Origin of the sequence: Micromonospora sp. PLK6-60 (genome assembly GCF_019890675.1) — a bacterium.
In the GTDB taxonomy this organism is placed as follows: Bacteria; Actinomycetota; Actinomycetes; order Mycobacteriales; family Micromonosporaceae; genus Micromonospora.
This window is the reverse complement of the sequence record NZ_JAIOAA010000002.1, coordinates 629,497-687,167: the sequence shown is the minus strand read 5'-3', so window position 1 is coordinate 687,167 and position 57,671 is coordinate 629,497. Positions and strand designations below refer to the sequence as shown.

45 protein-coding genes and 1 pseudogene (1 of these 46 running past the window's edge) are annotated in these 57,671 nt (G+C 72.7%); 15 read left to right on the top strand and 31 right to left on the bottom strand.

All coding sequences use genetic code 11. From position 1 onward, the window contains the following. Positions 1-198: 198 nt before the first annotated feature. The 3 genes from K7640_RS06115 to K7640_RS06110 form a co-directional block, all read right to left on the bottom strand. Positions 199-1,371, bottom strand: coding sequence for a helix-turn-helix domain-containing protein (locus tag K7640_RS06115; RefSeq protein ID WP_308042468.1), 1,173 nt, complete (start codon positions 1,369-1,371; stop codon positions 199-201). Beyond that, positions 1,361-1,519 (bottom strand): hypothetical protein, encoded by a 159-nt coding sequence (locus K7640_RS29975; RefSeq protein WP_255608097.1) that lies wholly within the window; start codon positions 1,517-1,519, stop codon positions 1,361-1,363. Before K7640_RS29975 ends, K7640_RS06115 begins: the two co-directional genes overlap by 11 nt. Before the next feature lie 146 nt (positions 1,520-1,665). Next, positions 1,666-2,814 carry a helix-turn-helix transcriptional regulator gene (locus K7640_RS06110; RefSeq protein WP_308042474.1) on the bottom strand — a complete coding sequence of 383 codons (1,149 nt, stop codon included), beginning with the start codon at positions 2,812-2,814 and terminating at the stop codon, positions 1,666-1,668. A gap of 248 nt (positions 2,815-3,062) precedes the next feature. Between K7640_RS06110 and K7640_RS06105 the strand changes: the two genes are divergently transcribed. Together K7640_RS06105 and K7640_RS29970 are read left to right on the top strand one after the other, a co-directional pair. Continuing rightward, positions 3,063-3,497 (top strand): hypothetical protein, encoded by a 435-nt coding sequence (locus tag K7640_RS06105; protein ID WP_222953679.1) that lies wholly within the window; start codon positions 3,063-3,065, stop codon positions 3,495-3,497. A 29-nt stretch (positions 3,498-3,526) separates the two neighbouring features. Continuing rightward, a pseudogene (locus K7640_RS29970) lies at positions 3,527-4,024 on the top strand (hypothetical protein). 103 nt (positions 4,025-4,127) lie between these two features. Here the strand turns inward: K7640_RS29970 and K7640_RS06100 are convergent. From K7640_RS06100 to K7640_RS06070, 7 genes are all read right to left on the bottom strand, one after another. Continuing rightward, the gene (locus tag K7640_RS06100; RefSeq protein WP_222953678.1) at positions 4,128-8,135 is read right to left on the bottom strand and encodes a discoidin domain-containing protein; all 4,008 of its coding nucleotides are present in this window, start codon (positions 8,133-8,135) and stop codon (positions 4,128-4,130) included. A gap of 92 nt (positions 8,136-8,227) precedes the next feature. Next, the gene (locus K7640_RS30535; RefSeq protein WP_222953677.1) at positions 8,228-11,089 is read right to left on the bottom strand and encodes a discoidin domain-containing protein; all 2,862 of its coding nucleotides are present in this window, start codon (positions 11,087-11,089) and stop codon (positions 8,228-8,230) included. 181 nt (positions 11,090-11,270) lie between these two features. After that, positions 11,271-12,896: a glycoside hydrolase family 13 protein gene (locus K7640_RS06090; RefSeq protein ID WP_222953752.1), complete on the bottom strand. Its 1,626-nt coding sequence runs from the start codon at positions 12,894-12,896 to the stop codon at positions 11,271-11,273. 65 nt (positions 12,897-12,961) lie between these two features. Beyond that, positions 12,962-13,849, bottom strand: coding sequence for a carbohydrate ABC transporter permease (locus tag K7640_RS06085; protein ID WP_222953676.1), 888 nt, complete (start codon positions 13,847-13,849; stop codon positions 12,962-12,964). Between the two features lie 12 nt (positions 13,850-13,861). Beyond that, complete coding sequence (locus K7640_RS06080; protein ID WP_222953675.1) at positions 13,862-14,818, bottom strand: carbohydrate ABC transporter permease; 957 nt, start codon at positions 14,816-14,818, stop codon at positions 13,862-13,864. A gap of 80 nt (positions 14,819-14,898) precedes the next feature. Next, positions 14,899-16,278, bottom strand: coding sequence for an ABC transporter substrate-binding protein (locus K7640_RS06075; protein WP_222953674.1), 1,380 nt, complete (start codon positions 16,276-16,278; stop codon positions 14,899-14,901). A 744-nt stretch (positions 16,279-17,022) separates the two neighbouring features. Continuing rightward, a complete protein-coding gene (locus K7640_RS06070) occupies positions 17,023-18,024 on the bottom strand; it encodes a LacI family DNA-binding transcriptional regulator (protein WP_222953673.1) in 1,002 nt (333 codons plus the stop codon). 239 nt (positions 18,025-18,263) lie between these two features. Here K7640_RS06070 and K7640_RS06065 point away from each other — a divergent pair, with 239 nt between their 5' ends. Together K7640_RS06065 and K7640_RS06060 are read left to right on the top strand one after the other, a co-directional pair. Further along, complete coding sequence (locus tag K7640_RS06065; protein WP_222953672.1) at positions 18,264-20,303, top strand: glycosyl hydrolase family 28-related protein; 2,040 nt, start codon at positions 18,264-18,266, stop codon at positions 20,301-20,303. A 177-nt stretch (positions 20,304-20,480) separates the two neighbouring features. Beyond that, positions 20,481-21,854, top strand: a complete 1,374-nt coding sequence (locus tag K7640_RS06060) for a glycosyl hydrolase family 18 protein (protein ID WP_222953671.1) — start codon at positions 20,481-20,483, stop codon at positions 21,852-21,854. Positions 21,855-22,127: 273 nt separating this feature from the next. Here the strand turns inward: K7640_RS06060 and K7640_RS06055 are convergent, their stop codons facing one another. The 3 genes from K7640_RS06055 to K7640_RS06045 form a co-directional block, all read right to left on the bottom strand. Further along, complete coding sequence (locus tag K7640_RS06055; protein ID WP_222953670.1) at positions 22,128-23,060, bottom strand: MerR family transcriptional regulator; 933 nt, start codon at positions 23,058-23,060, stop codon at positions 22,128-22,130. 84 nt (positions 23,061-23,144) lie between these two features. Further along, a complete protein-coding gene (locus tag K7640_RS06050; protein WP_308042467.1) occupies positions 23,145-23,900 on the bottom strand; it encodes a peptidylprolyl isomerase in 756 nt (251 codons plus the stop codon). A 108-nt stretch (positions 23,901-24,008) separates the two neighbouring features. Further along, entirely contained in the window at positions 24,009-24,437 is a 429-nt protein-coding gene (locus K7640_RS06045) for a VOC family protein (protein WP_222953669.1), read from the bottom strand. Positions 24,438-24,614: 177 nt separating this feature from the next. On the opposite strand from K7640_RS06045, the gene K7640_RS06040 reads away from it, so the two are divergent. Beyond that, complete coding sequence (locus tag K7640_RS06040; RefSeq protein WP_222953668.1) at positions 24,615-25,553, top strand: superoxide dismutase; 939 nt, start codon at positions 24,615-24,617, stop codon at positions 25,551-25,553. Between the two features lie 61 nt (positions 25,554-25,614). Here the strand turns inward: K7640_RS06040 and K7640_RS06035 are convergent, their stop codons facing one another. Both K7640_RS06035 and K7640_RS06030 read right to left on the bottom strand, forming a co-directional pair. Further along, a complete protein-coding gene (locus K7640_RS06035) occupies positions 25,615-26,265 on the bottom strand; it encodes a response regulator transcription factor (RefSeq protein ID WP_222953667.1) in 651 nt (216 codons plus the stop codon). Positions 26,266-26,267: 2 nt separating this feature from the next. After that, positions 26,268-27,224 (bottom strand): HAMP domain-containing sensor histidine kinase, encoded by a 957-nt coding sequence (locus K7640_RS06030; protein ID WP_222953666.1) that lies wholly within the window; start codon positions 27,222-27,224, stop codon positions 26,268-26,270. 290 nt (positions 27,225-27,514) lie between these two features. On the opposite strand from K7640_RS06030, the gene K7640_RS06025 reads away from it, so the two are divergent. Both K7640_RS06025 and K7640_RS06020 read left to right on the top strand, forming a co-directional pair. Beyond that, positions 27,515-28,012, top strand: coding sequence for a cation:proton antiporter regulatory subunit (locus K7640_RS06025; protein WP_222953665.1), 498 nt, complete (start codon positions 27,515-27,517; stop codon positions 28,010-28,012). Between the two features lie 102 nt (positions 28,013-28,114). Continuing rightward, on the top strand, positions 28,115-29,449 hold the full coding sequence (locus K7640_RS06020; RefSeq protein ID WP_222953664.1) for a phytase: 1,335 nt from the start codon (positions 28,115-28,117) through the stop codon (positions 29,447-29,449). Positions 29,450-29,589: 140 nt separating this feature from the next. Here K7640_RS06020 and K7640_RS06015 read toward each other — a convergent pair whose 3' ends face one another. Next, positions 29,590-32,841 carry a S8 family serine peptidase gene (locus tag K7640_RS06015; RefSeq protein WP_222953663.1) on the bottom strand — a complete coding sequence of 1,084 codons (3,252 nt, stop codon included), beginning with the start codon at positions 32,839-32,841 and terminating at the stop codon, positions 29,590-29,592. A gap of 120 nt (positions 32,842-32,961) precedes the next feature. Here K7640_RS06015 and K7640_RS06010 point away from each other — a divergent pair, with 120 nt between their 5' ends. Together K7640_RS06010 and K7640_RS06005 are read left to right on the top strand one after the other, a co-directional pair. After that, the gene (locus K7640_RS06010) at positions 32,962-34,125 is read left to right on the top strand and encodes a sensor histidine kinase (protein WP_222953662.1); all 1,164 of its coding nucleotides are present in this window, start codon (positions 32,962-32,964) and stop codon (positions 34,123-34,125) included. Next, the gene (locus tag K7640_RS06005) at positions 34,122-34,784 is read left to right on the top strand and encodes a response regulator transcription factor (protein ID WP_222953661.1); all 663 of its coding nucleotides are present in this window, start codon (positions 34,122-34,124) and stop codon (positions 34,782-34,784) included. Before K7640_RS06010 ends, K7640_RS06005 begins: the two co-directional genes overlap by 4 nt. Before the next feature lie 43 nt (positions 34,785-34,827). On the opposite strand, the gene K7640_RS06000 is transcribed toward K7640_RS06005, so the two are convergent. Together K7640_RS06000 and K7640_RS05995 are read right to left on the bottom strand one after the other, a co-directional pair. Beyond that, positions 34,828-35,184: a DUF6223 family protein gene (locus K7640_RS06000; RefSeq protein WP_222953660.1), complete on the bottom strand. Its 357-nt coding sequence runs from the start codon at positions 35,182-35,184 to the stop codon at positions 34,828-34,830. A 223-nt stretch (positions 35,185-35,407) separates the two neighbouring features. Beyond that, positions 35,408-36,589 carry an ROK family transcriptional regulator gene (locus K7640_RS05995; protein ID WP_222953659.1) on the bottom strand — a complete coding sequence of 394 codons (1,182 nt, stop codon included), beginning with the start codon at positions 36,587-36,589 and terminating at the stop codon, positions 35,408-35,410. A 235-nt stretch (positions 36,590-36,824) separates the two neighbouring features. Here K7640_RS05995 and K7640_RS05990 point away from each other — a divergent pair, with 235 nt between their 5' ends. Then, positions 36,825-38,126 carry a hypothetical protein gene (locus tag K7640_RS05990; protein ID WP_222953658.1) on the top strand — a complete coding sequence of 434 codons (1,302 nt, stop codon included), beginning with the start codon at positions 36,825-36,827 and terminating at the stop codon, positions 38,124-38,126. 313 nt (positions 38,127-38,439) lie between these two features. Here the strand turns inward: K7640_RS05990 and K7640_RS05985 are convergent, their stop codons facing one another. The 4 genes from K7640_RS05985 to K7640_RS05970 all read right to left on the bottom strand — a co-directional run bounded on the left by K7640_RS05985 (position 38,440) and on the right by K7640_RS05970 (position 44,196). Then, positions 38,440-39,864, bottom strand: coding sequence for an endo-1,4-beta-xylanase (locus K7640_RS05985; RefSeq protein WP_222953750.1), 1,425 nt, complete (start codon positions 39,862-39,864; stop codon positions 38,440-38,442). Positions 39,865-40,118: 254 nt separating this feature from the next. Then, positions 40,119-41,312, bottom strand: coding sequence for an endo-1,4-beta-xylanase (locus tag K7640_RS05980; RefSeq protein ID WP_222953657.1), 1,194 nt, complete (start codon positions 41,310-41,312; stop codon positions 40,119-40,121). Between the two features lie 111 nt (positions 41,313-41,423). After that, on the bottom strand, positions 41,424-43,049 hold the full coding sequence (locus tag K7640_RS05975) for a glycoside hydrolase family 43 protein (protein WP_222953656.1): 1,626 nt from the start codon (positions 43,047-43,049) through the stop codon (positions 41,424-41,426). A gap of 154 nt (positions 43,050-43,203) precedes the next feature. Then, positions 43,204-44,196: a LacI family DNA-binding transcriptional regulator gene (locus tag K7640_RS05970; protein ID WP_255608315.1), complete on the bottom strand. Its 993-nt coding sequence runs from the start codon at positions 44,194-44,196 to the stop codon at positions 43,204-43,206. A 205-nt stretch (positions 44,197-44,401) separates the two neighbouring features. Between K7640_RS05970 and K7640_RS05965 the strand changes: the two genes are divergently transcribed. The 4 genes from K7640_RS05965 to K7640_RS05950 are packed head-to-tail and all read left to right on the top strand — an operon-like array spanning position 44,402 to position 49,874. After that, positions 44,402-45,667, top strand: a complete 1,266-nt coding sequence (locus tag K7640_RS05965; RefSeq protein WP_255608091.1) for an ABC transporter substrate-binding protein — start codon at positions 44,402-44,404, stop codon at positions 45,665-45,667. Beyond that, entirely contained in the window at positions 45,664-46,659 is a 996-nt protein-coding gene (locus tag K7640_RS05960; protein WP_222953653.1) for a carbohydrate ABC transporter permease, read from the top strand. Before K7640_RS05965 ends, K7640_RS05960 begins: the two co-directional genes overlap by 4 nt. Beyond that, positions 46,656-47,519, top strand: coding sequence for a carbohydrate ABC transporter permease (locus K7640_RS05955; protein WP_222953652.1), 864 nt, complete (start codon positions 46,656-46,658; stop codon positions 47,517-47,519). Before K7640_RS05960 ends, K7640_RS05955 begins: the two co-directional genes overlap by 4 nt. A gap of 39 nt (positions 47,520-47,558) precedes the next feature. After that, positions 47,559-49,874 carry a beta-glucosidase gene (locus tag K7640_RS05950; protein WP_222953651.1) on the top strand — a complete coding sequence of 772 codons (2,316 nt, stop codon included), beginning with the start codon at positions 47,559-47,561 and terminating at the stop codon, positions 49,872-49,874. Between the two features lie 14 nt (positions 49,875-49,888). Here K7640_RS05950 and K7640_RS05945 read toward each other — a convergent pair whose 3' ends face one another. The 9 genes from K7640_RS05945 to K7640_RS05905 form a co-directional block, all read right to left on the bottom strand. Next, on the bottom strand, positions 49,889-50,170 hold the full coding sequence (locus K7640_RS05945) for a hypothetical protein (RefSeq protein WP_222953650.1): 282 nt from the start codon (positions 50,168-50,170) through the stop codon (positions 49,889-49,891). A 337-nt stretch (positions 50,171-50,507) separates the two neighbouring features. Beyond that, on the bottom strand, positions 50,508-51,293 hold the full coding sequence (locus tag K7640_RS05940) for an IclR family transcriptional regulator (RefSeq protein WP_222953649.1): 786 nt from the start codon (positions 51,291-51,293) through the stop codon (positions 50,508-50,510). Continuing rightward, positions 51,290-51,667 (bottom strand): 4-carboxymuconolactone decarboxylase, encoded by a 378-nt coding sequence (gene pcaC / locus K7640_RS05935; RefSeq protein WP_222953648.1) that lies wholly within the window; start codon positions 51,665-51,667, stop codon positions 51,290-51,292. The genes K7640_RS05940 and pcaC overlap by 4 nt, the downstream gene beginning before the upstream one ends. Beyond that, a complete protein-coding gene (gene pcaD, locus K7640_RS05930) occupies positions 51,664-52,443 on the bottom strand; it encodes a 3-oxoadipate enol-lactonase (RefSeq protein WP_308042466.1) in 780 nt (259 codons plus the stop codon). Before pcaD ends, pcaC begins: the two co-directional genes overlap by 4 nt. Further along, positions 52,440-53,780 carry a 3-carboxy-cis,cis-muconate cycloisomerase gene (pcaB, locus tag K7640_RS05925; RefSeq protein WP_222953647.1) on the bottom strand — a complete coding sequence of 447 codons (1,341 nt, stop codon included), beginning with the start codon at positions 53,778-53,780 and terminating at the stop codon, positions 52,440-52,442. Before pcaB ends, pcaD begins: the two co-directional genes overlap by 4 nt. Continuing rightward, the gene (pcaG, locus tag K7640_RS05920) at positions 53,755-54,327 is read right to left on the bottom strand and encodes a protocatechuate 3,4-dioxygenase subunit alpha (protein ID WP_222953646.1); all 573 of its coding nucleotides are present in this window, start codon (positions 54,325-54,327) and stop codon (positions 53,755-53,757) included. Before pcaG ends, pcaB begins: the two co-directional genes overlap by 26 nt. Continuing rightward, positions 54,320-55,072 carry a protocatechuate 3,4-dioxygenase subunit beta gene (gene pcaH, locus K7640_RS05915; RefSeq protein WP_374198062.1) on the bottom strand — a complete coding sequence of 251 codons (753 nt, stop codon included), beginning with the start codon at positions 55,070-55,072 and terminating at the stop codon, positions 54,320-54,322. The genes pcaG and pcaH overlap by 8 nt, the downstream gene beginning before the upstream one ends. A gap of 14 nt (positions 55,073-55,086) precedes the next feature. Further along, entirely contained in the window at positions 55,087-55,830 is a 744-nt protein-coding gene (locus K7640_RS05910; RefSeq protein ID WP_374198061.1) for a CoA-transferase subunit beta, read from the bottom strand. Positions 55,831-55,989: 159 nt separating this feature from the next. Then, positions 55,990-56,808 carry a CoA transferase subunit A gene (locus K7640_RS05905; RefSeq protein ID WP_222953645.1) on the bottom strand — a complete coding sequence of 273 codons (819 nt, stop codon included), beginning with the start codon at positions 56,806-56,808 and terminating at the stop codon, positions 55,990-55,992. A 168-nt stretch (positions 56,809-56,976) separates the two neighbouring features. Between K7640_RS05905 and K7640_RS05900 the strand changes: the two genes are divergently transcribed. Further along, on the top strand, positions 56,977-57,671 hold the 5' portion of the coding sequence (locus K7640_RS05900) for a benzaldehyde dehydrogenase (protein WP_222953644.1). The gene runs 766 nt beyond the window's last position; 695 of the gene's 1,461 nt are visible here — the first part of the coding sequence; it begins with the start codon at positions 56,977-56,979; its stop codon lies off the right edge, out of view.

The following is a 57,671-nucleotide window of genomic DNA, read 5'->3' as shown; positions in this document are numbered from 1 at the left end:
CCCAGTGCGACAAGTCACGACGAACCAGTGAGTTTCACACCCGAAAGTCGTGACAACAGCGGAGTTTGAACTCGCGAATGCCGATTGACCAGTCCCAGCACGGCCCCGCTTCCGTCGATCATGGACTTGTGGCGCCAGGGTTTGCGGCTTGCGCGCCTTATGCGAGGGGCCACAACTCCATGATCGACGCACCCTCGCTCAGTCGATCCCGAGAGCACGCGCCAGGGGCGCGATCAGCGCGGCGGCGTCCGCGTGGCGGGCGACTTGGGCGACCAGGTTGCCCGCCGCCGGCCGGTGCCGGATCTCGGCCGGCGCGAGGCGGTCTGCCCGGACCAGCACCTTCGCCGCGCTCTCGGCGTCACCCACCATGAGGTACGCCCGCGCGGCGTCCACCAGATGCGCCGCGCGGTGTTCGAGCGGCAGCCACCGCCACCCCTCCCCCTGGATCGCCTTCTCGTGCCCGGTGACCGCCGCCGCACCGTCGCCCAGATCCACGGCGGCGACGACCCGCGCCACATTTACGGCCGCCGGCCCGAACGCGGTCCGGTGGTGGTCGTGCCCGTCGCCCACCCGGGCGGCCATCTCCCCCGCCTCGTACAGCAACTCGCCGGCCGCACGCGCGTTGCCCGCCCGGGCCGCGGTCAGCGCGGCCTGCGCCAGCAACGTGCCGCACAGCGACAGCTCCCCCGGCGTACCCGAATCGGGGTCGCGCGGACCGATCCGGTACGCGGCGGCCAGCAACACCGACCGCGCCCGCGCCGACGCCCGCAACACCGGGCCGAGTTGCACCGCCGCGCAGGCCAGCAGCGTCCGGTCCCCGGTCGCTGCGGTCATCGCCCGGTCGGCGGCCAACCACGCGAGACTCGCCTCGTCCAGCTTGGTCAGCAGCGCCGCCGTCACCCGGTACGCGTCCACCACCGCCGCGCGGTCGAGGGTGCGATCCCGCGTCTGGGTGTGTTGGACGTCGGTCAGCAACGCCGGGAGTTGCTCGACCAACTGCGGATAGCGGGCGTACCGGTAGGTGCTCCAGGCGTGCCCCACGGCCTGACCCAACCGATCGGGCGGGAGATCGCGGCCGGGCGTCAACCCGTACGTGGACAGCGCCGCCCGGATGCGCGCGACGCCCTCGGTGCGCTCGGCTGCCCCGGCCGGCCGGGCGTCGGGGCCGAGCAGGGTGGCCGCGTCGACCCGCAGCACCGCCGCGACCTCGCGGATCGTCGACACCCGCTCCAGGGGCCGCACGCCCCGCTCGACCTTGTCCACCCAGCTCTTCGACTTGCCGAGGCGGTCGGCGCACGACTGCTGCGACAGCTTGCGGCGCACGCGCAGGTAGGCGACGCGCCGGCCGATCGGGACTCCTTCACCGGTCACGACGCCACCGCCGATCCGGCACCGCCCGGGTGGTGTCCTCGACCGGTGTTCGCTCCGCCTCGGCCTGCGCGATGATCCGTTGCCGGGCAGCTTCCTGCTCTGCCCGCTCCGCCTGCTCGCCTCGACTCTCGCCCTGACCACGGCCCATCGGTGATCCCTCTCGATGCAGGACACGGCGAAGAGCCCCGCCTCCGTCGCGCCGGATTGGAGGCGCGGGTCCGGCGAGAATGCCGCCGCGCCTGTGATCGGGACGCTACGGAAAGTGCACAGATCGCCTGGAACGCTTACGCACCACTACTGCGTCGTGAGGCTCATTCGTTCGCACAGCCCTCGCAGCTCGGCCGAAGTCGCTCCCCGGCGCAGCAACGCACGGGCCGTCTCCCGAGCCGAGACGGACGACCGGGCGTGCTGCGGGCCGACCCGCTCCGCGGCGAGCAGCATCCGCACCGCCTCCCGATCCCGCCCGACCGCCTCGGCGGCGCGTCCCAAGTCGAGCCAGAAATACACCTGTCGCACCGCCGGCAAACCGGCCAGGTCCACACCCGCAGCCACCGCCATGGCATCCTCGGGCAGGCCCGTGTCGAGCAGGAATGCCATCCGCCACATCGCCACGTTCCGTGGTCCCCAGGCGAGATCCCAACTGTCCGTCTCCCCGGTGTGCGCGGCGATCCGCGCCGCCTCGGCGAGATGGCCCTCGGCGGCGGCACGGTCACGCAGGCCGGCGAGGTGATGCGCCCGGGCGAGGTGCAGGAATCCCAGCACGTCCAACGCGCCACCCGCCGGGCTGGCCGCGAGGTCGGCCGCCGCCGCGTCACACCACGCACGCGCCGGCCGGTACGCCCCCGAAAAGGCGGACACCCGCGCCCGATTGGCCGTCGCGACGCCGACCGCGACCGGATCGTCGAACAGGCCGGCCGCCTCGACACAACGCTCCGCTGCCAGCCAGGCGTGAGCCGGATAGCTGACGCTCAGCAGGGAGCCCATCGCCACGCCGTACACCGGCACCATTTCCGCCAACGCCGCACGCCGGTCGGTCAACCCATGCATCGCGGGGACCAGGTCGACGAGCCGCCGCAGCGCGCCCGCGTAGTCACACCGTCCGTAGAGGCCACGCACGAGCGTCGCCTCGCGACGCACCTGCTCGACCATAGCCGGCGCGGCGGAACGCCCGCTCATCGGCGTGTCCATCATGGTGCGCCACAACCGCTCCGCGTCGACGCGGGCGGCATCGAGCTGTCGATCGGCCGGCGTGTACGCCTGCCCGGTCAGATCCACCACCGAGCATTCGAGTGCGGCGGCCAGGTCCACGACCATGTACCGGTCGGTGCGCTGCTGGCCACGTTCGATGCGCGACCAGGACGTGTGGGAGATGCCGGCACGGCTGGCGGCGTAGCGGACGCTCCATCCGCGCAGCTCTCGGCGGGCACGGATGCGGTCACCGATCGACGGATCGTCGGGGATCGGGCGGCGAGGCATCAGCAGCTCCCAGACGACGCGACAACCCTGCCAATCACATTCCGACAGGATGGCACAACGGACGGTACACCGGCGACAGGCGCGGCGGCACATGAAGTATCGGTGGAGCCGCGAGCGTCGACCGGCCTGTGGGCCGGCCACCCGCGGCAGATAATCGCCTTGTGACAGAGGTTGACGGCCGGGCGGTCCCCGTAGCAGCGGTCTCGTGGCGGAGTGTGTGGGCCGAGCTGTACCCGGAGGACGGCGCAGACGCGCATGACGACCACGCAGCCGAGATGCATCGGCTGCGCGGATTGATCGTGGCGCAGGCAGCCGAGACGGAGACCGTGCTCGGGCGGATCCTCGCTCGCCTCGACCCGGGGCAGAACGTCGCCCGTCCGGCCGGGCAGCTCCTCCTGTCCGTACGACAGCGACTCGATGAACGGCGGCATTCCCAGTGGTCCACCGGCCTGGACCTGATCTACCACGCGATCAGGCGCCGGAACGAGGCCGTGCACCGCCCCGTCGACGTCGGGTACGCAGCGCATGACGGCGATGACACGCTGGTCTGCGACGAGGAGTTCGACAAGCAGCTTCTACGCCGGGCTCTTGCCACACAGCAACGCTCGACGTACGAGGCGGTGCGGCTGCTGCGGTCTCTCGACCGGTGATGCTTTCAGGACCTTTCACAGGGGCTCGGATGGATGACCTCGGTGCACAACTGAGGCAGGCTCGGATTGCGGCAGGGGTGCCCCTCGCCTCCATAGCGACCCGGACCTGTTACTCGGCCTCGCACCTCAGCAACGGCTTCACCGACGCGCTCGCCGGCCACCGCGACCACCTACGGCAAGACGACGAAGGATCCCACCGACGCGGTCGGCTGGTACGACACGGGCCGCGTCGCCGCCGACCGCTCCGACGACCTCGCCGTCCGGGTCTGGGTACGCCCGGCTCGGCCTCGTGCGCCCCCGGTGAGCAGGCCCAGACCGACGCGGACCGGCTCCGGCCGGCCTCGCTGACGCGCTTCGCCACCCACATCGAGCTGCACCGCGCCCTGATGATGGCCAAGTCAGGCGACCAGACCGGCGGGCTCGCCTACGCCCGGCGCGCGTGGGCAGCGCTACCGGCAGACCGCCGCTCACAGACCCTCGGCCTGGTTCTCCGTGAAGTCGAGAAGGCTGCTCGACGCCACCACTGAACCCGGGTCTCGATGGTTGCCCCTGACCGGCGACGGACCGCAGGCAGGTGTGAGAAGGGGCCCCTTCTATACCGGAGGCGTTAAGAAGGGGCCCCTCCTTTCATCAGTTGCGGGTGATGGTGAAGGTGGTTGTCGTGTTCTTGATGTCCTGGTAGTTGTCGGTCAGCCGCAGGTTGGTGAAGGTGGCCGAGCCGACCGCCGGCCCCTGCCCCGCCTCGGGCATCTCGTTGACCCAGATGCCGAAGCCGGACTTGGCGTCGAACGCGTCACCGCTGCGCCGCGCCCCGGAGATCGACACGTTGGTGAGCACCGTGTCGGTGATCGGGTTCTCCGGCTGGCCGCCGGTGTACTTGGTCTGGAACATGACCCCCGAGTACGTCGGGTCGACGATGTCCACGTCGCTGACCCGGATGCCGCGGAACTCCTTGGACGCGGAGAACAACCAGATCGCGGGGAAGGTCTGCGCGCCCCAGAAGTGCCCGCCCGAGCGGATCAGCGAGATGTTCTCGAAGCGGGTGGGCGGGCTGGCGCCGAACCCGACGAACGGGTAGCCGAAGTCCAGCGAGCTGATGGTGATGCCCGAGTAGGTCAGCTGGTCGGCGATGTAGAGGTTGCGGAAGATGTTGTCGTAGCCGCCGTACACGGCGATGCCGGCCGCCCGCCAGGTAAGCGTGGCGGTCAGGTTCTCGAAGACGTTCCCGTGGTTGCCGCCCGCGCCACCGGAGTCAGTGGCGGAGAAGAGCGCGAACGCGTCGTCGCCGTTGGAGCGGCCCTCCGAGTTGGTGACCAGGCTGTTGGTGCTGCCGTTTGTCATGTTCACCGCGTCGGCGAAGGTGTTGCGGAACCGGCTGTCCCGGATGGTCAGCCGGTCGACGCTCACCCCCCAGTACGCGCAGACGGTGTGCTCGACCCAGACGCTGTCCAGGGTCAGGTTGTCGACGTCCTTCAGCTCACCCCAGACCTTGCCCGGCCCGTCGATCCGGTTGGTGTAGTTGCCGAAGAAAGCCAGGTGCGCGAAGGTCGAGCCGCTGGCCGAGGACTCCACCCGGAACCCGGCGTCGGTGTTCTGCTGGTTGGCCGGCGTCTGGAAGCGGGTGTACCACATGCCGGCGCCGACCACCCGTACCGCCTTGCCGTACACCTGGAACTTCTGCGCGGTCTGGTACGTGCCGGCGGGCAGGTAGACGCCGATCAGGGTGCCGGTGGTATCCATCCGGACCGCGTCCAGCGCGTTCTGCACGTCCTGGTGGCTGAACCCGGCCGGCACCTGGTAGCGGGCCGGGTCCGGGTTGGCCCGCGCCGACACCAGCTCGGTGTTGACGAAGTCGATCGCGTACGTGGTGGTGTTCGCCGGGTCCTTCTGGAGCCGGATCCGGCTGCCCGCCGGGACGGTGGAGTTGAGCAGGACGTTCGCCTCGTCGTAGAGGTGCCGGGGCGGGCCGGCGCCGGGCGAGTCGCTCGGGGCGGCCTCGGCGCCGTAGAGCCAGCTGTGCTTCGAGGTGAGGCTGATCGGCTTGTGCAGCACCCCGTTGACATAGATGTTGAGCGTCGAGTCGATCCCGCCGCCGCCGGCCGAGTCCGGGATGGAGAAGCGGGTGACCAGGGCGTTCGCCGCCGACTTGGTGGTCCACTCGACGTACGCGCCGGTGGTGTTCAGGGTGACCGCGCGGCGGCCGGACGCTTCCCCGGCGAGGTCGCCGATGGTGCGGTTGGGCCCGATCACCTGCGCGCCGCCGCCGACCGCGCCGTCCTCGGCCTCGTACATGTCGTAGCCCAGGTTGGCCCCGCGGCCGACGAACAGCGCCCGCTCGCTTGTGTTGTTCTGCCGCTTCACCGGCAGCTCGTTGGCGTCGTCGGCGAGCACCACCCGCACCGTGTACCGGCCGTTGGCGGCGGTCCAGGTGCCGAGCGCGACCGGGCCGGCGGTCGCCCCGGCGGCGATCGCGCCGCTGTACGAGCCGGTGAGGGTGCGGACCACCGCGCCGGAGTCGTTGAGCACGGTGAGCGTGATGCCGTGCGCGCCGCTCGCCGAGGCGATCGTGCCCTGGTTGCGCAGGGTCACCGCGAAGCTGACCGTGGCGCCGGCGGTCGGCGTCGCCGGCGACCAGGTCACCGCCGAGGCCACCAGGTCGGCGCTGGCCACCGGGCTGACCGTCAGCGCGGTCGGGCTGGTGTAGGAGTTGTTCGCCTCGTTCTGTTCGAGCACCGCGTTCGACTCGTCGACCTTGGCGGTGAGCTGGTAGCTGCCGGCGTCGCGCGCACCGATGTTCGCCGATACGGTGCTCGACGCGCCGGCCGCGAGCGCGCCGACGGCGGCGGTGCCCACCTTCGTCGTACCCAGGTAGAAGGTGACGTCGGTGGCGGCGGACCCGGCGGTGCCGGCGTTGCGCACGGTGGACGACAGGGTGACCGCGTCGGTCTCCACCGGCGCGGCGGGCGCGGCGGTGAGGCCGGTGACGGTGAGGTCCGGGTTGGGGGCCGGCACGCCGATCACCTGGAACTCGGCGACCTGGCCGTTGGACGAGCCGGAGTTCGCGGTGAACTGCAACCGGACGTCCGCGGCGGTTGCCGTGACCGGGATGGTCACCGTGTTGCTGCTGGTCGGGTTGAACGAGTACGTCGCCGAGCCGACCAGGCTGGTGAACCCGGACGCGGACTGCTCCCGGCCGAGCACCTGGAAGGTCTGGGTACGCGCACCCCAGGCCGGGTCCGGGTTGAGCTTCACCACGACGGCGCTGATGCTGGCGTTGGCGCCAAGCGCGACGGTCAGCGTGCTCGGGTACGCCCCGGGCGCGCCCTCCCAGTAGGTGGTGACGTCGTTGTCGACCGCGTTGGCCGCGGTGAACACGTGCACCACGGACGAGGCGGTGGCCGGCTTGCCGACCGCCAGGTTGGTGCCGCCGGTCGGGCTGCCGGCGCGGGTGACCGTGTTGCTGTTCGCCGACACGTTCCCGGCGGCGTCCCGGGCCCGCACGTAGTAGGCGACGGTGGTCCCGGCCGGCTGGGTGTCGGTGTACGTCAGCGTGCTGCCGCCGACGCTGGTGCGCAGCACGCCGTTGGCGTAGACGTCGTAGCCGGTCACGCCCACGTTGTCGGTGGACGCGGTCCAGGTCAGCCGGATCTGCCCGCTGGCCGGCTCGGTGAAGGCGAGGTTGCCCGGGGCGCTGGGGGCCTGGGTGTCGCCGCTCGCCGGGCCGTAGATCTCCAGCTCGGCGAGCTGCCCGGCGGGCCAGGCGCTGTTTCCGGTGAAGAGCAGCCGCAGGTAGCGGGTCGAGGCGGTGGGCACGGTGACGGTCACCGTGTTGCCGCCGGCCGGGTCGAAGGCGTACGACGCCGACCCGACGAGCGTGCTGAACGTCGAGCCGGTGGTGCTGCCCTGCACGGTCAGCGTCTGGGTCCGCGCGCCCCAGCCGGTGGGCAGCCGGAGCACCAGCCGGTTGACGCTGGTGGCGGCGCCCAGGTCGGCCTGGATCCACTGCGGGAACGCGTTGTTGGGGCTCTCCCAGTAGCTGGCCGCGTTGCCGTCGTTGGCGTTGCCGGCCCCGTACACGTCGGCGTGGCCGCTCTCGGTCATCGTCTTGCCGGTTGCCAGGTTGGTCGACGAGCTGGCCGTGCCGTAGACCTCCAGTTCGGCGAGTTGGGCGGCGGCCCAGCCGGTGTTCGCGGTGACGACGACCCGCAGGTAGCGGGCGTCGGCGGCGGTGAAGCCGAGCGTCACGGTGTTGCCGGCGGCCGGGCTGAAGGACCGGGCGGCGGAGCCGACGATCGTGGTGAAGCCGCTGCCGTCGGCGCTGGCCTGCACGGACAGCGTCTGGCTGCGCGCCTCCCAGCCGGCCGGGAGCTTGAGCACCACCTGGTCGACGGAGCGGCTGGTGCCGAGGTCGACCTGGGCCCACTGGGGCAGCGCGCCGCTGCTCTCCCAGTAGCTGCCCTGGTTGCCGTCGGTCAGGTTGGCGGTGCCGAACGGGCCGTTGACGCTGCTGGCGGTGGCGGGCCGGCCGGCGGCGAGGTTCGGGCCGCCGGCGGCGAGGGCCGGTGGGGCCGGCGCCGCGGTGACGGCCAGGCCGATCGCGGCGAGCACCGCGACGATTCCGGTACGGAGTCTGGACATGGTGGACGGACACCTTCTTCCCGGGACGTGGAGAGGCGTGGCGGGGTGGGGTGTGGTGCGGCGGGGGCCCGGGTGGACCCCCGCCGCGCCGGTCAGGAGGCGTAGACCTCGAACTCGGAGAGCTGGCCGGCCGGCCAGCCGGTGTTGCCGGTGAAGGTCAGCCGCACGAAGCGGCGGTCACCGGCGGGCAGCGCGATCGACACGCTGTTGCCGCCCGCCGGGTCGAAGGTGTAGCCGGCCGCCGCCCTGAGCGTGGCGTACGACGAGCCGTCGGTGGAGCCGAGCACGGCCAGGGTCTGGGTCCGGGTCTGCCAGGCCGCCGAGGGTGGCAGTTTGAGCACCAGCCGGGCGACCGGCCGGGCGCTGCCCAGGTCGACGGTCACCGACTGGGGGAAGGCGTTGTTGGCGCTCTCCCAGTAGGTGTTCGGGTTGCCGTCGACGGTGTTGCCGGCGCCGTACACGTCGGCGTGGCTGGTCTCCGCCACCGGCCGGCCCGCCGCCAGGTTGCCCGTCGGCGGGGGCGGGGTGGTGGTGGGCGGTGGCGTGGTGGTGGGCGGTGGGGTGGTCGTGCCGCCGCCGTACACCTCCAGCTCGGAGAGCTGCGCCGCCGGCCAGCCGGTGTTGGCGGTGACGGTGACCCGGACGAACCGCCGATCGCCGGACGGGAGCGCGATCGACACGGTGTTGCCGGCGGTCGGGTCGAACACCCGGCCCGCCGACGCGGCGAGCGTCGAGAACGACGAGCCGTCGGTGGAGCCGAGCACGGACAGCGTCTGGGTGCGGCGTTCCCAGCCGGCCGGGAGCTTGAGCACCACCCGGTCGACGGCACGTACCGCACCCAGGTCGACGGTGAGCGACTGCGGGAAGGCGTTGTTGGCGCTCTCCCAGTAGCTGGCGGCGTTGCCGTCGACCGCGTTGCCGGCCGCGTACGTCTGGTTGACGCTGGTGGCGGTGGCCGGCCGGCCCAGGGCCAGGTTGCCGCCGCCCGGCGGCGGCGTGGTCGGCGGTGGCGTGGTGGGCGGGGTGGTGGTCGGCGGCGGGCTGGTGGGCGGCGGCGGGCTGGACGGGCCGTTGCCCCACTGCGGCTGCGGCCATGGCCCGCAGTACGGGGTGGCCGTGTACCAGCCGGAGTTGCCGGCGCCCTGGGTGATCTGGAAGCCGCTGCCGACGCAGTTGTGGATCGGGTTGGCCTGGGCGATGTTCGTGGCCCGCACGTTGGTGAAGCTGACCTGGCTGGGCGCCTGCACCTGGAGCGCGTACGTGCCCGCGCCGTCGATCCGGACGTTGCTGAACGAGATGCCGCTGGTCTGCCCCTCGATCCAGTGCAGCGCCGCGTACGAGCTGTCCAGGATGTCGGTGTCGGTGACGTTGATGCTCGCGCCCTGGATCGGCTCGTTGAGCGCGGAGAACCAGATCGCGCCCACCCCGAACTGCCAGTTGTAGTCGGAGTTGCCGTTGCGGATCAGCGTGTTGCGGGCGACCGTGATGGTGCCGGCGACCGCGGTCGACCCGTTGACGCCGGGATAGCGGTTCGCCACGTGGATGCCGCCGCCGTTGGTCACCGAGTCGGCGGTCACGTTGTCGGCGATGGTGATGTCGCGCCCGCCGTAGGTGACCAGGTGGTTCGCCAGGATCGTCACGCCGATGGTGTTGTGGGTGAAGGAGTTGCCGACGTTCGGCACGTTCTGCGCCCACATGGCCAGCGCGTCGTCGCCGGTGTTGCGGACGAACGTGTTGGTCACCGTGGAGTTGGTGACTCCCCAGTGGAAGTTCACCCCGTCGGCGGTCTGGTCGAGGATGCGGCTGTTGCGGATGGTGAAGTTGTCCATCGGGCCGTCCATCCACGCCCCGACCTTGGTGTGCTGGAGCCACAGGTTGTCGACCACCGAGTTCGACATCGCGCCGCCGAGGGCGTTGACCTGGTCCTCGTCGACCCGCTCCCGGATGTCGCCGATGATGGCGAAGTCCCGCAGTGTCACGTTGCGGCTGGGCCCGCCGGCCTCGTGCGGCCGGATCTCACCGGTGTAGCCGCCGCCGGGGACGTACTTGCCGTAGATGCCGGCGGCGCGCTTGCGGTCGGTGGGGTGCCGGCCGCCGAGCACCGAATACCACGGCCCGGCGCCGCGCAGCGTCACGCCGTCGACCACCACGTGGTCCCAGAGGGTGAACGTGCCGGCCGGGATCCAGACCGCCCTGCCCTGCGCCCTGCCGGCGTCCACCGCGGCCTGGAACCTCGCCGTCGAGTCGGTGCCGCCGGTCGGGTCCGCGCCGAAGTCGGTGACCACGTCCAGCGCGCCGGACGGCTTGGCGATCGGCGCGCCGACCAGCTCGAAGTCGGCCAGGTCGAGGGTGAAGGTGGGCGACTGGGCGGTGGAGGAGACCTGGAGGCGGATCTTCGTGCCGGCCGGGTAGGTGGCGCCGAACAGCGTCCGGGTCTCGTCGTAGAAGTGGTGCGGGTTGGTGTCGCCCGGGTTGTTGTTGAACGGGTAGCCGCCGTAGTACCAGCCGTACCGGGAGGTGACCGGGACCGCCTTGACCAGGGTGCCGTTGGCGCGCAGGTCGATGCTGGCGTCCCGGCCGGTGCCGGCGGCGTTGTCCGGCAGGCTGTAGCGGAAGGTGACCGCGTTCGCCGGTGCGGTGAGGGTGAACTCGACGTACTCGCCGACGGCGTCGAGGGTGACCGCCTCCCGGCCGGACGCCTCGGACGGCAGCGTGCCGTAGCGCCGGTCCGGGCCGATCTTCGTGCCGGTGTGCGCGGCCTGCTCCGCCTCCTGCTCCCGGAACGGAACGGTGGCGCCGCGACCGGCGATGTCGAACGGGGACAGCCCGGCGGCCCGGGCCGGGGTGGCGGTGGAGGTGAGCGCCACGACGGTCAGTGTCGAGGCGGCGAGCGCGGCGGCGGCCAGGGCCGCCAGCCCGGTGCGGTGGCGGTGCGCGGTGCGGTGCTCGGCCATGCGGGGTGTGCTCCCTTTTCGTCGGTGGCCAGGTCCCCCCGTGCGGCGGTGCTCCGGTCTCCTTCCTTCCCTCCCCAGGTGCGGCGCGGCGGCCGGACGGGCCGCCGGATGGCGCGGCGGCCGGGACGGGCCGCCGGGTGGGCGGTGGCGCCGGCGGGACGGGCCGCCGGCGCCACCGCCGTCAGACCGGTCGGGTACGCAGCCAGACGGCGGTGTCCGGTGGCAGCCGGTCGTCGTCGAGTGGCCCGCTGGCCAGCAGCAGTCGGTCGTGCGCGGGCAGCGGCACGGCGGTGTCGCCGAGGTTGACCAGGCAGGTGAAGCCGGGTTCGCGGGCGAAGGCGAGCACCTCCCGCGGCGCGGGCAGCCAGGTCAGCATGCCGTCCCCGAGCGCCGGCTCGGCCCGGCGCAGCGCCAGCGCCGCCCGGTAGAGCTCCAGCATGGAGTGCGGGTCGCCGGTCTGGGCGCGGACCGTGCGGTCCTTCCAGTCGGCCGGTTGGGGCAGCCAGGGCGCGGCCGCCGCGCCGTCCGGGCTGAACCCGAACGGCGGGGCGTCGCCGGCCCAGGGCAGCGGCACCCGGCAGCCGTCCCGGCCCGGGTCGACCCGGCCGGAGCGTTCCCACATCGGGTCCTGGCGCAGCTCGTGCGGGATGTCCTCGACCTCCCAGAGGCCCAACTCCTCACCCTGGTAGACGTACGCCGCGCCGGGCAGGGCGAGGCTGAGCAGCGCGGCCGCCCGGGCCCGGCGGGTGCCCAGTTCCAGGTCGGTGGGGATGCCCTCGCGTTTGGCGGCGAAGCTGAACGTGGTGTCCGCCCGGCCGTAGCGGGTGACGTGCCGGGTGACGTCGTGGTTGGAGAGCACCCAGGTGGCCGGCGCCCCGACCGGCGCGTGCGCGCTCAGCGTGCCGTCGACGCACCGCCGCAGGGCGGCGGCGTCCCAGGCGCAGCCGAGGAAGTCGAAGTTGAACGCGGCGTGCAGCTCGTCCGGGCGCAGATAGTTGGCGAACCGCTGCCGGTCCGGCAGCCACACCTCGCCGACCAGCGCCCGCTGGCCCGGGTACTCGTCGGCGATCCGCCGCCAGGCGCGGTAGATGTCGTGCACCCCGTCCAGGTCGCGGAACGGGTGCGGCTGGTCCGGGCGGACCTCGGGCAGCGTGCCGTCCTTGACCAGCAGGCCGGCCGAGTCGATCCGGATGCCGTCCACCCCCCGGTCGAACCAGAACCGCAGGACGTCGGAGAACTCGGCGCGTACCCGCGGGTGGTCCCAGTTGAAGTCCGGCTGCTGCGGCGCGAACAGGTGCAGGTACCAGTCGCCGGGGGTGCCGTCCGGGTCGGTGGTCCGGGTCCAGGTCGGGCCGCCGAACTCGCCGGTCCAGTCGGTGGGCGGCAGGTCACCGCCCGGGCCACGGCCGGCGCGGAACCAGAACAGCTCCCGCTCGGGGGCGTCCGGCCCGCCGGCCAGCGCGGCGCGGAACCACGGGTGCGCGTCGGAGCAGTGGTTGGGCACCACGTCGACGATGGTCCGGATGCCCAGCGCGTGCGCCTCGACGATCAGCGCCTCGACCTCGGCCAGGGTGCCGAAGATCGGGTCGATGTCGCGGTAGTCGGACACGTCGTAGCCGGCGTCGGCCATCGGCGACGGATACCAGGGGCTGAACCAGATCGCGTCGACGCCGAGCGCGGCGAGGTGGTCCAGCCGGGACCGGATGCCGGCGACGTCGCCGACCCCGTCGCCGTTGCCGTCGGCGAAGCTGCGCGGGTAGACCTGGTAGATCACGGCGGAGCGCCACCACGGGCTGCGGTCGACCATGGACACGGGCACCTGCTTTCTGCGTCGGTACGTCGGCGGGGGCGATACGGCGGCGGTCGCGGGGATCAGCCCTTGAGGCTGCCGGTGGTCAGGCCGGACATGATGTTCCGTTGGAAGATCAGGAAGATGACCACGGTCGGGATCGCGGCGATGACGGAGGCGGCGATCACCACGTTCATCGGGGTGCCGCCGGCGAAGGCGTAGATGCCGACGCTGACCGTCCGGGTCTCGGGCGACGGCATGACCAGCTTCGGCCAGAGGAAGTCCTTCCAGACCGCGGTCACCGCGAAGATCGAGACCACGCCGAGGATGGGGCGGGACATCGGCAGCACGATCGACCAGAGCGTGCGCAGCGGCGTCGCCCCGTCGACCAGGGCCGCCGACATCAGATCCGCCGGGATGGAGTCGAAGAACCGCTTCAGCAGGAAGATGTTGAACGCGTTCGCCACCATGGGCAGCCAGATCGCGAACGGCGAGTCGAGCAGGTTCAGGTGCAGGATCGGCAGGTCGATCACCGTCACGTACTGGGGGACGATGAGGACCATGGCGGGGATCATCAGCGTCGCCAGCATCAGGCCGAGGATCACGTTGCCGAACACCGGCCGCAGCTTCGACAGCGAGTACGCCGCCGCGGTGTCCAGGACGAGCTGGAACAGCACCGCCCCGGTCGCGTAGTAGAACGTGTTGAACAGCAGCTTGGCCAGGTTCAGGTTGGTCCACGCGTCGACGTAGTTCTGCGGCTGCGGGTCCCGCGGGAACAGCGTCGGCGGGGTCTGCGCGATCTCCTGGCCGGACTTGAGCGCGCCGGTGACCATCCAGTAGAGCGGGCCGATGAAGACGAGGGTGAACCCCGCGACGACGACGGCGAGCAGCGCCCAGTAGACGACCCGGCCGGGTCCCCGGCTGAGCTGGGCGTGGGAGATGAGGGTCCGGGTCCCGGAGTCCTGTGCCATTGCTGGTCCGTCCTAGTCCTGTTTCGCGGTCAGCCGCAGGTAGCCGGCGGAGAACCCGGCCAGCACCACGAGCATGATCACGCCGAGGGCCGCCGCGCCGTTGAGGTCGTTCTGGAAGAACCCGTGCTGATAGATCAGGTACGCCACGGAGGTCGCGGAGTCACCGGTGCCGGCCCCGTTGGCGAGGATCAGCGGCTCGATGAACAGCTGCATGGTGGCGACGATCTGGAGCATCGCCAGCAGGGCGAGGATCAGCCGGGTCTGCGGGACGGTCACGTGCACGATCCGCCGCCAGACGCCGGCCCCGTCGAGCTCGGCCGCCTCGTAGAGCTCGCCCGGAATGTTCTGCAACGCCGCCAGGTAGATGAGCACGGCGCTGCCCATGTTCATCCAGGTGGACGCGAGCACCATCGCCGGCATCGTCATCCCGGGCGACTGCATCCACTCCGACGTCGGCAGGTGCGCCGCCTTGAGGATCGCGTTGAACAGTCCGGCGTCGCTGGGGTCGTACGCGTAGAACTTGAAGAGGTAGAGCGCCGAGGCCGGCGGCAGCATCACCGGCAGATAGACCAGGATCCGCAGGTACCCCCTGGCGTGCCGGAACTCGTTGAGCAGGATCGCCACGAAGAACGGCACGGCGTAGCCGAGGACCAGCGCGAGGACCGTGAAGTAGAGGGTGTTCTGCCAGGCCGTCCAGAAACTCGGGTCGGCGATGATGCGGGCGTAGTTGTCCCAGCCCACCCAGGTGGTCTCCCCCCGGCGGGTGCGCTGGAAGCTCATCACCACGCCGCGCACCATCGGGTACCAGGAGAAGACCGCGAAGCAGACGACCGCCCCGATCAGGAACGCGTGGCCGGTCAGGTTGTCCCGTACCTTGCGGCCGAGTCCGCCACGCCGCGGCCCGGACGGGTACGGCGGCCGGGGGCGGCCCGGTTTCCCGGTGGCGGCCGGGACGGTGGTGATCGCCACAGCAACTCCTGCGGAGGTCGAGGTCCGGACGGGTCTGGGTGGTGGGCGGGGCCGGTGCGGCCGACCCCGCCCCCGCGGGGTCAGCTTTCGGCGGCCAGCAGTTGGTTGACCTTGTCCTCGGCGGTCTTGAGCAGGGCGTCGATGTTCGCGTTCGGGTTGGTCAGCACCCCGGACATCGCCGCGTCGAGCACCGCGTAGATCGCCTGGGCGTTGCGCGGCTCACCCTTGATCGGCACCGGGTTGGCCTCGAAGACCGCGAAGTTGGCGGTGTCGACGTTCGCGTTGGCCTTGCGCAGTTCGAGTTCCTGCTTCTGCGCGTCGCTGCCGTTGCTGAACAGCAGCGGCTGGGGCAGCCCCACCGGGTAGTTCTGCGGCTTGGCCCGGACGTAGTCGAACTGGCCCTTGCCCGGCGTCAGCTTCTGGTACGCGATCCACTTCAGACCGGCCTTGACCTGCTCCGGGCTGAGGCCCTTCTTGAAGAAGTAGCCCTCACCGCCGCCGAGGGTCGCCTTGGCCGGCCCGTCCTGGCCCGGCAGCGGGCCCATCGCCCAGTCCTCGAACTTGCCCTGGAACTGGCTGACGATCGCCTGGGTGGCGTCCGGCGCGCCGATGAACATGCCGACCTTGCCGGCGCCGGCGTTGGTCAGCAGGTCGCCCCACTGGAGCAGCTGCCGGCTGCCCATGCTGTTGTCGCCGTACCGCATGTCCTTGAGGTTCTGCAGGACCTGCTTGCCCAGCGGGTTGTTGAAGTCGGCCTTCTTGCCGTCCGGGGTGAGGATCTGGCCGCCCTGGGAGTAGAGCAGCGAGGTGAAGTGCCAGCCGCCGGTGTTGCCGGCGCTGTACTCCGAGTAGCCGGCGATGCCGCCGCCGAGCGCCGAGATCTTCTTGGCCGCGTCGCGCACCTCGGGCCAGGTCTTCGGCGGGTTGTTCGCGTCGAGCCCGGCCCGCTGGAACAGTCCCTTGTGGTAGACCAGGCCCATCGAGTAGTTCTTCACCGGGACGGCGTAGAGCTTGCCGCCGTCGGTGAAGACCTCCTTGAGCGCCGGGTCGATGCTGTCCCAGGTGGGGATGGTGTCCTTGGTGGCGTACTGGGTGATGTCCATCGCCTGGCCGGAGTCCAGCACCTGCGCCAGGTCGGTCATGTAGCCGTAGAACACGTCGGTGACCGTCCCGCCGGCCAGGCGGGCGGTGAAGTCCGGCGGGTTGTTGCACTGCTCGCCGACGCTGACGCTCTTGACGACGATGTCGGGGTTCTGTCGCTGGAACTCTGCGACGTCGTCGTTCCAGTTCTGCAGCAGCTCCTTCTGCGCGCCGACCGGCTGGCAGTCGACGGTGATGGTGACCTTGCCGCTGGCGTCGTTCGCCGCGTCGCCGCCCTTGGTGGAGCACGCCACGAGGCTGAGCCCCAGGCCGGCCACGAGCGCCAACGCCGCAGCCTTCCGGTACTGCGGTACGGACATCTGTCCATCCCTTCGGGAACGGGTCTATCGGTGGCCTTCACTGATCTGCGGTGCTCCCGCGGCGTACCGCGCCCCGGGTCAGGTGAGAGTGGAGTCAATGTAGCGACGCGGACTCTTGACGGCAAGGTTTCGACCGCATGACGAAAGAACACGACTTCACAACGGCTGATCACCACACTGGCCCCCACCAACGCCCCGCCTCACGAGCCGCGCCCACCGCCCGCAGCCGGATCTTGGACACTTACCGTTCAGCGCTGACGGGAACTGTCCAAGATCCGCCGGCGACGGCACGCCGCGCACCTCGCCCGGCTCGGTGCCTCCCCGGTCGGGCCGGGCCAGGCCGGGCCGGGTCAGGTCGGGGATGAGGTCGGGGCCGGGTCGGGGTTGACGTCGCCCGGTATGCGGCATGTCGGCCAGTCCTCGGCCGAGGATGGCCCGGTGTGCCGCACGTCGGGCTGGGCCGGGCCAGGTGGCCGGGACGGGCGCGGCCCGCCGGTCAAGATCGCGCTCGTTCCGGGTTGTAGTGGTCTCGGCGCGCGGTTGACGCCACTACAACCCGGAACGAGCGTGATCATGGCCAGCCGCCCCCCAGGCAGGGCGGCGCGGGACGACGGGGGCGCGGGGCGACGCGGGCGCGGGGCGACGCGGGCGCGGGACAACGCGGGCGCGGGGCGACGCGGACACGGCGCAACGCGGGGCGCGGGGCGGGGACGCGGGGGCAGGCGAGGCGGCAGTGCGAAGCGGTCAGGCGCGGGGGGCGGGGGCGGTGGAGCCGCGGACCACGAGCTCCGGCTCGAACAGCAGCTCGTCGCGGAGCACGCCGGCCCCCTCGATCTGGGTCACCAGCAGGTCCACCGCGGCCTGGCCCATCGTCTCGATCGGCTGCCGGACGGTGGTCAGCGGCGGGTCGGTGCAGGTCATGAAGGCGGAGTCGTCGAAGCCGACCACCGACACGTCGGTGGGCACCGCGCGACCCAGCCGCCGGGCGGCCCGGATGCTGCCGAGGGCCAGCACGTCGCTGGCGCAGATGATGCCGGTGATGCCGCGCTCGATGAGCTTGCCCGCCGCGACCCGCGCGCCCTCCATGGAGAAGCTGGACCGCTCGACGCACTCCCGGTCGTCGGCCCAGTTCGCGGCGCGGGCCAGGGCGGCCAGCTTGCGCCGCGACGGGACGTGGTCCGCCGGGCCGAGCACCGTCCCGATCCGCTCGTGGCCCAGCGACCGGAGATGGCCGTACGCCTGCTCGACCGCCACCGCGTCGTCGGTGGACACCCGCGGGAAGCCCAGTTCGTCGACGCCGGCGTTGACCAGCACCACGGGCAGTCCCCGGTCGGTGAGCCGCCGGTAGTGCTCGTGCGAGGCGTCGGCGAGCGCGTACGAACCGCCCGCGAAGATGACCCCGGAGACCTGGTGGTCCAGCAGCATCTCGACGTAGCCGGACTCGGGCACGCCGCCGATGGTGCGGGCACACAGTGCGGGGGTGAATCCGCGCTGGGCCAGGGCGCCGGTCACCACCTCGGCCAGCGCCGGGAAGATCGGGTTCTGCAACTCGGGCAGCACCAGGCCGACCAGCCGGGCGCGTTCGCCGCGCAGCTTGGTCGGGCGTTCGTAGCCGAGCACGTCCAGCGCGGTCAGCACGGCGGTCCGGGTCGCCTCCGAGACGCCGCCGCGGCCGTTGAGCACCCGGCTCACGGTCGCCTCGCTGACGCCCGCCTTGCGGGCCACCTCGGTCAGGCGCTTCGTCACGGCCGCAATCGTACGGCAGAGCCGCGCAAGAACCGAACTGCGGACTGCCGACTCAGCGCAAGAACCGGGTGATCACTTTCCGGGCAGCCTCGACCGGCGGACCGAAATTTTTAAACAAAGCCATGCTTGAATCTTGACAACCGGCCGGAATAACATCAGGCACCCACCACCGAGCAGCGCCCATCCCCTCGGCGCCACCACCCGTCGCCTCCGCCCGTCCCCAGGAAGTGGGTCTCCCCATGCAGCGGAACGTGGACCCCGGCCGCAGCGCGCCGCGCCGGCCCGTACGACCCGTCACCCGGCTCCTCGCGGCGGTGGCCGCCGCGACGCTGGCCGCTCCGGCCGGCGGACCCGCCGCGGCGGCCGACCCGCCTCCGGCACCGCCGGTCGTCACCCGGGCCGGCCTCGACCCGGCCCTGGTCGCCGGCCGCGGCGCGACCGTGGACTTCGTCGAGCAGGAGGCCGAGCACGCCCGGACGAACGGCACGGTGATCGGCCCGGACCGCACCGCCTACACCCTCGCCGGCGAGGCGTCCGGACGGCGGGCGGTCCGCCTCACCCCCGGGCAGCACGTGGAATTCACCCTGCCCGCGCCGGCCAACGCGATCACCGTCCGGTACAGCATTCCCGACGCGCCGGGCGGGGGCGGCAGCACCGCGCCCCTGCACGTCACCGCCGGCCGTGGCCCGGCCCGCACCATGACGCTCACCTCGCGGTACGCCTGGCTCTACAACCAGTACCCGTTCAGCAACGACCCCGGCGCGGACCTGCTGCATCCCGACTGGTGGATCACCGAGTGCTCCTGCGTGCCGGCCGACACCAGCCCGGCGCCGGTCATCACCAAGCCGTTCCGGCCGCACCACTTCTATGATGAGCAGCGGCTGCTGCTCGGCCGGACGTACCGGGCCGGCGAGGTGGTCCGGCTGACCGTCCCGGCCCGCGGTGGCGCCGCCTGGACCGTCATCGACCTGCTGGACTCGCATCTGGTCGGCCCGCCCCGCGTCCTGCCGCGCGCGGTGAACGTGTTGGCCTTCGGCGCCGACCCCACCGGGCGGCGGGAGTCCGCGGACGCCTTCGACCGGGCGATCGGGTACGCCCGCCGGGTCGACCGCCCGCTCTATCTGCCGCCCGGCACCTACCAGGTGAACCGGCACCTCGTCGTCGACGACGTGACCATCGCCGGGGCCGGTAGCTGGTACACGATCGTCAAGGGCCGCGAGGTCGCGCTGGACACCCCGAGCCCGGACGGGTCGACGCACACCGGCGTCGGCTTCTATGGCCGGGATGCCGCCGAGGGCGGCAGCAGCGACGTCCACCTCTCCGGCTTCGCCGTCGAGGGCGACGTGCGCGAACGGATCGACACGGATCAGGTCAACGCGATCGGTGGGGCGCTGAACCACTCCACGATCGACGGTCTCTATCTGCACCACACCAAGGTCGGCATGTGGTTCGACGGGCCGATGACCGGTCTGCGGGTCACCAACACCGTCATCGCCGACCAGATCGCCGACGGGCTCAACTTCCACACCGGCGTCACCCACTCCTCCGTCGCGCACTCCTTCGTCCGCAACACCGGCGACGACGGCCTCGCCATGTGGTCCGAGGGCACGGCCAACGCGCACAACACCTTCGACCACAACACCGTGCAGTCGCCGGTGCTGGCCAACGGCATCGCCCTGTACGGCGGCGCCGACACCACGATCTCGCACAATCTGGTGGCCGACCCGGTACGCGAGGGCAGCGCGATCCACGTCGGTGCCCGGTTCGGCGCGGAGCCGTTCACCGGGCGGCTGGCCATCACCGACAACACCACCGTGCGCGCCGGCAGCTACGAGCTGAACTGGAACATCGGGCTCGGGGCCATCTGGTTCTATGCCCTGGACCGCGACATCGACGCCGACATCCAGGTCGTCGGCGACAGCTTCCTCGACAGCACCTACAACGCGATCCTGCTGGTCAGCGACTGGCCGGTGAAGGACCGCTACGGGATCCACGGGGTCCAGTTCCGCGGCCTGCGGGTGGACGGGACCGGCACCTCGGTGGTCAGCGCCCGCACCGCCGGGTCGGCGTCCTTCGCCGACGTCGACGCGCGCCACGTCGGCGCGGTCGGCGTCAACAACTGCGGCTCGTTCCACTTCACCCCGGCCGGCTCGGAGTTCACCCTCACCGACCTCGGCGGCAACGACGGCGGCTGGCTCGCGCCCTGGCTGCTGCCCAACACCATCACCTGCGACGACCGCCCGCCGGTGGTGCCGCCGCCGCCCCCGGCCCGGTGGTGAGGGCCGGACGATCCATCGAAGTGCTTCATTGACGCTTTTAGTTAGGGCTGTTTATTATTCTGCTGCCTCGAGGTAGCACCCCGACCGACCCGTACGTTCCGGCCCGGCGACTGGCCCAGTCAGCGCCGGCCCGGGACGGCACGGCGCCGCGACCGCCCACGCCGAAAGGGCCCCTCGATGCCCACACCACGCCGCCGCTCGGCCCTCGCCGCCGGCCTGCTCGCGCTCGTCACCACCGCCGCCACCCTCACCCTGACCGCCGCGCCCGCCGACGCCGCGGTGCTGCCGAACGGTTTCAAGAGCGTCGGCTACCTGCCCTCCTGGCAGGGCAACGTCAACTCGGTCCCGTACGGCAAGCTCACCCACATCAACTACGCGTTCGTGCTGCCCAACAGCAACGGCACCCTGCGCGCGGTGGAGAACCCGAGCAAGCTCTCCTCGCTGGTGTCGCTCGGGCACGCCAACAACGTCAAGGTCTCCATCGCCATCGGCGGCTGGAACGACGGCGACGACTCCGCGTTCGAGGCGCTGGCCGCCAACTCCACCGCCCGCGGCGCGTTCGTCACCAACGTGGTCAACTTCGTCAACCAGTACAACCTCGACGGCGTCGACATGGACTGGGAATATCCGGACCCGGGCACCTCGGCCACCAACTACTCGCTGCTGATGCAGCAGTTGAGCAGCGCGCTGCACAGCCGGGGCAAGCTGCTCACCGCGGCGGTCGTCTCCGAGGGCTACTACCTCCAGGGCGTGCCCACCGCGGTGTTCGGCTACGTCGACTGGCTGAACATCATGGCCTACGACGGCGGCAGCCCGCACGCCAACTACGACTGGTCGATCAACAGCGTGAACGGGTGGAAGGCGCGCGGCCTGCCGGCGAGCAAGGCGGTGCTCGGGGTGCCCTTCTACAGCCGCCCCGGCTACTACACCTACGCGGCGCTGGTCGCCCTGGACCCGGCCAACGCCAACCGGGACTGCACCACCGCCGGCGGCGTGCAGCAGTGCTACAACGGCGTCCCGACCGTCAAGCGCAAGACGCAGTGGGCGATGGCCAACGCCGGCGGCATGATGAACTGGGAACTCTCCCAGGACACCACGGGCTCGACGTCGCTGGTCGGGGCCATCTACGACACCGCGACCGGTGGCGGCACCCCGCCGCCGAGCGGGCGGACCGGCCCGATCACCGGCATCGCCGGCAAGTGCGTCGACGTCGCCTCGGCCAGCACCGCCAACGGCACCGCCATCCAGCTCTGGACCTGCAACGGCACCGGCGCGCAGAGCTGGACCGTGGCCGGCGACGGCACGCTGCGGGCGCTGGGCAAGTGCCTCGACGTGACCAGCGCGGGCACGGCCAACGGCACCAAGATCCAGCTCTGGGACTGCAACGGCACCGGCGCCCAGGTCTGGCAGGCCCAGTCCAACGGCACGCTGCGCAACCCGGCGTCGAACCGCTGCCTGGACGCCACCGACAACAGCTCGGCCGACGGCACCCGGTTGCAGATCTGGGACTGCTGGGCCAGCGCCAACCAGATCTGGCGACTGCCGGCCTGACACCCACCGACGAGCCCCGGTCCGCGCCCCGCACGGCCCGGACCGGGGCCAAGGCCGCCGCCACCCACACTCAGCCGGCGTACGGCCCGGCCGAGTTCAGCCAGCCGGGTACGACGGCAAGGCGACGGCCCAGCCGAGTCCGATCAGCCGGGGTACGACGGCCGCGCGACGGCCCGGCCGAGTTCGGCCAGCCGGGGTACGACGGCCGCGCGACGGCCCGGCCGAGTTCGGCCAGCCGACCCGCAGGGCGCGCAACGGCCGGGGCGAGCACGGTCAGCCCGGGGTCCGGGCGCGCAGCGCGCGGAGAGCCCAGTCGAGCACCGGTGCCACGCTTCCGCTGACCGGCCAACCGTTGACCACGGAGAGCAGCCGCTCGTAGCGCTCCCGGCGCGGATCGTTCGCCGCCGCCAGCCGTGCCGACAGCCGCCGCCGCAGCGCGACGTCGTCGGGCCGGCCGCAGAGCCGGGCGTACCCGCTCATGATCGCCGCGACGGCGGCGTCCGCCCCCGGTGAGGCCGGGTCGACGCCACCGGCGAGGGCCGGCCCGGCATGCGCCCGGACCAGCGCGACCGCGTCGCGGCGCACCACCGGGTCGCCGGCCCGGTCGGCGGCGTGCTGCTCGGCCAGCCGCCGCAGGCCGGCGCGGAAGCCCGGGTCCTGGCACAGTTCCGCCAGCTCCACCCACGCCTCGACCTGCGCCTCGCTGGCGTCGTCGGGCAGCTCCGGGGTCAGCGAGCGGGCGATGCCCGCGAACGCGGGATCGGTCCGGCGGGTGGCGAAGACGTCGTCGAGGAAGTCCTCGACCAGTTGCCGTCGTTCGGCGCCGGAGAGCCGGGCCAGCCGGTGCATCAGCTCCATCTCCTTCGGGTCGGACCCGCGTCCGGCAACCGCCGCCAGCACCGCCCGCTGCTGGCGCAGGGCGCGGATCCGCACCGCCAGCGCCTCGGCGTGCGCCGTGGCGACGTCGGCGAGGGACAGCTCCCGGTCCAGCACCCGCCGGATGGTGACCAGGTCCAGTCCCAGGTCCCGCAGGGTCCGGACGAGTTCCAGGCGGGCGACGGCCGCCGGGGCGTACCGGCGGTAGCCGGCCGGGCTGCGATCGGTGGGCGGCACGATTCCCCGGTCCGCATAGAACCGGATGGCCTTGACCGTCAGTCCGGTGCGCCGGGACAGCTCACCGATCGAGTAGCGCCGGTCGTCGTTCATACCGACACTCTTCCGTCTCCCCCGGGTGGAGACTCAAGCCGGGCGCGGGGTCGGGCCGAGGCGCGACCCCGCGCCGGGCGGGGGTCAGTGGCCCCGCTTGGCCCGGTAGATCTCCACCGGCAGGGCCGGTGCGCCGTCGATCGGCGCCGGGTCCTCCGGGGTGGCGGCGATCCCGCCGGCCGCGATCCGGTCCAGCGTCGCCAGCCCGGCCGCGTCGACCGTGCCGAAGATGGTGTAGTCGGGGCGCAGCGCCGAGTCCGACTGCACCAGGAAGAACTGGCTGCCGTTGGTGTCCGGGCCGGCGTTGGCCATGGCCAGCGTGCCCCGGGCGTAGAGGCGGCGCACCCCGGTCGGGTCGATCGGCGTCGGCGGCAGGTCGGTGGGCAGCTCGTCGGCGTACCGGTAGCCGGGGCCGCCCTCGCCGGTGCCGGACGGGTCACCGCACTGGAGCACCTTCAGCCGGGGCGAGGCGGTGAGCCGGTGGCACGGCGTCCGGTCGTAGAACTTGTGCCGGGCCAGGTGCAGGAAGCTCTGCACGGTGCACGGGGCCTGCGCGCGGTCGAGGGTCAGCCCGATCGGGCCCTGGCTGGTCCGCAGGGTGACCCGGACCGTACCCCGATCCGGCGTCCGCCGGGGGTCCGGCGGCAGCGGCACCGGCCGGACCGCGGGATCCTCCGGCGTCGGGGTGTACGCGCACGGGCCACGGGTGGGCGCCGGCTCACCGGGGGGCGCCGCGGTGGCCGCGGCACCCCCGGTGGCGACGAGCGCGGCGCAGACCACCGCCACGCCGGCGAGGCGGGACAGCAGCGGCGGGACGTGCGGTCGGGTGGCGATCGACACGTGGGTCCTCCCTGGACTCGTGGTACCAGAACGACCGGAGTCTATGGATCGCCCGTTCCGATGTCGACCGCGCCGCGACCCGACCGCGCCGCCGCCCGGCCGCGCCGGTCAGCCGACGAAGACGCAGAACGGGTGGCCGGCCGGGTCGGCGTAGACCCGCAGCGGCTCGTCCGGGTCGTCGCTGCGGTCGAAGCGCAGCCGGCCGCCCAGGCGCAGCACCCGTTCGTGCTGCACCGCCAGCTCCGCCACCGACCCGACGGTCAGGTCCAGGTGCAGCTGCTGGGGTACGTCGTGCTCCGGCCAGGTCGCCTCGGGCAGCCGGTCGACCTGCTGGAACGCCAGCTGGGTGCCGCCCTCCGGGTGGCGCAGCACCAGCCAGTCGCGGCCCCGCTCGTCCGGGCTCCCGTCGGTCGGCGGCTCGTCGCCCGGGCGATAGACCAGCCCCAGCAGGGACCGGTAGAACTCGGCCAGGGCGCGGATGTCGGTGCCGTCGAGCACCACCTGGCACAGCCGGGGCACGCTCTCCGGTGCGGCCATCGCGCTCACCTCCGTCAGTCGTCGGGACCGGTGCCGGTCAACATCACCACGCGGCGCGGGCCGGAAACCCACCGGTGCGGAACGTACAGTGGGAGAAGTTCTGGCCCCCTGATCCCGGCAGGCCCGACTCCCCCGGTGCACCCGGCGGCGATCCGCCTGCCGACCGGAAGGAGCACAGTGAACCGACGCCTCAGGACCGCCCTCGGCGCCGCCCTGACCGCCGCCCTCCTCGCCGCCGCCGCGCCGGCGCCCGCCCGGGCGCACGCGCCGAACATCCGGCCCACCGTCCTGCGCCTGCCCGACGGGTTCGCGCCGGAGGGCATCGCCACCGCCGGCCGCTACGCCTACTTCGGTTCCCGGGCCACCGGGGCCATCCAGCGGATCGACCTGATCACCGGGGCGGGCCGGGAGCTCAGCCCGGCCACCGGCACGCCGTCGCTCGGCCTCGCGGTCGACCCGCGCGGCCGGTTGTTCGTCGCCGGCGGCACGGCCGGCGACGCCCGGGTGATCGACACCCGCAGCGGCGCGGTCCTCGCCCGGTACCAGTTCGCCACCACGCCGACGTTCGTCAACGACGTCGTGCTCACCGGCGACGCCGCCTGGTTCACCGACTCCAACCGGCCGGTGCTGTACCGCCTGCCGCTGGGCCGGGGCGGCGCGCTGCCACCGGCCGGCGGGTTCGCCGAAATTCCGCTCACCGGCGCCTATCAGCAGGTCGGCACGGGGGTCAACCTCAACGGAATCGAGCGCACGCCGGACGGGGCGGCGCTGATCGTGGTGCAGTCCAACACCGGCCGGCTGTTCCGGGTGGACCCGGCGACCGGCGCCACCACCACGGTCGACGTGCCCGGCGCGTCGTTCGACTTCGGCGACGGGCTGCTGCTGGTCGGCCGCACGCTCTACGTGGTGCAGAACCAGCTCAACCGGATCGCCGTGGTCGAGCTGAACCGGGCCGGGACCGCCGGCCGGTTCACCGGCACGATCACCGACCCGAACTTCGACATCCCGACCACCGTGGCCGCCGCCCTCGGCCGGCTCTACCTGCCCAACGGGCGGTTCACCACACCGCCGACGCCGACCACCCCGTACACCGTGACGGCGGTGCGCCCGCACTGACCACGACCCCCGAGGGGTACGCCGCCCGGCGTGCCCCTCGGTGGCCCCGCCGCCCGGCGGCTCACGGCTCGATGAGACCGGCCCGGATGGCGTAGCGGGTGAGTTCCAGCCGGTCGCGCAGGCCGAGCTTCTGCAGGATGTTGGAGCGGTGCCGTTCCACGGTCTTGACGCTGAGGAAGAGCAGTTCGGCGATCTGCTTGCTGCTGTTGCCCTCGGCGACGAGCTTGAGGACCTCCTCCTCACGGTCGGTGATCGGCCGGGCGACCTCGCCGGGGGTGACCCCGCGCCGCAGGTAGTCGCGGATCAGCGTGGTCTCCGTGCCCGGATACAGGAACGGCTCGTCCCGCATGGCGGCCCGGCAGGCGTCGATGAGGTCCCGGTCGGCCACCGACTTGAGCACGTAACCGGCGGCGCCGACCCGCAACGCCTCGAAGAAGTACTGCTCGTTGTCGTACATGGTGAGCATCAGGATGCGCAGTTCGGGCTGCGCGCGCGACATCTGCCGGGCGGCCTGCAGGCCGGTCAGCCGGGGCATGGCGATGTCCAGGATGGCCAGGTCCGGGCGCACGGAGCGGGTCAGCTCGACGGCCTCGGCCCCGTCGGCGGCCTCCGCGACGACGGTGAGGTCCGGTTCGTTGTCGAGGATCAGCCGGACGCCGCGGCGGACCAGCGCGTGGTCGTCGGCGATGAGGATGCGGGTGGGCTCGGGCATGGTCAGCTGGTCTCGTTTCGCAGGGGTGCCCGGAGGCACACCTCGGTGCCGCCGGTCGGGTACGGGCCGATGGTGAGGTCGGCGTCGATGAGCAGGGCGCGTTCCCGCATGCCGCGGATGCCGGCGCCCTCGTGGGGGGTGCTGATCCCGCGGCCGTCGTCGCGGACCCGCAGCTCGACCGCGCCGGCGTGCCGGCGCAGCTCCAGCCACGCGGTGTGGGCCCCCGAGTGTCGCACCACGTTGGTGAGCCCCTCCTGGGCCGTCCGGTAGAGCACCAGTTCGAGCTGGTTGTCGAGTTCCGGCAGGTCCGCGTCGATGTCCCGGTGCACGGTCAGCCCGCCGGTGCTGTATTCCCGGGTGAGCGCCTTGAGCGCGCTGGTCAGGCCGAGTTCGTCGAGGACGCCAGGGCGCAGCCGGCGGGCGATGCGCCGGATCTCGTCGAGGCTGTTGCGGGTGGTCTCCTGCACCTGGTGCAACTCGTCGCGCACCGGTGGGGGCGCGTGGTCGGCGACCCGTTTGAGGTCCAGCAGCACCGCGGTCAACGTCTGGCCGATCTCGTCGTGCAGCTCCCGCGCCACCCGCCGACGTTCGGACTCCTGGGCGGACAGGGCCCGCGCCGCGCTGCTGGCCCGCTCGGCCTCCAACCGGTCCAGCATCGCGTTGAAGGTGCGGATCAGGTCGGCGATGGCGGCCTGGCCGGTGGCCGGCAGCCGGTGCCCGGGCCGCAGCAGGTCGATCGTGCGCATGGTCCGGCCGAGCCGTTCCAGCGGCGCCAGGCCGACGCGCAGCAGCACCGCGTTGGCCACCAGCATGGCGCCGAGCCCGCCGGTCAGCACCAGCGCCTCGGTGAGCACCACCGGGGCCGACACGGTGACCGGACCGAGCAGCAGCAGGACGGTGGCCACGACCAGCACCGCCGCGTTGAGCAGGAAGATCCGCCAGAACAGCGACAACGACACCTCGCGGCCCCCTCTCCGGCACGTTCGGCCCTGCCCATTTCTAGCAGCGTCCCCGGCTCCGGGCGGCCGGTCCACCCGGCCGGGCCCCGCACTCGAGACTGGCCCAGCGCGGGCCCCGGGGGCATCGGGGCGGGCCCCCATGTTCCCGGCCGGGGCCCGGCGACCGGGCCGGAGATGGGGGTCGGCACCGATGCGGGACGCTGGTTCGCCGGACCATGCTGGTGGTGTGGTCGCCCGGGGTGACCCGCGCACCACGATCAGGGCTGCGCCGAGTGGATGGGGACGAAACGATGACCATGGAAAGGATCGCGCTTCCCGGAGTCGGCATCCGGTGGAGCACCACCACCCGCGCCGGCCAGCGTCTCGGTGTCGTCTGCCACCGGTCCGGCCGGCGGGACTTCGTCCTCTACGACCCGGACGACACCGACCAGGCGCTCTGCACCATCGCCCTCGATCCGGACGAGGCACGCTGGGTCGCCGACGTGCTCGACGAGACCGTCACCGTCGACCACCTGACCGAGCTGGAACGGCAGGTAGAGGGAGTCTCGGCCGCCCGCCTGCGGCTGCCGGCCGGCTCCCCGTACGTCGACCGGCCGCTGGGCGCCACCCGCGCGCGCCGCCGTACCGGCGCCTCCATCGTCGCCGTCGTCCGCGGCGAGCAGGTCATCACCGCACCGGACCCGGACTTCCTGCTGCGCACCGACGACACCCTCGTCGCCGTCGCCGACCGGCGGGGGGTCGCCGCGCTCGCCGACCTGCTCGCCGGCGACCCGGCGATCAGCCGGTAGCCGCCGCCCGGTAGCGGAGCGGACGCCCGGCGGCAGCGGAAGTTCTACCGCCGGCAACCACGGGTAGTGCCGGCGGCAAACTCCGTCGGGCAGGCTCCCGCCGTGACATACCCATTGACTGCCGTCGTGACGGCGGGCGCCGTCGTCGCGGCGCTGCTCGGCCCACCGCACGCCGGCGCCGCCACTTGGTGGCCCGCCGTCGTGACCACCGACAACGAAACCCCGGCCCTGTACGACGACGAGGCCGGCGGCAACGCCTCCGGCGACGACCCCGCGATCTGGGTCCACCCGACGGACTCCCACCGGTCGATGGTGATCGTGACGGCCAAGGAGGGCGGCCTCCGCGTCTACGACCTGGGCTCACGCGAACTCCAGTCGCTGCCCGCCACCGAGGCGCCCCGGGCCGACGGTGCTCCGGGCCGCTACAACAACGTGGACATCGCCTACGGTATCGGCCTCGCCGGCCGCCGGGTCGACGTCGCCGTGGTCTCGGACCGCTACAACGACCAGCTCCGGTTCTTCGCCATCGACCCGGCCGGCGCCACGGCGCGCACGCCGCTGGTCGAGGTGACCGCGGCCGAGCAGCGCTTCCTGTTCAACCCGGACCGGGCGGCCGTCGACGAGGAGCACACCGCCTACGGCCTGGCGGTCTGGCAGCCACGGCCCGGTGAGGCGTACGCCGTGGTGACCCAGGAGGGGACGACGACCATCGCCACCGCCCGGATCGGCGAGGTCGGCGGCCGGCTCGGCTACACCGACGTCCGGCGGCTGGATATGCCGGGCGAGTTCCGGCTGCCGGACGGGACGACCTGGGTGCCCTGCGACGAGCCGGGCGTCCGGCCGCAACTGGAAGGGCTGGCCGTGGACCAGGCGTCCGGCACGCTGTACGCCGCGCAGGAGGACGTCGGGTTGTGGCGGCTGCGGCTGCCGCTCGGTCCGGACAGCCGGCCGCAACTCGTCGACCGGGTCCGGGACTTCGGCATCCACGACGCCTACGACAGCGAGACCGAGGAGTGCGCCCCGATCGACCCGGACGCCAAGGGCTACGGCGGGAACCTGCTCACCGCGGACGCCGAGGGGGTCGACATCTACTACGGGCCGGGGGCGACCGGGTACCTGCTCGTGTCGAGCCAGGGCGACGACACGTTCGCCGTCTACGAGCGCCAGGGCGCGAACCGGGCGGTGGGCAGCTTCCGGGTCCGGGGGGTCGCGGGAGTGGACGACGTCAACGGCTCCGACGGGCTGGCGGTGACGAACCGCCCGGTGGGCGGCTACCGGCAGGGACTGTTCGTCACCCACGACGAGCCGGAGACCGGGCCCGACGTGGACGGTGAGCGCGACGCCACCAACTTCTCGTACGTGTCCTGGGGCGACATCGCCCGGGCGATGTCGCTGAAGGTGGACACCCGCGCCGGCAACGACCCGCGCTTCCGCTGATCCGGGCGGTGCTCTGGGCGGTTGACCCGGATTGAGCGTGATACCTCTGAGTCATATTTATGACTCAGAGGTATCACGCTCGTTCGGGTCCTCGTCGCGGCGCGGGTCACCGAGCGTGACCCGCGCCGCGACCGGTCAGGTCACCGCAGCTCGTACGCCCGGATGACGGTCTGGTCGAAGGTGTTGCCCTTCGCGTCCGCGCCGAAGGCGCGCAGCGACACGAAGCCCGCCGCGCGGTGCGGCACCAGCACCCGCCACGAACCTCCGACGTGCGTCACCGGCGCCGTCTTCCAGCTCTTCCCGTCGTCGTAGGACACCCGCACGCTCAGCTTGGTCAGCTTGCCCGCGCTTGCCGTCCGGGTGACCGTCAACGGATAGAAGCCGACCGTGCCGGCCCGGCCCACGTTGTGGTCGTTCAGCGGCGGGGCGAAGCTGACCGCGGTCAACGGCAGCGCCGTCAGCTTCCTGGTGTGCGCCGACCGGAACGTCCACTTCACCGACAGCTTGGTGGTGAGGCGGGCGTCCCGCTCCAGGTTGCCCTCGTAGCGGAACGTCGCCGCGGCCGGGTCGACGTCCTCGGCGTACACCGACGGGCTCTGGGTGGACTCGGCGAGGAGCTTGCCGTTGCGGTAGAGCGCGCCGTGCCCGGAGGTGATCGTGCCGAAGCCGGCCCGGCCCTGGCCGTCGCCGAGCACCCCCGGCCAGACGGCCATGAAGTCGCCCTCCCGCAACGCCGGCACGTCGCCGGCGAAGAACGGCGCGACGCTCGGGCCGAACACACCCTTGTTCCACGTCTCCCGGTAGGTGCGCCCGGCCCGGTAGCTGGTGACCGCCCCGCCGTGGTCGGTGAGGATCTCCGGCCACTCGTCGCCGACGGCCGGCCGCACCGCCAGGAACTCGTTCTGCCACGGCGCGTTGCCGGCGTAGTACTCGGTCCGGGTGAACGGCAGCGGGGTCTGCCACCCGACGGCGGACCCGCCGCTGGCGCCCGGCGGCGCGAGGAAGGACAGCTTCACCCCGTCGGTGCCGGCTTCCACCACCGCGTGCGAGGCCCGTACGGTGGCGAAGTCGCGGGCTCGCAGGTGCTTGACCAGCCCACCGAGCAGGCCGTTCGCGGTGTACCAGCCGACGTTGTAGGCGTACGGTGTGCGCGTCGGGTCGCCCTGCCCGTCGAGCTTGGCGTAGGTGCCGGAAACCAGCGCGCTCAGCCCCTTCGCCGGCCGTGGGCCGACCAGCCCGGTGAAGATCGAGGCGAAGTCGTCGCCGCCGAGGCCCACGCCGACGCCGAAATCGTCACCCTCGACGTAGGACGCCGTGTACGACGCGCCCAGCGACGATGCGTCCCGGGCGGGAATCGTGACGTCGAAGCCGCGGGCGACCCGGGCGTCCATCGACATGGTCCGCGGCCCGCCGATCGACAGCTTCGGGAACACCAGCTGCGAGCTGCGGTAGCCGGTGCCGTGCTCCTCGTCGATCCAGCTGAACGCGAAGTACTCCCCCGGCGGCAGGCGCAGGTCGTTGCGCGCGCCGAAGACCACGTACTCCCGGAAGTTGCTCTTGTTCAGGATCACCGTGAGGGCTTCCTCGGCCGGGTCGCCGTCGCGCTCGGTAGCGGTGACCGTCACCGGGTGCCGGAGTTCCTCGCGGACCACGCCGAACGGCGTGCGCACCGAGACGCCGGCGGCGGTCGCGGTGAGCTGGCCGCCCAGGCCGCCGGTCACGGCGCCACCCTGGCGGGTGTCGGCGCGCAGCGTCACCGTCGCCTGCCCGCCGGCCGGCACGGTCACCGTGTCGGCGCTGAGCGAGAAGATCCCGGCTGGCGCGTCGGTGGTCAGCGTGAGCTTCAGGGTGACCGCGGCGCTGCCGCCGTTGTGGTACGTCACGACGCTGCTGCGCACCTCGTCGTCGTCGTGCGGCCACTCCTGCACGCCGAACGTCACGGCGGCCGGTGTGGTGCTGACCTGCTGGGTGATCGCCCGGGCCACGTCGACCCGACCGGCGCCCTGCGCGAACACCCCGACCCCGGCCGCCGGCTTGGCCGAGGCCATCAGGGTCGCCTTGAGCTGTGCCGGCGTCCACCCCGGGTGCACCTGGCTCAGCAGCGCGGCGGCGCCGGCGACGTGCGGGGTGGCCATCGACGTGCCGTCCAACGGCATGTAGAGCTGACCCGGTTCGCCGAGGAAGCCGTCCTTGCTGCGCGCCGCCACGATGTCGACGCCGGGCGCGGCGATCTCAGGCTTCACCGCCCCGCCGTCGGCGCTCGGGCCCCGGCTGGAGAAGTCGGCCAGTTCGTCGCTCTTGGTGGAGGCCGCCACGGCCAGCGCCGCCTCGGCGGTCGCCGGTGAGCCGACGGACTCGTCCGCGCCGTCGTTGCCGGCGGCGATGACGAACAGCGTGCCGTGCGCGGCGGTCAGGCTGTTGACGGCCTGCTCCAGCGGGTCGACCTCGGCGGTGTTCTGCCCGCCGAGGCTCATGTTGACCACGTCCGCCCCCGACTCGGCGGCCCACTGCATGCCGGCCACGATCCACGACTCCAGGCAGCCGAACTCGACGCAGACCTTGCCGTCGAGCAGGGACGCGCCGGGCGCGACGCCCCGGTACTTCCCGCCGGAGCCGGCGCCGCTGCCGGCGATGGTGGACGCGACGTGGGTGCCGTGGCCGACCATGTCGCGGTCGTCCTCGGTGCCCTCGGTGAAGTTCTGCCGGGCGGAAACCTTGCCCGCCAGGTCCGGGTGGGCCGAGTCGATGCCGGTGTCGAGCACCGCGACCCGGGTGCCGGTGCCGTCGAAGCCGGCGGACCAGGCGGCGGGCGCGCCGATCAGCGGGACGCTCTGGTCCAGCGTGGGCCGCCGGACGGCGTCGAGCCAGATCTTGCCGGTGGTGAGCTTGGCGCGGGTCGCCGGCCAGCGGGCGGCGAGCGACTCGGTCGGCGTCTCGGCGCTGAATCCCCGTACGGCGGGCAGCCGGCGCTGCGCCGACAGGCCGGGCGCGGCGGTGGCGTCGGAGACGACCAGGCTCAGCGACGACGGGCGTGCGGCCTGCGCCGCGAGCAGTTCGGTCAGGTCGAACAGGCGCCGGTCCAGGCGGTCGGCCCGCAGCAGCGGGACCGCGTCGGACGGGATGACGTAGTGGTGCCCGTCGGCGCGATAGCGGTGGAACGTGACGCCCTTGCGCGGCGGAATGCTGACCCGGTCCCCACCGAGCACGGTCACCCGGTCACCGGTGATCAGCGTGACCGTCCGGGCCTCGGCGGTCGCGGGCGCCGGCCGGGCCGCGTCCGGCGCGGCCGGCGCGGCCGTCCCGGCGGCGCCGGCCGAGGTGGGTACGCCCACCACCAGCACGGCGGCTAACCCTCCGGCCACCAGCGCCCTGCTGCTCCTGCTGATTCGCATGTGCCTCCCCGTCCGTTAGCGCGGTCACATCGGCCTACATCTGTACAACGCTTCGTCCAGTCGACGGGTTGCCCCTGTGGGGGCACCGATCTCGCCCCGCCGATGAGTACGCTTCGAGCCATGGCACGCTCGCGATGGCACGGTCCGGCCGCGAACGCCGCGTTGGCGCTGGTGGTCGGCCTGGTCGCCGTCGTCGGGCTGGTGGTGCAGTCGCACGGCGTCGACACCGCCGCCGATCGGGTGGCGCTGCTGGTCGTGCTGGCCGCCGCGGGCGCGCTCGTGCTGCGCCGCCGCCATCCGGTGGCGGTCGGGCTGGTGGCGCTGGCGGCGGTCGGCGCGTACGGCGCGCTGCTGCACCGGCCGGGGCCGGTCATGCTGGTGTTCGTCGTGGCGCTCTACACCGTCGTCGACGAGGGACACCTCGCGGTCGCCGTCGGGCTCGGGCTCGCGTCGGTGGTCGCCTTCGCGGCGGCGGACGGCTTCGACCCGAGCGGGGAGACCGGCAACGGGGCGACGCTGCTGCACGCCGGCTGGCTCGTCGCCGTCATCGCCGGGGTGACCCGCAACCGCCGGGCCTACCTCGCCGAGGTGCGGGCCGGCACGCTCGCGGCGGAGCAGCGGGCGCGGGAGGAGGCCCGGCACCGGGCCACCGAGGAGCGGTTGCGCATCGCCCGCGACCTGCACGACGTGCTCGGCCACCACCTCTCGCTGATCAACGTGCAGGCCAGCGCCGCGCTGCACCGCCCGGACCCGGCCCGGTCCGAGCAGGCGCTGGCGGCGATCAAACAGGCCAGCAAGGAGACGCTGCACGAGTTGCGGGCGACGCTGGACGCGCTGCGGCAGGAGGACGTGCCGGCCACCCCCACCACCGGGCTGAGTCACCTCTACGAGCTGGTCGCCACGGCCGGGCGGTCCGGGCTGGCGATCCGCACCGAGCTGGTCGAGACCAGTCCGCTGCCGCCGCAGGTCGACCTGGCGGCGTACCGGATCGTGCAGGAGGCGCTGACCAACGTGACCCGACACGCCGGCGCGGGCAGCGCGGTGATCCGGATCCGGCCGGACGGCGACGACGTGCTGGTCGAGGTCGAGGACGACGGCAGCGGCGTCCCGGGCCCGGCCGGCAACGGCATCCGCGGCATGGACGAGCGGGCCCGGGCGCTGGGCGGTTCGCTGGCGACCGGCCCCGGGCCCGACGGTGGCTTCCGGGTCCGCGCCCGCCTGCCGCTGCGGCCCGCACCGCTGCCGGCCGGGGCGGCGGCAGTCCACTCGGGGGGCGCCGCGTGATCCGGGTGGTGCTCGCCGACGACCAGACCCTGGTACGCGCCGGGTTCCGGTCCATCCTGACCGGTGAGGACGGCATCGAGGTGGTCGGCGAGGCCGCCGACGGCGCCGAGGCGGTGCGGCTGGCCCGACGGCTGCGGCCGGACGTCGTACTGATGGACATCCGGATGCCCGGGATGGACGGCCTGGCCGCCACCCGGGAGATCACCACGAGCGGCGCGGTCCGGGTGATCATCCTGACCACGTTCGACCTGGACGACTACGTCTACGGCGCGCTGCGGGCGGGGGCGAGCGGGTTCCTGGTGAAGGACACCGAGCCGGCGGAGTTGATCCACGGGGTGCGGGTGGTGGCGCGCGGAGACGCGCTGATCGCACCGTCGATCACCCGCCGGCTGATCGCCGAGTTCAGCGCCCGGGGCGCGCAGCCGGACCCGGGACCCCGGCTGCGCGCGCTCACCGAGCGGGAGCGTGAGGTGATGGCCCTGGTCGCCGCCGGGCTGTCCAACGACGAGATCGCGGCGCGCCTGGTGCTGAGCCCGGCCACGGCGAAGACGCACGTCAGCCGGATCATGACCAAGGCCCAGGTCCGGGACCGCGCCCAGCTGGTGATCCTGGCCTACGAGTCGGGCCTGACCGTGCCCGGCTGGGTCACCCGCGGCTGAGCGCTGCGGCGGGCCCCGTCCAGCTCCCGGCCCGGCCGAGCGGTCAGGCGGTGCGGCGGGCGCGGGCCAGCGCCAGCCCGCCGAGCACGACGGCGATCAGCCCGACCGCCAGCGCCACGTACGCCCCGGCGCGCCCGTTGCCGGTGCCGATGCCGCCGTCGGAGGTGGCCACCACCAGCCCGCCGAGGGCCATCCCGATCAGCCCCGCCGCCAGGGCCACGCCGGCGCCCAGCCGCCCCGAGCCGATGCCGAGCCGGCCGGCGGGGCGGGCCAGGGCCAGCCCGCCGACGACCACCCCGGCCAGCCCCAGCAGGGCGGCGAAACTGGCCCCGGCCCGGCCGGCGGTCATCGTGTAGGCGGCGGCGGTGGTGGTGACGGCGGTCAGGTGACGGACGTACATCGATGGCTCCTTGGCTCCCGTGACTGGGTACGGCGGCAGCCTATGTACGGGGGTGGTCGCCGGTCGTCATGCCGGAGTTGCCGATGCGCCTACCACTGTGGTTGCGCCCGCTCGGCGCGGCAAGCCCCCACGGTCGCGGGCCGGGCGCCGGTCAGCGCCGCCAGCGCCGCGGTGTAAGGAGGGGCCCCTTATTAACAGACGTCTGTTAATAAGGGGCCCCTCCTTACACCGCGGAGACGTCGAGGAGGTGTTCGGTGCGGACGAGGGCCGCCGCACCCTTGAGGTGCGCCGACGCGCCGAGCGAGCCGGACGAGATGCGGACCGACGCCGCCATCTGCGGCGGGGTGTACTGGGCGACCGCCTCCCGGATCCCGTCCGCGATCACGTGGGACGCGGCGCCGAGGGTGGAGTCCACGATGATCGCCTCGGGGTCGACGAAGACGACGAAGTCGGCGACCCGGCGGCCGAGGGAGCGACCGAACCCGCGCAGGGCCCGCATGATCTCCAGCTCGCCGGAGTCGGCCGCCGCGTCGAGGTCGCTCACCGTGAAGCTCCTGCCGTGCGCCACGGCCAGTTCGCTGAGCAGCGCCGGGATGCTGGTGGTCTGCCAGAAGCAGCCACGCGCGCCGCACTCGCAGAGCTGCCCGCCGTCGTCCACGTGCAGGTGCCCGACCTCGCCGGCCAGCCGCGAGCCACCCCGGTGGAGCCGGCCACCGATGACCAGGCCGGCGCCGGTCCCGTGGGTGAGGGAGACGTGCAGCATGGTCTGCGCGCCGGCTCCGCCCCCGTAGACCGCCTCGCCGAGCGCGGCCAGGTTGGCGTCGTTCTCGCAGAAGACGGGGCAGTCCAGGAACTCGCCGATCACGTCCGGGGCGGAGCGCCCGGCCCAGTCCCGGAACCGCCGCAGGTGTGACCCGCCGGGCGGCTCGGCGCCGGGCGACCGGGTGAACAGGGAGGGGCCGGGCAGGCCGAGCACGGCGAGCGCGACGTCGGCGCGGGTCACCCCGGCCTCGGCGAGGGCCTGGCCGAGCGACTCCAGGGCGCCGGCGGGGGTGGTGACGTCCGCCGTGCCGTGCACCGCCGCGAGCACCTCGCCGTCCGGGCGCACCACGCCGGCGAGGAAGCCGTGTGCGGCGGCCACGACGACGGCGAGCAGTCCGGGCGACGCGGCGAGGGACCAACCGCGGGCCGGCCGTCCCCGGGCGGTGGGCCGGGACGGATGTTCCACGACGACGCCCGCCGTCCGGAGGCGGCCGAGCGCGTGTACGACGCTGCTGCGCGCCACGGCGAGTTCGGCGCACAGCTCGGCGACGGTGCGGCGCCGCCCGTCGGACAGCGCCCGCAGCAGGGCGCGCTCGGTGCCGGTCAGGCCGCGATCGAGGTCGGCGTCGATGGTCGTGGACACAGCCATGATTTATAGCCGTTTTGCCAAAATCACGCTACCTCCTCGGGTCGCGTCGGGCTCGTTTTCCCTGGGCGATCATCAGTCCGATGGGGAGCCACCATTACGCCAGGTTGGTCATAAAGATAGCCGAGGAATGGCTTGTTTTCGTCTATTGATTGTTTCCGGAGTGTTGCGTACCGTCCCAGCCAGGGTGCCCCCTGCTGAAGCAGTACGCACCGATCGGAGGGACAAACCAGTGTCGAAGCGAACTACCCTGGCCACGGCGGCCGTCGTTCTCGGTGCGGTCGCGATCGCCCCGAGCGCCGCCGCCGCAGCACCACCCGGTCAAGGCGGCGACGGAGTTCAGAACGTCGTCCCGATCACGCAGATCCTGGCCTTCGGGCAGAAGGTCACGGCCGTCGCGGTCGAGTACTCGTCCGTGGTGAACCCACGGACGCTGGACACCGACACCTTCACCGTGTCGGACAGCCTCTACAACTTCCGTTTCAACCCCGTCGCGGACCTCACCGACCCGACGAAGCGGGGCGACCGCACCATCACCGCGGTCTACACCAACGAATCGCCGGCGCTGGACGCCGACAAGCAGTCCGACCCGGGCAAGTACGTCATCATCGAGCTCGACCCGACCGACCCCGGCGGCAACACCATCATGGCCACCGGCAGCTACGTGCAGGTCAACCCCGACCTGCAGACGCGGGTCGTCCAGCGCGACGACGTCTACGCCCAGGCCGGCAACGGCCAGGGTCGCGGGCCGCGGCTCGCGGCGGCGTCCACCGAGGAGTACGGGGCCAGCAAGCCGGCGGTCAACCTGCTGGCCGACGACTTCGTCTACAAGCGCTTCACCACGAGCGCCGGCACGGCGGTCCCCTACGCGTACCACCTGCCCGAGGGCTACGACGCCAACCGGAAGTACCCGGTCGTGGTGATCCTGCCCGGGCACGGCATGGGCTTCAACGGCGCCAACGAGGGGGTCCAGGTCGCGGCGGACATCCCGGCGACCGCGTGGCTCCAGGAGAAGTGGACCGGCACCGACGAGGACGTCATCGTGCTGACCGTGCAGAACCAGCGGGTCGGCACCCCGGCCGCCCAGGCGGCGGCCATGGTCGAGCTGCTGAACGCGTTCAACCGGGAGTTCTCGGTGGACCAGGACCGGATCTACGGGTCCACCGTCTCGTACGGCTCCACGCTGGCCTGGGCCGCGCTGACCAGCTACCCCGGGCTCTTCGACGGCATGCTGATCACCGGTGGTTTCGGGGCGAGCGCCGAGCAGGCGACCGCCATCGCCGCCTCGGGCACGCCGGTCTGGATCACCCACGGCACCGGTGACCACCTGCTCAACGTGGTCACCACCGGCCAGGCCTCCTACAACCGGATCTGGAACGCCTACATCGCGCTCGGCAAGACCCCCGCCCAGGCGAACGCCCTGGTCAAGTACACCGAGTACGCCGACTCGGCCTTCTATGAGCCGGACCGGCACCTGGCCGCCGCCCCCACCTACCAGGACCAGACGATCCTGCAGTGGCTGCTGGCCCAGTGAGGCCGTCCCGCTGACCCCGCACGCGCGCAGGCTCCGATCGGTACGCCACCGGTCGGAGCCTGCGTGCGCCGCGACCCGGTCACCGGTGAGCAGCTGAAGCCGCCGGGGAGTCTTCACCGGGGCGGCGTGCGGAGTGGAGCGGGGAGACGATGAACGGGCGCTGACCCCGCCGACGACGGACGGCCCGGACTCGCGACGCGAGTCCGGGCCGTCCGCGCGGAGCCCGGCGAGCGGAACGGCCGAGCTGCTGGTCGGGCTGGAGAACGGGGCCGGTGGCCCGGCGCGGGACGTGCCCGCGCCGGGCCACCGTCGTTCAGCCGGCGGTGCAGGTGGCGGTGCCGGACGGGCCGGTGCCGTTGCCCTGGAAGCCGAACTCGGTGCTGGCGCCCGCGCCCAGCTGGCGGTTGTAGTCGACGTTGCGGAAGCTCACCGCGCCGCTGGTCCCGCTGGCCTGAGCGCTCCAGGTGTTGGTGACCGATGCGCCCGAGGGAAGAGTGAGCGACACGGTCCAGCCGTTGGCGCCGGCGGCACCGGCGGTGACCCGGACGTTGGTGACGAAGCCGCCCTGCCACTGGTTGAGGGTCAGCGTGGCGGTGCACCCGCTGCCCGAGGGCGGCGGGGTCGTGGTGCTCGGCGGCGGGGTGGTGGTCGGCGGCGGGGGCGGGGTCGTGGTCGGCGGGGTGGTGGTGCCGCCCGCGTTCAGCGCGTCCAGCGTCGCCGTGTACGCCTGCTTCTTGTTGCCGCTGCTGTCGAAGAGCAGCGGGGTGCCGCTGGCCCGCCAGGAGTCGCTGTCCCGGATGCCCCACACCGTGATGCCGGTGCAGCGCGCCACGGCCAGGCAGTCCCGGACGACGTTGCCGTAGGTGGTGGCCTGGGTGCTGCCGGAGCCCTCGATGTCCAGCTCGGTGATCTGCACGTCGACGCCGAGATCGGCGAAGCTCTGCAACGTGGTGCGGTAGTTGCTCGGGTACGGCGAGCCGCTGTTGAAGTGCGACTGGAAGCCGACGCAGTCGATCGGCACGCCCCGGGCCTTGAAGTCCTTGACCATGTTGTAGACGCCCTGCGTCTTGGCCCAGGTCCAGTTGTCGGTGTTGTAGTCGTTGTAGCAGAGCTTCGCGCCCGGGTCGGCGGCGCGGGCGGCCCGGAAGGCGGCCTCGATCCAGTCGTTGCCGGTGCGCTGGAGGTTGGAGTCGCGCCGGCCACCGCCGCTGTCGGCGTACGCCTCGTTCACCACGTCCCAGGCGTAGATCTTGCCCCGGTAGTAGGTGGCGACCTGGGTGACGTGGTTGAGCATCGCCTGCCGCAGGGCCGTGCCGGACAGGTTCTGCGCCCAGCCGGGCTGCTGGGAGTGCCAGGCCAGCGCGTGCCCGCGGACCTGCATCCCGTTGGACCGGGCGTGGTTGACGATCCGGTCGGCGCTGGAGTAGTTGAACTGGCCCTGGGACGGCTCGGTGGCGTCCCACTTCATCTCGTTCTCGGCGGTGACCGAGTTGAACTCGCGGTTCAGGATGCCGGTGTACTGGCTGTCCGACAGCTTGAACGCGGCCACCGCGGTGCCGAAGTAGCGGCCCTTCTCGGCCGCCGACGCCCCGAGCGTGGTCCCGGCGCTGGCGCTGGGGGAGGTCACCATCACCGCCGCCGCGACCATCGCGACGCCGGCGACCGCGGAAATCAGCGCGGCGCGCCGTCGTGGCCGGGCGGCCGGGCCTTCGGTGTCGCGGGCGAGCACCTTGTCCATCACGAAGCCTTTCCATAACTGAGGAGTGGGTGAGCCCGCTCCGACGACTGCCCACCACGGCGCTCGGCTCGCGACGCGGCCGCCCGGAGGCCGCGCGGATCGGGATGCTCTCCCGCCCACCGTGGGTCAATCGAAGCGAATCTATCGAGAAATTACCGGAACACCGCGGGATGCACAACGGCCGACGGGTCGGTACGAGGTGGCGGCGGGGCCGGAGGGTGGACCGGTCCCGCCGCCACCGGCGGTGGGCGCCGTTACCGGCGCGGCTGCTGCGGCACGCGGGGCAGCACGAAGGGCGGCCCGGAATAGATCAGGTCGGCCTTCAGCTCCTGGTACGCCAGCTTGGGGCGGTAGTTCTCGTCGTAGACGGTGGCCATCCCCTCCGGCGGGTTGTCGAACCAGTCCGGCACCCAGGAGTGCCGGTCGGTGAAGCCCCAGAGGGTGAACGACAGGCAGTGCCGCTCGGCCAGGCAGGCCCGCAGCAGGACGCTGAAGTTCGCCGCCGCCGCCTGGAGCCGCGGGTTGATCTCGTTGGAGTCACCCGCCCGCACCGCCTCGGTGAGCTGGCTGCGCACGTCGACCTCGGTGAACGCGGTCGCCAGCCCCAGTCCGGCGAACTTCTTGAGCGCGTCGACGACCTGGAAGGTGCTGTAGTTGCCGTACTGGGTGCCCAGGTGGCCCTGGCTGCCGACGCCGTCGATCGGCACGCCCCGGGCGCGCAGGTCACGCGCCATCTCGTAGACGAACTGGGTCTTGTCGTCGGCCGGGTTGCCGGACCCGAACGCCTCGATGTTGTAGTCGTTGTAGAACAGCAGCGCCTTCGGGTCGGCGGCGCGCGCCCAGCGGAACGCGTCGGCGAGGTAGCCCGGCCCGAGGTGCTGGGCCCAGAAGCCCTTGTAGTGCAGGGTCGACGGGGTGTCCCACGGGTCGCTGACCGCCTCGTTGACCACGTCCCACTGCCAGATGCGGCCCTGGTAGCGGGTGACCACCCGGGTGATGTGGTCGCGCAGGATCTGGCGCAGCTCCGCCTTGCTGATGGAGCCGTCCGCCACGCCGCTGGTGAGCCAGCCGGGGAGCTGGTTCTGCCAGACCAGCACGTGCCCGCGTACCCGCTGGTGGTTCTTGCGGGCGAAGGCGACGAACTCGTCGGCCGGCCCCCAGTTGTAGCGGCCCCGGGTGGGCTCCAGGCTCTCCCACTTCATCACGTTCTCCGCGGTGACGGTGGAGAACTCGGTGGCGGCCAGTTGGCGGTAGCGCGGGTCCGAGGCGTCGTTCAGGGCGTCCATGTCCACGGCGGTGCCCAGGTACAGGCCGTGCCGCAGGGCCAGGTCACCCAGGCTCTGCGTGGTGGGGTCGTACGGCCGGCCCGCCGTGGCGGGCGCGACGTTGAGGGCGGCGACGGTCGCGACGGCGACCGCGCCGGTGGCGATCCAGCGTCTGAGCTTCATGGGTTTCCTTCCGGGCAGCAGGTCGACTCCGAAAGTTACGGAACTCTTTCCGCAAGTTGCCCGAATGATTACGGAGATCGATGTCATCCGTCAACCGGCCGCCGGGGCGGATCAGTGTTCGAGGTAGGTGGCGTGGTCGAAGTCGGCGTACCCGCCGTCGCCGCCGATGTCCTGCACCCACAGGCCGAGGAAGGCGCCGGTGAAGCCCCAGGCCACCGGCTCCCCGTCGACCGCCTGCGCGGCGTGCTCGTCGGAGAGGATGGTGGCGTCCAGCGCCACGGGCAGCTCCCGCCAGCCGGCGCCGAGGTCGTAGCCGAAGCGCACCACCGGCCCGTCGAAGCTCGCCCGCAGGCCGACCCGGGTGGCGCCGGCGACGTCGACGGTGAGTTCCGGATGGGCCGTCCGGCGCCCCTGGTCGCAGCTGAGCAGCTCCAGCACCACCCGGTCGTAGTCGTCCCGGGTCAGGTAGAGGTAGTGCCAGTTGCGGGTGTTGTAGTAGGCGGTCAGGCCGGCCAACTGCCGGTGGCCGGCGGGGTCGAACTCGACAATGGTCTCGAGCGAGCAGCGCTCGGCCCCGACCCGCCGCCCGACCAGGCTCGGGGTCTGCCGGCCGGCCGGCGACTGCCCGCCGTGCAGGCGCAGGTGCGACGGGCGCGCCGCGAGGTCGAGCCAGTCCGGGCTCGCCGGGCGGCGCAGCGTCGACCAGCAGGGCGCCAGCGCGGGGCCGTCGAAGTGGTCGGTCGCCGGCTCGTCCGGCCACGGGTGGGCGGGCAGGTCCGGGGCGGGGGCGGCGTCGGCCGGTACGCCGCCGGGGATTCGCGGCCACTGCCCGGTGGGCCAGTCGACCCGTTGGATGGCGGTCTCCCGGCCGAGCACGCAGTTGCCCCGGGGCGAGTACGGGCGGGCCGTCAGGTGGGCCAGGTACCAGTCGCCCTGCGGGGTCTGCACGAGGCTGCCGTGGCCGGCCTTCTGCAGGCGCAGCTCCGGGTGGCCCAGGGAGGTGAGCAGCGGCCCCCGCGGATCGGCCAGGTACGGGCCGTGCAGGTGCCGGGACCGGGCGACGGTGACCTGGTGCTCCCAGCTGGTGCCCCCCTCGGCGGTGACCAGCCAGTACCAGCCGTCCCGGCGGTACATGTGCGGCCCCTCGGTCAGCCCGGCCGCGGTGCCGTGGAAGATGAGCCGCGGCTCGCCGACCAGTTCCCGCCGGGCGCGGTCGTAGCGTTGGATCTCGATGCCGCCGAAGGGGTCCCGCCCCGGCCGCCAGTCGGCGCTCAGGCTCAGCAGCCAGCTGCTGCCGTCCTCGTCGTGGAAGAGCGCGGCGTCGAAGCCGTGCGCGTGCAGCTTCACCGGATCGGACCACGGGCCGCTGATGTCCGGAGCGGTGACCAGGTAGTTCTGCGGGTCCCAGTAGCCGCCGGTGAAGCTGGCGACGTCGCTGTAGACCAGGTGGAACAGCCCGTCGTGGTAGGTCAGGTCGGGCGCCCAGACGCCGTTGGAGTCGCCGCAGCCGCACAGGTCCAGCAGCCGACGGTCGGTGATGATGCCGCCCAGGGCGCGCCAGTGGACCAGGTCGCGGGAGTGGTGCACGCGCACGCCCGGGTACCACTCGAAGGTCGAGGTGGCCAGGTAGTAGTCGTCGCCCACCCGCAGGATCGACGGATCCGGGTGGAACCCCGGCAGGACCGGGTTGCGGATCGACCGGGCGGTCGTGGCCACGTCTGCGATCTCCGTCGACATGTACGGCTCCTTCGGCTCGACCCGTTTCGGCGGAACTTCCGGAACTTCCCCGTGGAAATCCCGGAATCTCGCTCACCGTAACGGCTTGCCGCCACGGAGGACAGACCCGCGCGGCCACTCGGTGGTGCGCCGCCGGCCGGCCCGGCGGGTGGGGTCAGCGCCAGGGGCGGCAGGACGCGCGGATCACCAGCTCGGTGGGGAGTTGGATGTGGGTGTCCCGCTCGACGCCGGCGATCAGGTCGATGAGCAGCCGCAACGCCTCGGCGCCCATCCGTTGCAGCGGTTGGCTGATCGTGGTCAGCGGCGGGTTGACCAGCGCCGACTCCGGGACGTTGTCGAAACCGATCACCGAGAGGTCGTCGGGCACCGTGAGCCCCATGCTCCGGGCGACGTCCATGGTGGAGATCGCCGACAGGTCGTTGCCCGCGAAGATCGCGGTCGGCCGGTCGGGCAGCGCGAGCAGCTCGGCGGCCGTACCGGCGGCGCTCTCGGTCTTGAAGCCGCCCACCCCGACCAGCCGCTCGTCCACCGGCACCCCGGCGTCGGCCATCGCCTTGCGGAAGCCCGCCTCCCGCAGCCGCGCCGACTCGAGGTCGGCGCGACCGCTGAGGTGCCCGATCCGCCGGTGGCCGAGCTCCAGCAGGTGGTTGGTCGCCAGCACGGCGCCGGCGAAGTTGTCCGAGTCGACGGTGGGCAGGCCGGACGGGCCGGTGTGCGGGTCGACGGCGACGACGTGGAAGCCGTGCTTGGTCTCGACCACGGTCGGGGTGACGATCACCGCCCCGTCGATGAGCGTTCCGGAGAGCCGGGCCAGCGACCGCCGCTCCCAGCCCACGGCCACCCCCTCGCCGTCGCCGCCACCGTCGCCGCCGGAGTAGGCGAGCAGTTGGTAACCGGTGCCGGCCACCTCGCGGGACGCCCCCTTGAGCAGCTCGGTGGAGAACGGCTCGAACTCGGCGACCAGGATGCCCAGCACGTTCGTGCGGTGGCTGCGCAGGCTCTGCGCACCCAGGCTGGCCTCGTACCCGAGCTCGTGGATGACCTGCTGGACGCGCTCGACGGTCGCCTGCGCCACGCCGTACCGACCATTGACAACTTTCGATACAGTTGCCACCGAGACGCCGGCCGCACGGGCCACGTCCGACATCTTGACGCGCTGGGGGAACGCCACGCCGAAGATGATAGAGGGCCGGTCGGGGCAGCGTCACGACGAGTCGAAAACGTTATCGATACCGATTGACATCGTGTTTCGTCACTGTAAAACTCCCCGGCAGGCCGAGTACCGCGACTGACTAGTCGAGGAGACATCGATGGCGACGAAGCGCCGTGCGAGTGCCGTTCTGGCACTCTTTATGACCAGCGCTCTCGTTGTCGCCGGGTGCAACAGCGGCGGCGACGAGGAACCCGCAGAGAGCGAGCTCTACAAGAACCCGGTGACCCTGACCTGGTGGCACAACGCGTCCCAGGACGGTCCCGGCAAGACCTACTGGGAGAAGGTCGCCAAGGACTTCTCCGCCCTCCACCCGACGGTCACGATCCAGGCCGAGGGGATCGAGACCAACCAACTCCAGCGCACCCGGCTGCCCGCCGCGCTGCTCAGCAGCGACCCGCCGGACATCTTCCAGTCCTGGGGTGGTGGCGAGATCCGCGAGCAGGTCGAGGCCGACTACCTCAAGGACATCACCGAGCAGGTCAAGGACGAGGTTGCCAACATCGGCAGCGCGGCCGAGATCTGGCAGGCCAACGGCAAGCAGTACGGCCTGCCGTACCGGATGGGCATCGAGGGCATCTGGTACAACAAGGACATGTTCCAGCGGGCCGGCATCGCCGCCCCGCCGACCAACTTCGACGAGCTCAACGACGCGGTCACCAAGCTCAAGGCGATAAACGTCATCCCGATCGCCGTCGGCGCCGGTGACAAGTGGCCCGCCGCGCACTGGTGGTACAACTTCGCGCTGCGCGCCTGCTCGGTCGACACCCTGAAGAAGGCCTCCACCGACCTGTCCTTCGACGACCCGTGCTTCGTCAAGGCCGGCCAGGACCTGAAGACCTTCATCGACACCAAGCCGTTCCAGAACAACTTCATCGCCACCCCGGGCCAGAACGACCCGACCAGCGCCAACGGTCTGCTCGCCAACGGCAAGGCCGCGATGGAGCTGATGGGCGACTGGAACAAGGGCACGCTGGACACGGTCGCCGCGGACAAGGCCGCGCTGAACAAGTTCATCGGCTGGTTCCCGGTGCCGGCGCTCTCCGGCTCCCCCGGTGACCCGAAGGCGGCCCTCGGCGGTGGCGACGGGTTCGCCTGCGCCAAGAACGCCCCGGCCGAGTGCGTCGAGTTCCTCAAGTACCTGGTGAGCCCCGAGGTGCAGAAGGGCTACGCCGAGACCGGCACCGGCCTGCCGGTGGCCAAGGGCGCCGAGGCCGGCGTCCAGGATCCCGCCCTGCGGTCCATCCTGGAGGCCACCAGCGGGGCGACCTACGTGCAGCTCTGGCTGGACACGGCCTTCGGCAGCACCGTCGGCAACGCGATGAACGACGCGATCGTCGCCATCTTCGCCGGCAACGGCACCCCGGAGAAGGTCGTCGACGCCATGAAGGCGGCCGCGCGCAAGTGACCGCCACCAACCCCTCCCTGGATCTCGCCGGCGGCGCGGACGCGCCGCCGGCGAGGCCCCGGCCCGGCCGCTCGTCCGCCCGGGCCGGGGAGACCCGCCGCAAGTGGTTCGAGATCATCGGTCTCACCACGCCGGCCGTGCTCGTCTACGTGACGTTCGTACTGGTGCCGATGGGCTTCGCCTTCTACTACAGCCTCTTCCGGTGGCGCGGCGTCGGAAAGCCCACCGACTACGTCGGCTTCGACAACTACGTCCTCGCCTTCCAGGACCCGATCTTCCTCGACGCGCTGCGCAACAACGCGATCATCGTGTTCGGGTCGCTGGTGATCCAGGGCCCCATCGCCCTGGCCGTGGCCCTGCTGCTCAACCGCAACTTCCGCGGCCGCACCGTGTTCCGGCTGCTGGCCTTCGTGCCCTACGTGCTCGCCGAGGTCACCGTCGGCATCATGTGGAAGCTGCTGCTGGCCGACGCCGGCACGGTCAACGCGATGCTGGAGTCGCTCGGGCTGGGCTTCCTGGTGCAGGCCTGGCTCGCCGACCTGGACCTGGTCATCTGGACCCTGCTGTTCATCCTCACCTGGAAGTACGTCGGCTTCGCGATCATCCTGCTGCTCGCCGGCCTGTCGAACGTGCCGGAGGAGTTGACCGAGGCCGCCCAGATCGACGGGGCGAGCTGGTGGCAGATCCAGCGGCACGTGACGCTGCCGTTGCTGGCGCCGACCATCCGGATCTGGATGTTCCTGTCCATGATCGGATCACTGCAGATCTTCGACATGATCTGGGTGACCTCGGTGCCCGCCGTGCGGTCGCTGGGCGCCTCGGCCACCATGGCGACGTACATGGTGGACAACGGGTTCTTCGCCCGGCTGTGGGGGTACGGCAACGCCGTCGCGGTGATCCTCTTCGTCATCTCATTCGTCGCCGCGCTGCTGTTCCAGCGCTTCCTGTTGCGCCGCGACCTCCAGGGCGCCATCACCGGAAGGGCGAAGTGACCGTGACCGCGAACGCCGTGCCGTCCACGTCCGCCAAGCGCCCCTTCGCGTGGAGCAGTCCGCTCACCTACGCGCTGGCGCTGGCCGTCGCCGCCGTGTCGATCACCCCGGTGGTCTACGTGATCGTCGGCGGCTTCCGCACCACCCCGCAGATCGTGGCGGACCCGGCCGGGTTGCCCGACCCGTGGGTCTGGGACAACTACGCCCGGGTGTTGACCAGAAGCGACTTCTGGGGGCAGGCCCTCAACAGCGGGGTGATCGCCCTGGGTACGACGCTCGGCGTCGTGCTGCTCGGGGTCGGCGCCGCGTTCGTGCTGGCCCGGTACACCTTCCGGGGGCGCGAGGCGCTCTACACCTTCTTCACCCTCGGCCTGCTCTTCCCGGCCGGAGCGGCGATCCTGCCGCTCTATCTCATGCTGCGCGACCTGAATCTGATCAACTCGTACTACGCGGTGATGCTTCCGCAGATCGCCTTCCAGCTGCCGCTGACGATCGTCATCCTGCGGCCGTTCCTGTCCGCCATCCCCCGGGAGTTGGAGGACGCCGCCGCCATCGACGGCACCGGCCGGATCGGGTTCCTCTGGCGCATCGTGCTGCCGCTGTCGCGGCCCGCGCTGGTCACCGTCGGGATCCTCGCGTTCGTGGCGAGTTGGAACGCCTTCCTGCTGCCGCTGCTGGTCCTCGGCGACGCCAGCCTGCACACCCTGCCGCTGGGCGTGCAGAACTTCTCCAGCCAGTACACCTCCGACACGGCGGGCATCCTCGCCTTCACCTCGCTGGCAATGCTGCCGGCACTCCTTTTCTTCACCTTCGCCGAGAAGCAGATCGTCGGCGGCCTACAGGGTGCGGTCAAGGGCTGAACCACAGCGGTACGCGCACAACCAAGGGAAAGGCACAGCATGACTGAGCTCCGCGGGGCGGTGGCCGGGCCGGTACCGGCCCAGGCAGGTCCGGACCACGACCGGCCGGACGGCGAGGCTCGGGTACGTGAGCTGCTCGGCCGGATGACGATCGAGGAGAAGGTCGCCCAGCTCGTCGGCTTCTGGGAGAAGGAGGACGGCGAGACGGTCGCCCCGTTGCAGGGCGAGTTCGGCGACGTCGGCCGGCTCGAGGACTTCTCCCGGCACGGGCTCGGACACCTCACCCGGGCGTACGGGACGCGGCCGGTGGACCCCGTCGCCCGGGCGTCGTGGCTGTGGAAGTTCCAGTCCGACCTGGTGACCGGCACCCGGCTGGGCATCCCGGCGATCGTGCACGAGGAGTGCCTGACCGGGCTGTCGGCCTGGAAGGCGGCCACCTTCCCCACCCCGCTGGCGTGGGGCGCCGCCTGCGATCCCGACCTGGTCGCCGAGATGGCCGCGTCGATCGGGGCGTCGATGCGGGCGCTGGGCGTGCACCAGGGCCTCGCCCCGGTGCTCGACGTGATCCGCGACCCGCGCTGGGGCCGGGTCGACGAGTGCATCGCCGAGGACCCCTACCTGGTCGGGACCATCGGCACCGCGTACGTGCGGGGCCTGCAGTCGCAGGGGGTGCACGCCACGCTGAAGCACTTCGTCGGATACTCCGCCTCCCGGGCCGGGCGCAACTTCGCCCCGGTGCACGCCGGTCCGCGGGAGATCGCCGACGTGCTGCTCCCGCCGTTCGAGATGGCGATCCTCGACGGCGACGCGCGCAGCGTCATGCACTCCTACGCCGAGATCGACGGGGTGCCGGTGGCGGCCGACCCGGCGTTGCTGACCGGTGTGCTGCGGGACCGGTGGGGCTTCGACGGCACGGTGGTGGCCGACTACTTCGGGGTGGCGTTCCTCAACCTGCTGCACCACGTCGCGGGCGACCACGCGGCGGCGGCGGTGCAGGCACTGACCGCCGGGGTCGACGTCGAGCTGCCCACCGGCGACGCCTACCTGACCCTGCGGCAGTCGGTGCGGGCCGGCACCCTCGACGAGGCGGTCGTCGACCGCGCGGTGCTGCGGGTGCTGCGCCAGAAGCTGGAGCTCGGGCTGCTCGACGCGACGTTCACGGCGGAGCCGCCGCCGGCGGTCGACCTCGACTCGCCGGAGCACCGGTCCATCGCCCGCCGCCTCGCCGAGGAGTCGGTCATCCTGGTCGCCAACGACGGCGTGCTCCCGGTGCCGGCGGGCCGGCGGGTGGCGGTCATCGGCCCGAACGCCGACCGGCAGGGCGCCCTCTTCGGCTGCTACTCCTTCCTCAACCACGTGCTCGTCCAGCACCCCGGCGTGGAGACCGGCATCGAGGTGCCGACGGTGCTCGACGCGCTGCGCGACGAGTTCGGTCCCGACTCGGTCGCCTCGGCGTGGGGCTGCGACGTGGACACCGACGACCGCTCCGGCTTCGACGAGGCCGTCGCCGCGGCGGCCGCCGCGGAGGTCGCCGTGCTGGTGGTCGGCGACCACGCGGGACTGTTCGGGCGCGGCACGGTCGGCGAGGGCTGCGACCGGGACGACCTGGAGCTGCCCGGCGTCCAGCGCGAGCTGGTCGAGGCGGTGCTGGCGACCGGCACCCCGGTCGTGCTCGTGCTGGTCACCGGCCGGCCGTACGCCGTCGACTGGGCGCTGTCCCGGTGCGCCGCGGTGGTGCAGGCGTTCTTCCCCGGCGAGGAGGGCGCGAGCGCGCTCGCCGGGGTGCTCTCCGGGCGGGTCAACCCGTCGGGCCGGCTGCCGGTCAGCCTGCCCCGCTCGGCCGGCGCCCAGCCCTACTCGTACCTGCATCCCACGCTCGGCGCGGGCACCGAGGTGACCAACCTGTCGACCACGCCGGTGGCGCCGTTCGGCCACGGCCTGTCGTACACCACGTTCGCGTACGCGGACCTGACCGCGCCGGCCACGGCGCCGACCGGCGGGATGCTGCCGGTGACCGTGCGGGTGACCAACACCGGCCCGGTCGCCGGCGACGACGTGGTCCAGCTGTACGGCCACGACCCGGTGGCCTCGGTGACCCGGCCGGTGGCGCAGTTGCTCGGCTACCGGCGGGTCCACCTGGCGCCGGGCCAGTCCGTCACCGTCGAGCTGACGGTGCCCACCACCCGGCTGGCCTTCTCCGACCGGACGCTGACCCGGGTCGTGGAGCCCGGCGAGGTCGAACTCTGGGTCGGCACCAGTGTGCGGCGGGACACCGAGGCGCTGACCACGCTGGTCGGTGCGACGGTGCCGGTCACCAACGCGTCCGCGCGCTGGACCACGTCCGAGGTCAGGTGACGACCCGGCGGCCGTCAGCCAGGGGGCAACGTGTCTCGTCGGAACCCCGCCCGCTCGGCCTCGGCGACGGTGCAGAAGAAGTGACTCGTCAGGATGGTGACGCCGTAGCCGTCGCTGCCCGGTGCCCGGTAGGTGTAGGACGCCGCGAAGTCCGAGGCGACCACGGGCTGTCCCCCGCACTTGACGAGGTACAGCGGATACCGGGCGAACGGCGACACCAGCGGGGTGACCAGCGACAGCGCGTACAGGGCGACCAGGACGGCCACCAGCACCCCGGCCCCACGCCCACGCGACATCTCTGGCTGCTCTCCGTTCCACGCGCCGCACTGTCGGATCGATCGCCATCTTAGGCGCCGACCGCTCCCCCGGCTGAGGTCCGTGGGCGGACGGCGGACGTGCGATCGAGCGTGATACCTCAGAGTAATTTTGATGACTCTGAGGTATCACGCGCACAGGGTGTCGTGGCTCCCGTCAGGGTCACCGACAGTGGTCGCCGCCGACGGCTCGCACGCCCGGAGGATCTGCTGGCAGCGGACCACGCCCCGGCCGGCCGCAGGTGCCGGCCGGGCCCGGCCGGGACGAGTGGGCAACGCCGGCCGCCCACCGACGCGGCCGCCCACCGACGCGGGCCGCCTACCGGCGCGGGCCGCCCCGGAGGTCCTCCTCGATCCGCTTGGCGGCGGCCAGCAGCGGCGGGAGCAGCTCCCGGCGGATCATCTCGAACGACCCGCGGCTGGCGTGCGCGGAGACGTTCACCGCGGCGATCACCGAGCCGTGCTCGCCGTGGATCGGCGCGGCCACCGACCGCAGCCCCTCCTCCAGCTCCTGGTCGACGATCGCGTACCCCTGGGTGGCGATCTTCGTCAGCGCGGCGCGCAGCTTCGCCGGGTCGGTGACGGTGCGCCGGGTCAACGGCCGCAGCTCGGCCGTGGCGAGATAGTCGGCCAGCCAGTCCGCCGGCTGCGCGGCGAGCAGCACGCGCCCCATCGACGTGGCGTACGCGGGGAAGCGGGTGCCGACGCTGATCCCCACCGTCATGATCCGCTTGGTGGGCACCCGGGCGACGTAGACCACCTCGTCGCCGTCGAGCACCGAGACCGAGCAGGACTCGTGCACCTGGGCGACGAGCGCCTCCATGTGCGGCTGCGCGACCTCGGGCAGGCTCAGGCCCGACAGGTACGCGTAGCCCAGTTCGAGGATCCGCGCGCGCAGCGAGAAGAGCCGGCCGTCGGTGTGCACGTACCCCAGCTCGACCAGGGTGAGCAGGAACCGGCGGGCCGCGGCCCGGGTCAGCCCGGTCCGGCGGGCGACCTCGCTCAGGGTGAGCTGCGGATGCTCGGCGTCGAACGCCCGGATCACCGCGAGTCCGCGCTCCAGCGACTGGACGAACTCCGGCGACCTCGCCGCCTCCTCGCTCACCCGGCCTCCCGCAGGGTCTCCCGGGCCACCTTGAACGCCCGGTTCGCCGCCGGTACGCCAGCGTAGACGCCGACCTGGAGCAGGACCTCCCCCACCTCCTCCGGGGTGAGTCCGTTGCGCAGCGCGGCGCGCACGTGCATCGCCAACTCCTCGTCGTGGTGCAGGGTGGCGAGCACGGCGAGGGTGACGCAGCTGCGGGTACGCCGGTCCAGGCCCGGCCGGGTCCAGATCTCCCCCCACGCGTAGCGGGTGATGAAGTCCTGGAAGTCGGCGGTGAACTCGTCGGTGCCGGCGATCGCCCGGTCGACGTGCGCGTCACCGAGCACCTGCCGGCGTACCGCCATGCCCGCCTCGTGCCGCTCGTGGTCGTTCATCCGTCCCCACGTCCCTCGTCGAAGTGTGCCAGCAGGAGTCGGCCGACCCGCTCGGGTTGCTCGACGTTGGCCAGGTGGGCGGCCTCGTCCACCACGGCGAGCCGGGCCCCCGGGATGCCGGCGACGATCGCCCGGGCGTGCGCCACCGGGGTGGCCGGGTCGTCGGCTCCGGCGACGACCAGCGTGGGCGCGCCGATCCGGGCGAGGTCGGGGCGGAGGTCCATCGCGCCGATCGCCTCGCAGCAGGCGGCGTAGCCGGCCGGGGGTGTCGCGGTGAGCATGGCGCGGTACCGGGCGACCAGGTCGGGCCGGGTCGCGGCGAAGGCCGGGGTGAACCAGCGGGCCACCACGGCGTCGGCGATCGGCGGCAGGCCGGCGGCCCGTACCGTCGCCGCCCGGTCCCGCCACTGTTCGGGCGGGCCGAGCGACGCCGACGTGCACAGCAGCGCCAGCCGCCGGACCCGGTCGGGCGCGTGCGCGGCGAGCCACATGCCGACCATGCCGCCGAGGGACAGGCCGGCGTAGTCGACCCGGGCCGCCCCGAGGTCGTCGAGCAGCCGCAGCACCTCCCGGCCCAGCAGCTCCACCGTGTACGCCCCGGCGGGCACCGCCGAGCGGCCGTGGCCCAGGTGGTCGTACCGGATCACCCGGAACCGTTGCGCGAGCGCCGGGACCTGGGGTTCCCACATCGCCCCGGCGGTGCCCAGGGAGCTGCCGAGCAGCAGCACCGGCGCGGTGGCCGGGCCGTCCACGGTGGCGTGCAGCCGGGCGGTCACGTCCCCGCCTCCCGCCAGGAGTCCAGGGCGCGGTCGACGAACCGGCCGGCCGAGCCGAGCCAGCGGGCCGGGTCGAGCGCCTCGTCGACGTCCGCCTCGGACAGGTGGGCGCGCAGCTCGGGATCGGCGAGCAGCGCGGCGCGGAACGGGGGTCGGGCGGCGGCGCGGGCGACCAGGTCGTGGGCGGCGCCGCGACCGAGGGCGGGGGCCAGCCGCGCGGCGACGGCCTCGGCGAGCACCAGGCCGCCGGTCGCGTCGAGGTTCGCCCGCATCCGCTCCGGGTGCACGCGCAGCCCGGCCAGCATCCGGGCGCACCGGGCGGTGGCGCCGCCGGCCACCCGCAGCAGGTCGAGCAGGGGCTCCCACTCGGCGTGCCAGCCGCCCGCGGCCCGCTCGTGCTCCTGGACGGCGGCGGCGAGCAGGGTGGCGACGAGACCCGGACCGCGCCGCGCCGCCGCACCGACCAGGACCGAGTCCACCGGGTTGCGCTTGTGCGGCATCGCCGAGGAGCCGCCCCGACCGGCGCCGCCCTCGGCGACCTCACCGATCTCGGTCTGGGCGAGCAGCCCCACGTCGAGGCCGGCCTTGCCGGCGGCCGCGAGGAGCCCGCCGAGGGCGGCGGCCAGGTCGAGCAGCGGCTGGCGGCGGGTGTGCCAGGGCAGCGGGCTCGCGGGCAGGCCCAGGTGGGCGGCGAACCGCTCGGCGACCTCCGGTCCGGCCGGGCCGAACGCGGCCAGGGTGCCGACCGCGCCGCCGAGTTGCGCGGGCAGCGCGGCGCCCGCCCGGCGCAGCCGGTCCCGCGCGTCGACCAGGCCGGTCAACCAGCCGGCGGCCTTGAGCCCGAACGTGGTGGGCGCCGCCTGCTGGCCGAGGGTCCGGGCGACCAGCACGGTGTCCCGGTGGGTGTCGGCGAGCCGGGCGGCGGCGTCGGCGGCGGCGTCGAGGTGCCGCAGCAGCGGGCCGAGCGCCCGCCCGGCCACCAGCACCAGCGCGGTGTCCAGGACGTCCTGGCTGGTCGCCCCGAGGTGCACCCAGGCCCGGGCGGACGCCGGCACGGCGGCGGTCAGCTCGCGCACCAGCGGCACCACCGGGTTGCCGGCGGCGTCGGCGGCCCGGCCGAGGGCCCCGGGGTCGTACCGCTCGGCGCGGCACTGCGCGACGATCGCGTCGGCCGCCGGTGCGGGCAGCACACCGGCGTCCGCCGCGGCCCGGGCGAGCGCGGCCTCCACGTCCAGCATCGCCTGGAGCAGGGCCGGGTCGCCGAGTTCCGCGTCCACGTCGGGGACGCTGGAGAGGCCGGTGAGCAGGCCCTCAGAGGGCGAAGAAGACGGTCTCACGGTCGCCCTGGAGGTGGATGTCGAAGCGGAGGCCGTCCGGCGCGGGGCTGGCCAGCAGCGTGTCCCGGCGGCCGGCGTCGACGCCGCGCAGCACGGGATCGGCGGCGTTCGCGGCCGGCTCGTCGGGGAAGTACAGCCGGGTGACCAGGCGGTGCAGCAGCCCCCGCCCGAACACCGACAGGGTCAGGTGCGGCGCCTCGGTGCCGCCGTCCGGGTCGGGCAGCGGTCCGGGCTTGACGGTCAGCAGCCGGTACCAGCCCTGCCCGTCGGTCTCGGCGCGGCCGAAGCCGCGGAAGCTGGCGAGCGTGGGCGGCCGGGCGCCGCGCGGGTCGTCCGGGTGGTCGAACCGGCCGTCCGGGTCGGCCTGCCAGCTCTCCACCATGGCGTCCACCACCGGCGCGCCGGCGCCGTCGAGGATCCGGCCGCGGATCCAGACCGCGCCCGGCGTGCCCTCGGGCACCACGTACGGGCCGTCGGGCCAGCGCAGGCCGATGTGCAGGTACGGCCCGACGGTCTGTGCGGGCGTGACGCCCAGCCGCTCAGTCATCGTCGTCCTCGTCCTCGAACGGGGTGCCCTCCCGGCCCCGCAGCACGATGTCGAACTCGTACGCCAGCGCCCACTCCGGCATGGTGGCGGCGTGGTCGTACCGGGCGATCATCCGCTCCCGGGCCTTCGGGTCGCGGACCGAGTTGAAGATCGGATCCTGGGAGAAGAGCGGGTCACCCGGAAAATACATCTGCGTCACCAGCCGCTGGGTGAAGGCGCGGCCGAAGAGGGAGAAGTGGATGTGCGCCGGCCGCCAGGCGTTGTCGTGGTTGCGCCAGGGATAGGCGCCGGGCCGCACGGTGACGAACCGGTAGCGCCCCTGCTCGTCGGTGAGCGCCCGGCCCACCCCGTCGAAGTGCGGGTCCAGCGGCGCCGGCCACGAGTCGGTGGCGTGGCGGTAGCGCCCGGCGGCGTTGGCCTGCCAGATCTCGACAAGCGTGCCGGCCACCGGCCGGCCGTCGCCGTCGCGGACCCGGCCGTGCACGATGATCCGCTGGCCCTGCGGCTCCCCGTCGTGCTGGCGGGTCAGGTCGTGGTCGAGGTCGCCCAGCCGCCCCTCCCCCAGCAGCGGCCCGGTGACCTCGGTGAGCCGCTGCGGCAGGTAGGTGAGCGGTTGCCGGGGCGCCCGCCCCACGGTCGACTTGTAGCCGGGGCTGAGCAGGGGCGGGTGGGCGTCGACGTCGTCGCGCCGGTACCGCGGCAGCACCAGCCCGCTGCCGGCCTGGTCGACGGTCTCCTGGGTCATCGGGTCGTCTCCCGTCACCGTGGGCTCCCGTGCTTGGTGGCCTCCAGCGCCCGCAGCACCGTGAGCTCGTGTGTCGTCGGCGGCGCGCCGGTGCTGAGCCGCTCGGCGACGGCGAGGTCCCAGCCGGTGGCCGCCCGCGCCTGTTCCCGGGTCACGCCGGGGTGCAGGCTGGTCAGCGTGAGCTCGCGGGTGACCGGATCGGGTTCGAGGACGCCGAGGTCGGTGATCACCAGCCGGGGGCCGCCGCCGCGCAGGCCGAGCCGTTCCCGGTCGCCCGGACCCGAGCCGTAGCCGACCGAGGTGACGAAGTCGACCCGCTCGGTGAAGGTGCGCAGGTTCTGCCGGACGATCACCACGACCTCGCCGCAGGAGGCGGCGATCTCCGGGGCGCCGCCGGCGCCGGGCAGCCGGACCTTCGGGGCGGCGTAGTCGTCGCCGACGACCGTGGTGTTGATGTTGCCGTACCGGTCGAGCTGCGCGGCGCCGAGGAAGCCCACGTCGATCCGGCCGGGTTGCAGCCAGTAGTTGAACACCTCGGGCACGGACACCACCGCGTCCGCCGTGTCGGCGAGGACGCCGTCCCCGATGGACAGTGGCAGCCGGTCCGGCTTGGCGCCGAGGCAGCCCGACTCGTAGATCAGCACCAGGTTCGGGGCGTGGGTGACCCGGGCGAGGTTCGCCGCGGTGCTGGGCAGCCCGATCCCCACGAAGCAGGCGGCGCCGTCGCGCAGTTGCCGGGCGGCGGCGACGGTCATCATCTCGTCCGCGGTCCAGGCCGCCAACGCGTTCTCCTCGCTCACCGGGTCGCCGTTCGTTCGCGACTGCGGGGCTCGCAACCCCGGCTCACTCCTCGCGCTCACGGGGGTCTCCGTTCGTTCGCGACTGCGGGGCTCGCAACCCCGGCTCACTCCTCGCGCTCACGCTGCCGCCCCGGTCCGGTGCACGTGTCGCTCCAGCCAGGCGCGGAAGGTGTCCCGGTCCCGGCTGACCTCGTCCCAGGCCCGGTAGAAGTCGTTGTCCCGCACCGAGTAACCCTGGGCGTAGGAGGGGTGCGCGCCGCCGGGCGCCTCGGCCACCGCGGTGACCGCCCAGCCGGGCAGGACGACCTGCCCGGGGACCGGCTCCAACTCGTCCACGATCTCCTCGACGGTGACCAGCGACCGGTGCGCGGCGAGGACCGCCTCCTTCTGCACCCCGGTGATGCCCCACATCTGCACGTTGCCGGCCCGGTCGGCGCGTTGCGCGTGCACCACGGTGACGTCGGGACGCAGGGCGGGCACCGCGGTCAGGGTCTCGCCGGTGAAGGGGCAGGTGATGGGCCGGATGTTGGTGGTGTGCCGGGGCAGGTCGGTGCCGGTGTAGCCGCGCAGGACGGCGAACGGCAACCCGGACGCCCCGGCGACGTAGCGGTTGGCCATCCCCGCGTGGCTGTGTTCCTCCAGTTCCAGCGGGCGCGGCCAGGAGTGCTGCACGGCGTCCCGGAAGCGGTGCAGCGACCCCACTCCCGGGTTGCCGCCCCAGGAGAAGACCAGCCGGCGGGCACACCCGGCGCCGATGAGCTGGTCGTAGATGACGTCGGGGGTCATCCGCACCAGGGTCAGCTCCCGCCGCCCCTGACGGATGATCTCGTGACCGGCGGCGAACGGGATGAGGTGCGTGAACCCCTCCAGGGCCACCACATCACCGTCGCGGACCAGGTCCGCCACGCCGTCGGCCAGCGAGACGAGCCTCGCCATGCGCCTCACCGCCTGTTCGCTATGCGGACTGCCGTACTCATATCGAACGTACGGCCCGCAGGCGGCATCCGTCAACGCCGGGCGTTGACGCGGGCCGGACCGCGTGCCAACGTTCAAAAGGAGAACGACCGTTCGGTGAGCGAACAACTCGGCAGGAGGCCCACCACCATGACACTGCTCGACGCCACGACCTGGCAGGGCACGCTGCACAGCGACGGTTGGGTGGAGCCGGCCGGCGGCACCGCCCCGGTGCGCTCCCCCGCCACCGGCGAGGAGATCGGCCGGGTCGGCGTGGCGAACGCCGACGACGTGACGCGCGCCTGCGCCCGGGCCGCCGACGCCCAGCGCGCCTGGGCCGCCACCAGCTACGTCGAACGGGCCGCGGTGCTGCGCCGGGCCGGGCACCTGTTCGAGCGGCACGCCGCCGAGATCGGCGACTGGATCGTGCGGGAGGCCGGGTCCGTCCCACCCAAGGCCGACGTCGAGACCCACACCGCGGCGCAGGAGTGCCACGAGGCGGCGGCCCTGGCCTCGCACCCGCTCGGCGAGATCGTCCCGAGCGCGCAACCACGGCTCAGCCTGGCCCGGCGGTTGCCGGTCGGCGTGGTCGGCGTCATCGCGCCGTTCAACTTCCCCCTCATCCTGGCCATCCGTTCCGTCGCCCCGGCGCTGGCGCTGGGCAACGCCGTGGTGCTCAAGCCCGACGCCCGCACCGCGGTCTGCGGTGGCGTCTCGATCGCCCGGGTCTTCGAGGAGGCCGGCCTGCCCGACGGGCTGCTGCACGTGCTGCCCGGCGGGGTCGACGCCGGCGAGGCGCTGGTGGCCGACCCGAACGTGCGGGTGGTCAGCTTCACCGGCTCGAC

Bases quoted from the DNA above. Each gene is read 5' to 3' on its own strand.
- K7640_RS06045 (WP_222953669.1), bottom strand. From the start codon at position 24,437: ATGGCCGCACCGGAGAGCGTGCCCCGGCTGTGCCAGGTGGTGCTCGAC.
- K7640_RS05975 (WP_222953656.1), bottom strand. From the start codon at position 43,049: ATGTCGACGGAGATCGCAGACGTGGCCACGACCGCCCGGTCGATCCGC.
- K7640_RS06085 (WP_222953676.1), bottom strand. From the start codon at position 13,849: ATGGCACAGGACTCCGGGACCCGGACCCTCATCTCCCACGCCCAGCTC.
- K7640_RS05980 (WP_222953657.1), bottom strand. From the start codon at position 41,312: ATGAAGCTCAGACGCTGGATCGCCACCGGCGCGGTCGCCGTCGCGACC.
- K7640_RS06000 (WP_222953660.1), bottom strand. From the start codon at position 35,184: ATGTACGTCCGTCACCTGACCGCCGTCACCACCACCGCCGCCGCCTAC.
- K7640_RS05905 (WP_222953645.1), bottom strand. From the start codon at position 56,808: ATGGCGAGGCTCGTCTCGCTGGCCGACGGCGTGGCGGACCTGGTCCGC.
- K7640_RS05910 (WP_374198061.1), bottom strand. From the start codon at position 55,830: ATGATGACCGTCGCCGCCGCCCGGCAACTGCGCGACGGCGCCGCCTGC.
- K7640_RS05965 (WP_255608091.1), top strand. From the start codon at position 44,402: ATGACCAGCGCTCTCGTTGTCGCCGGGTGCAACAGCGGCGGCGACGAG.
- K7640_RS30535 (WP_222953677.1), bottom strand. From the start codon at position 11,089: ATGGCCGAGCACCGCACCGCGCACCGCCACCGCACCGGGCTGGCGGCC.
- K7640_RS06065 (WP_222953672.1), top strand. From the start codon at position 18,264: ATGCAGCGGAACGTGGACCCCGGCCGCAGCGCGCCGCGCCGGCCCGTA.
- K7640_RS06010 (WP_222953662.1), top strand. From the start codon at position 32,962: ATGGCACGCTCGCGATGGCACGGTCCGGCCGCGAACGCCGCGTTGGCG.
- K7640_RS05945 (WP_222953650.1), bottom strand. From the start codon at position 50,170: ATGTCGCGTGGGCGTGGGGCCGGGGTGCTGGTGGCCGTCCTGGTCGCC.
- K7640_RS06100 (WP_222953678.1), bottom strand. From the start codon at position 8,135: ATGTCCAGACTCCGTACCGGAATCGTCGCGGTGCTCGCCGCGATCGGC.
- K7640_RS06060 (WP_222953671.1), top strand. From the start codon at position 20,481: ATGCCCACACCACGCCGCCGCTCGGCCCTCGCCGCCGGCCTGCTCGCG.
- pcaC (WP_222953648.1), bottom strand. From the start codon at position 51,667: ATGAACGACCACGAGCGGCACGAGGCGGGCATGGCGGTACGCCGGCAG.
- pcaG (WP_222953646.1), bottom strand. From the start codon at position 54,327: ATGACTGAGCGGCTGGGCGTCACGCCCGCACAGACCGTCGGGCCGTAC.
- K7640_RS05950 (WP_222953651.1), top strand. From the start codon at position 47,559: ATGACTGAGCTCCGCGGGGCGGTGGCCGGGCCGGTACCGGCCCAGGCA.
- pcaH (WP_374198062.1), bottom strand. From the start codon at position 55,072: ATGACCCAGGAGACCGTCGACCAGGCCGGCAGCGGGCTGGTGCTGCCG.
- K7640_RS06055 (WP_222953670.1), bottom strand. From the start codon at position 23,060: ATGAACGACGACCGGCGCTACTCGATCGGTGAGCTGTCCCGGCGCACC.
- K7640_RS06075 (WP_222953674.1), bottom strand. From the start codon at position 16,278: ATGTCCGTACCGCAGTACCGGAAGGCTGCGGCGTTGGCGCTCGTGGCC.
- K7640_RS29975 (WP_255608097.1), bottom strand. From the start codon at position 1,519: ATGGGCCGTGGTCAGGGCGAGAGTCGAGGCGAGCAGGCGGAGCGGGCA.
- K7640_RS06015 (WP_222953663.1), bottom strand. From the start codon at position 32,841: ATGCGAATCAGCAGGAGCAGCAGGGCGCTGGTGGCCGGAGGGTTAGCC.
- K7640_RS06090 (WP_222953752.1), bottom strand. From the start codon at position 12,896: ATGGTCGACCGCAGCCCGTGGTGGCGCTCCGCCGTGATCTACCAGGTC.
- K7640_RS06025 (WP_222953665.1), top strand. From the start codon at position 27,515: ATGACCATGGAAAGGATCGCGCTTCCCGGAGTCGGCATCCGGTGGAGC.
- K7640_RS05970 (WP_255608315.1), bottom strand. From the start codon at position 44,196: ATGTCGGACGTGGCCCGTGCGGCCGGCGTCTCGGTGGCAACTGTATCG.
- K7640_RS06035 (WP_222953667.1), bottom strand. From the start codon at position 26,265: ATGCCCGAGCCCACCCGCATCCTCATCGCCGACGACCACGCGCTGGTC.
- K7640_RS05985 (WP_222953750.1), bottom strand. From the start codon at position 39,864: ATGGACAAGGTGCTCGCCCGCGACACCGAAGGCCCGGCCGCCCGGCCA.